The following is a 56726-nucleotide window of genomic DNA, read 5'->3' as shown; positions in this document are numbered from 1 at the left end:
GTGCTGGCCGCCGCCGAGCGTCTCCCCCGGGCCGACGACCTGCGTCTTCGCGGCCAGTCTCCTGAGCGCGGCGCTGTGCAGCACGCGGGCACGGTCCCGCTCGAACGCGGACCGTTCCGGATTGCCGGGAAGTTCCGGAACCCAACGCTCTTGGTCATGCTCGTCGTAGTACGGCATCAGTGAAGCGATTTTATCCAGTTTCCCGTCTCCGCTAGTGTCGAGCCTCGCGAGAACCCCTTCCCCGGGAGCCCTCCCCCATGACGACAGCGTTCCGAGCAGTGCTGGCTTTCACCCTGCTCGCCGGCTTCTACGTACTGGTCGGCCTCATCGTGGCCGCCGCCATCTTCCTCGACGTCCTGCTCATCATCGACTTCCACGCCACCGCGCTCAAGTTCGCGATCGTGCTCACGCTGGCGTCGGGCGCTCTGGTCAGGACGCTGGTGATGGTCAGCCGCCGCCGTGAGGGCGAGCAGCCGGGCGTGCCGGTGGGACGCGAGCACGAGCCGGTGCTGTGGCAGACGGTCGAGGAACTGGCTCAGCGCGTGCGCACGGCCCCGCCGGACGAGATCCGCCTGGTCCCCGAGGTGAACGCGGCCGTCTCTGAGGACACCCGCTTCCTGGGACTGAAGGCGACGCGGCGGCGCATGTTCATCGGGCTGCCGCTGCTGCAGACGCTCACGGTGGACGAGCTGCGCGCGGTGCTCGGGCACGAGCTCGGCCACTACAGCGGCGCCCACACGCGCCTCGGCGCGCCGGTCTACCGGGGCCGGGTCTCGCTCATCGCCACCGTCCAGGGGCTGCGCAACCATCCGTTCGTGCAGCGCCTGTTCACCTGGTACGCCAAGCTCTACCTCCGGGTCTCGCAGGCCGTCTCGCGCAAGCAGGAGCTGGAGGCCGACCGCTTCGCCGTGGCGATCGGCGGCCGGCAGGCCACGTCAGGGGCGCTGAAGAAGATCCGCCTGACCGCGGCGGGCTGGGAGACCTACGTCGACAGCTACCTGACCCTGACGGGCGCGGGCGGCACCAGGCCGGCGACGGTGTTCGGCGGCTTCCACGCGCTCATGAGCGACCCCGAGCGGCAGGCCGAGCTGGCCAAGCTGAGCGAGCGGCCCGAGGAGGTCTCCCCGTACGACTCGCATCCGAGCATGGCCGAGCGCCTGGCCGCGATCGAGCACCTGCCGGAGCCGCAGCAGGTGCCGGACCCGCGCTCCGCCCTGACCCTGCTCATCGACCCGAACGTGGCCGTGCAGGCCGTGGAGCAGTCGATGTGGTCGCCCGAGGCGGCGACGACGCTGCGGCCGGTGCCGTGGGAGGAGCTGGTCGCGCACGCCATGTACGCCGGCCGCAACGCCGACGCCCTGCACGACCTGGCGGTGGCCGGGCAGCAGGTGATGGGGGCCTCGCGGCCGTACCTGGACGCGGCGTTCGAGGCCATCGCGCGGGGGCGGCAGGCGGAGCTGGAGGCCAAGCTGCTGGAGAGCGGCTGGAACCCTTCCCCTACCCTGCTGGCCGGGGTGCTGGGGCAGGCGCTGGAGGCGGTGCTGATCCAGCTCGGAGAGGCCAAGTGGACGCTGTCGTGGTCGGGGCCCGCGCGGCTGCTGTTCGACGACGGCGAGGAGGTGGCCCTGTCGGAGTACGCGGCCCAGGTGGCGACGAACTCGGAGGCCGTGGGCGGGCTGCGGCGGTGGCTGGGCGATCACGGGATGCGTCACGACTACGTCCCGATCGAGGAACCCCCCGCCTCCGACCCCGCGATTCCGCAACCGACTCCGGCCGACCTGCACCACCTGCCCGGCTGACCGGACTCAGCGGAGGGCGCGGTCGAGGTCGGCGCGGTGCGCGGCGACCCAGTCGCGGGCGGCGCCCACGTGCTCGACGACCCCCTCCGCGACCAGCCTGACGGCGTGCGGCAGGCCGGCCGCCGCGTCCGCGACGATGCCGTTCCGGCACCGGTCCTGCCACCACAGCACGGTCCGCACGACCTCACCGCGCTCGGCCAGGCCGTAGCCGTCGCAGATCACCCGCATCCGCCGCGCGGCCTCGCCCGGCTCCGCGCCGGGGCCGAGGCCGGCGTACTGCCAGCACACGTGGGCCACGTCGTGGATCCGCCGCCCCGGCCCGGCGAGGTCCCAGTCGATGAACGCCACCGGCCGCAGCCCCGCCCCCTCGTCCCGGTAGACGGTGTTCTTCGGCGACAGGTCGTTGTGGCAGACCACCTCGCCGTCGCCCGCCTGCGGGGTGCCCGCGGTCAGGTCGTGGAACTCGCGGACCAGGCCGGCCACCCGGGCCAGGCTCTCGTCCGAGCCGACGCCGTCCGGCTGGACCTCCTCCCACGCCACGTGCCCGTCCACGTAGCCCAGGATCTCGCGCCCCTCACCGTCGAGGCCGAGGAAGCGCGGCGCCCCCCGCCAGCCGCTCCGTTCGAACAGGCGCAGCACCTCGTGCACGTACGCGGCCCGCTCGGCGGGACGGCGGCGGACGGTGTCGCCGACGCGGACGACGGCGTTGACGAAGCCTCCGGGGAGCGGCGTTTCCGGCATGCGCCCAGCCTGCCCGATCACCGCCCGCCCGCGCGACGCCCGTTCACTCTCGGCCGAGCACTCACGCCGATAGCTCTGACCGATCGGCCGGGCCGATCACCTCATGACCGATCACCCGGGCGACGAGTCTGCGGCGTCCCGGCGGATGGGACGGAAAGTCGCGCACACGAGGGCGCCTGGACAAGAGTTTTTCCCGACCGTCTTGCCACACTCCGATCAGTGGCCTTACGGTCACCCTTAGCATTCGCCCGGACCAAGGAGGCGCTGTGAGCAGGCATGACGGCGGAACCCGGCAGGGCTCGACGATGCTGCCCCACATCGCCTGGCGGGTCGAGGCGATGATCGCGACCATCGCCGAGCGCCGCGCCCCCGCCACCGGCCCGATCGCGCAGGCGCTGCGGAAGGTGCCGCGCCACTGGTTCGTCCCCTCGCAGGGCCTGGCGCTCGACGACGACGGCGGCGCGGTGCCGATCGACCGCGACACCGATCCGCCGGGCTGGTGGGACGCCGTCTATTCGGGCAGCCCGATCGCCACCCCGCTCGCCTCCGGGCGCGGCGGCACCGCCTACACCTGCGTCAACCCCTCCCCCAGCGCCGTGGCCGACCTGCTGGAGCTGCTCGACGTCGGCCCCGGGCAGCGGGTGATGGAGGTCGGCACGGGCAGCGGCTGGGTGACCGCGCTGCTGTGCCGGCTGACGGGCGAGGCGGGCGGCGTCACCTCCATCGAGAGCGATCCGGTGGTGGCGGAGGCGGCGGGCCGGAATCTGGCCGCGGCGGGGATGCGACCGCACCTGTTCGTCGGGGAGAAGGCGCGCGGATGCCCGGAGCGGGGGCCGTACGATCGGGTGCTCGTGCTGGCGGGCTCGCCGGAGTCGTGGGCCGGGCAGACCCGGCCGGGGGCGGTGATCGTCGACGCGTGCGGCGGGCACGCGGGGCACGCGCTCAGGACCGTCACCCCGTCCGCCGAATATTACTCGGGACTCCCTGATTATTAAAGGTCATCCCCACTCCACCACCTGGGCAGGCTGACCGGGGACTTGACTTAATTCGCATGGACTCCATGATTAGTCGCAAGCAATCCGCGAACGCCTCGCCGGCCTGCCTGCCTAGGAGCGCCATGCCCAAGCTCGCACGCAGTCTCACCCTCCTCCTCTTCCTGTGCGCGTCGGTCCTCGTCGCGCCGACCCCCGCGCTGGCCGCCATCACCGGCCCGTCGGCCACCGACACCGCCACGACGGTGGCGTACCAGTTCGGCTACACCGGCAGCCCCGCCTACACGCGCGCGTACGTCGACACCGACCGCAACCCCGCGACCGGCTTCGCCCAGGGCGGAGCCGGAGCCGACTTCTTACTGGAGAACGGTTCCCTCTATCGCCACAATGGCGGCGGCTGGAGCTGGACGCTCGTGGGCGCGGTCACCCACTCGGCCTCCGGCGGCACGGCCAGGTGGACGGTGCCGCGCGCGAGCCTCGGCGAGAGCGCCACCCCGAACGACGCCGACCTCGTCTTCCAGGTGGAGTCGCCGCTGGAGACGTCCGCCAAGCTCACGCACGTGTACAGCGGCGGAGGCGGTGGCGGCAACGGCACCGTCACCTACACTCCCACCAGCGCCGACTTCGCCAACCCCGAGCGCGGCCTCTACCACCACACCGGCGACTGCGACAAGAACGACTTCTCCCAGGCGACCCTGCAGAGCTACCGCACCAGCCAGAACATCTCCCTGGTGATGTGCGTGTTCTACCTGGCCGAGTTCAAGACCACCCCGATCAGCGCGGCCGCCCTGCAGCAACTGCAGCAGCAGCTCGACACCGTACGGGCGGCGGGCCTGAAGATGATCCTGCGCTTCGCCTACACCACCTCGACCGACGGCGCCGACGCTTCGAAGGAGCGGGTGCTGGCCCACCTCGACCAGCTCGCCCCCTACCTGAGCGCCAACAGGGACGTCATCTACCTCATGCAGGCCGGCTTCATCGGGGCCTGGGGCGAGTGGTACTACACCCAGAACTTCGGCAACGCCGGAACGGTGACCGCGGCCGACTGGGCCAACAGGAAGGCCGTGGTGGACAAGATCCTCAACGTCCTGCCCTCGACCCGGATGGTGCAGCTGCGCACGCCGAAGTTCAAGCGCACGATGTACACCACCAGCCCGGTGACCTCGGGTCAGGCGTACGGGGGCTCGGCCGTGGCGCGGCTGGGGCACCACAACGACTGCTTCCTGGCCAGCCCGGACGACTACGGCACGTACGAGAACCCGGCCGTCGAATATCCCTACCTCGGCTCCGACACCGCGTACGTGGCCATGGGCGGCGAGACCTGCAACCCCAACCCGCCCCGCTCCGACTGCCCGACCGCCATGGACGAGCTGTCCCGCTTCCACTACTCCTACCTCAACACCGACTACCACACCGGCGTGCTCGGCGGCTGGAACACCGGCGGCTGCCTGGCCGAGATCACCCGCCGCCTCGGCTACCGCCTCGCCCTGACCACCGGCACCTACCCCGGCACCGCCACCCGCGGCGGCGGCCTGCCGATCAGCATCACCCTGCGGAATGACGGCTACGCGGCCCCCTTCAACCCGCGCGGCCTGGAACTGGTGCTGCGCAACACCGCCACCTCGGCCCTGCACCGCTTCCCGCTCACCGCCGACCCGCGCAGGTGGCAGGCCGGCGCCACGAACACGATCACGCAGACGGTGCCGCTGCCCGCCTCCCTGCCCGCCGGCACGTACGCGCTGCTCCTCAACCTCCCGGACCCGCAACTGCCGTCCAGGCCGGAGTACGCGATCCACCTCGCCAACGAGGGCGTCTGGGAACCGGCGACCGGCCTCAACAGCCTCCGCCACACGCTCACCGTGAACTGACCTTGGCCGGCCCATCACTCTCCGGGGCGGTGATGGGCCGGCCCCACCGCCTGAGCCTGAGACGACGGCGGGCCCCACAGCCGGTCCGCGGGCATGACGAAGGGCCTGTCGTCGTACCTGAAGGACTGCTGCCCGCGATCGATCAGGGCCCCGGCGACGAAGTCGGGGCCGGGTCGGCGAACATGGCGTGGAGGAACGTCTCCCGGCGGCCCGCGAGCTCGCCCTGGGACAACGGTCACACGGTCATGACGTGCGCACGGTCCGTGAGCGCCTGCCCGAGCCGCGGGAGCGCCATCGGTCGCCCAAGCGGAATGATCGTTGGACCATTTGCATCCGGATTGTGGGTGCCTCCAGGCGAGGATTGCGGCCCTCGACGTGTCATTATCGTCGGCTGTAAAACAGTTTGACCTGGCGTGGTGGTGTTCTGGACGATCGGGGGCGTGAACGTTGAATTCTCACGGTTCTCCCCTGATGAGGCCGATGCTCTTGTTGACTTCCTGACCGGGGAGGAGTGGCCCTTCCATGCGGGCGTCCAGGAGGAGGAGGCCATCCGGCGGCGGGTCGCCGACGGCGTCTACGACGATGATGACAACCGCACCTTCTGGCTGGTCGCCGACGGTGAGCGGGCCGGGCTGGTGCGGTTGCAGGATCTGACCGACGGGACGCCCATGTTCGACCTGCGGATCCGGGCCAAGTGGCGGGGGCGGGGGCTCGGGGCGGCGGCGTTGAAGTGGCTGACCGCCTACCTGTTCGAGCAGTTCCCCGAGTTCACCCGGATCGAGGGCAACACGCGGCAGGACAACCGGGCCATGCGGGCCGTGTTCCGCCGCTGCGGCTACGTGAAGGAGTCGCACTACCGGGACGCCTGGCCGTCGCCGGACGGCCCGGTGTACGACTCCGTCGGTTACGCGATCCTGCGGCGGGACTGGGTGTCCGGGACGACCACCCTGCCCGACTGGGACGACGAGCCGGCGAACGTCGGCTAAAGGACGGCCAGGAAGACGTCGCCGTTGCCCGGCGCGGTGCCGCCCGCCGGGCTCCCGTAGGTCAGGCCCGTGACGGCCACCTGCCCGGACGGGGTGGTGGTGGCGTACAGGTCGGGCTCGGCGAACGGGTCCACGCCGTCGTCGCGGGCCGTCCCGAGCTGGGTGGCGGCGCGCTGGGCCCCCTTGCCGTCCAGGCGCAGTACCACGACGTCGGCGCCGCCCGCCTGCACGCCGACCCGGCCCCGCGTGTAGCCCACGACCCGCACCTCCCCGCCAGGCAGCGGGGTCACGGCGGCGCCCTCGTCGGCCTGCGGCGTGGCCAGCACGTGCTGCCAGCGCCGCGCGCCCTTGCCGGTGTAGGCGACGGTGAGGGCGTCGCCCCCCGACAGGCCCGTGGCGACGGCCAGGCCGGCGGTGGTGACGGTGACCGCGTTCAGCCGGTCGTCCTCAGGACCGCCGGCGGTGGTGGCCCACTGCCTGGCGCCGTCCGTGCTGTAGGCGGCGATCCAGCCGTCCAGACCGCCGAGTGCGGTCGTGCCGGGCAGGGCGGCGGAGGCGCTGCCGGTCACGTGGACGGTCCCCACTCCGGCGACAAGGGCGTCGGCGGCGATGCCGGTCGCCTTGTCCTCGCCGGGGCCGCCGTACTGGCGGATCCAGGACAGCGCGCCGTCCGGGGTGAGGCGGGCGACGACGGCGTCCTTGTCGCCGGCGTTCGGGCCGTCGAGCGAGCCCTTGGTGTAGCCGGCGACGTACGCGCCCCCGTCGGGAGCGGCGCTGAGCGCGTAGAGGCGGTCGGCCGCGGCCGGGTCGCCGAACTGGGTGAGCCAGCGCACCTCCCCCGCGGCGTCCAGCCGGACCACGAAGGCGTCGTCCGCGGCGTTGCCCGGATGCCGGCCGTCCAGGTCGCCCTTGGTGTAGCCGGCCGCGAGCACACCCCCGTCGGGCAGGGCGGTGACGCCGTACAGGCGCTCGTCCGCCGCCGTGCCGAGCTGCCTGGTCCAGCCGCCGGTACGGGTCAGGACGGCGTCCAGGCGGCCGGCGTGCGGCTGCCCCTCGACCGGGCCGCCGGCGGCGTACCCGAGAGTGAGGGAGCCGTCTGCGTGCGCGGCAACCCCGCCGGCCCAGTCGGCGGCCGGGGTGCCGTGCAGCGGGGCGGGCAGGCCGGTCGGCGGCGTGACACTGAGGCCGGGGCCCAGCTCGGCCATGGCCTGCTCGAACGCGGGCGTCCAGACCGTCCAGTCGTGGCCGCCGTCCAGGACACGGAGCTGCGCGGAGATCGCGGGCGAGCGCCTGGCGGCGTTGTAGAGGGCGGCGGACTCGAAGTCGAGGTCGTGGCGGGCGTCGGCGGGGTCGGGGTTGGCGTACTCGTCGTCGCCGACCGCCACGAACAGCCGGACGGGCAGGTCCTCGTCCAGGTCGGGGAGCAGGGACGGGTAGTTGAGCTCGCGGTAGACCTCTTCCGAGAACTTCGCCGCGCCGTCGCCGAAGGCGCCGTAGTCGCGGGCCGAGGAGTCGGACGGCGGCAGCGGCGCGTACACGGCCGGGCTGAGCACGGCGGCGGCGCCGAACAGGTCCTGGTGGGCGAGCGCGAACCGCAGCGCGCCCGCGCCGCCCATCGAGTAGCCGCCGACCAGGCGCGCCTGCCTGATGGGGGCCGTCCGGTAGGTGGCGTCCACATGCGCGACCAGGTCCCTGGTGAGGGCGGTCTCCACCTTGCGGCCGGGGAGGTCGGCGCCGGTGTAGCGCGAGTCGACGTACCAGTTGCCGCGCTCGTTCCACGGCGCGTCCGGCATGACGGCGATGACCGGCGGAATGCGCTTGGTGCGGATCATGTCGTCCAGCGTCGTCTTGACGCGGGTCCACGCCTGCATGGTGTCGCCGCGGCCGTGCAGCAGGTAGAGCACGGGGTGGCGGTCCTTGGTCCGGTCGTAGCGGGCCGGGAGGTAGACGTTGTAGGCGATGTCCTCGCCCAGGGCGGGCGACGGGGCCGCGCCGGTGGTGATCCGGCCCTCCGCCCGTACGCCCGTCTCACCGGGCCCGGCCGTCAGGCTGAGCGCGGCCACGACCGTGAGCGCGGTGGCGGCGATCCATCGGGGTAAGGGCATCGGATTCTCCTGTAAACGTTTACCGCAGGCACGTGAGTGCACGCGTGTTTCGGGAGAGTTTCATGGGGTTTGTGGGGCTCTGTCAACAGGCGCCCCGAGGTCGCGCCACCGCCCGGCGGGGGCGGTGGCGCTTTCGGTGACGTCAGCGGGTGTCGGAGTCGGTGTCGGTGAGGGCGGCGCGGCCGGCCTCCAGCCGGGCCACCGGGATGCGGAACGGGCTGCACGAGACGTAGTCGAGGCCCACGTCGTGGCAGAAGTGGATCGAGGCGGGGTCGCCGCCGTGCTCGCCGCAGATCCCCAGGTGCAGGTCGGGCCGGGCGGCCCGGCCCTCCTCCGCGGCGATCCTGACCAGGCGGCCCACGCCCTCCTCGTCCAGGGACTCGAAGGGGGAGACGCCGAAGATGCCGAGGTCGAGGTAGCGGGAGAAGAAGGCCGACTCGACGTCGTCGCGGGAGAAGCCCCACGCCATCTGGGTCAGGTCGTTGGTGCCGAAGGAGAAGAACTCGGCCGCCTCCGCGATCTGGCCCGCGGTGAGCGCCGCCCTGGGGACCTCGATCATGGTGCCGACCAGGGCCTGCACGCCGGCCTCCGTGAGGATCCTGACGGCCTCCTCGCGGACCGCCTCCAGCTCCTGTACGGCGGCCACCAGCGGGATCATGATCTCGGGCCTGGCTCCCGGCACCTCCTTGGCGGCCTGGGCGATGGCCCTGACCTGCATCGCGAACAGGCCGGGGATGACCAGGCCGAGGCGGACGCCGCGCAGGCCGAGCATCGGGTTCTGCTCGTGCAGGCGCTTGACCGCGGCCAGGAGCCTGCGGTCCTTGTCCGTGGCGGTGTCGGTGGCGGCCTTGATCGACAGGTCCACGATGTCGGGCAGGAACTCGTGCAGGGGCGGGTCGATCAGGCGGATCGTGACGGGCGCGCCCTCCATAGCCTGAAATATGCCGATGAAGTCGGCTTTCTGGAGTGGCTCCAGGGCGTCCAGGGCCTGCTGGCGGGCCTCGTCCGTGGTGGCCAGCACGAGGTCCTCCACCAGCTGGCGGCGCTCGCCGAGGAACATGTGCTCCGTACGGCAGAGCCCGATCCCCTCGCCGCCGAAGCGCCTGGCGCGGGCCGCGTCCTCGGGGGTGTCGGCGTTGGCCCTGATGCCGAGCCGGCGGGCCGCGTCGGCGTGCCGCATGAGGCGGTCGACCGCGCGGACGAGGTCGTCACCCGGCTCGGCGGCGCCCTCGAAGTACTCCACCACGGCCGAGTCCACCACGGGCACCTCGCCGAGGTAGATCTCGCCGGTCGTCCCGTCGATGGAGATGACGTCGCCCTCGGCGACCGTCACGCCGCCGGGCGCGGTGAAGCGGCGCTCGTCGGTGTGCACCTCCAGCTCCTCGGCCCCGCACACGCACGTCTTGCCCATCCCCCGCGCCACCACGGCGGCGTGGGAGGTCTTGCCGCCCCGGCTGGTCAGGACGCCTTTGGCGGCGATCATCCCGGACAGGTCGTCGGGGTTGGTCTCGCGGCGGACGAGGATGACGTCCTCACCCTGCTCCGCCAGCTCCACGGCGCGCTCGGAGGAGAAGACGACCTTGCCGACGGCGGCGCCGGGGGAGGCGTTCATGCCCTTGGCGATCTTCTTCTTGGGCGCGCCGGAGTCGAAGCGGGGGAACATGAGCTGGGCCAGCTGGTCGCCGGTGACCCGGGTGACGGCCTCGTCCATCGTGATGAGGCCCTGGTCGACGAGCTGGGTGGCGATGCAGAAGGCGGCCGCCGCGGTGCGCTTGCCGACCCGTGTCTGCAACATCCAGAGCTTGCCGCGCTCGATGGTGAACTCGATGTCGCACAGGTCGCGGTAGTGGTTCTCCAGGATCTCCATGATCCGCAGCAGCTCGTCGTACGAGTGCCGGTCGATGCGCTCCAGCCCCTCCAGCGGGATCGTGTTGCGGATCCCGGCCACCACGTCCTCGCCCTGGGCGTTCTGCAGGTAGTCGCCGTAGATGCCCTGCTGCCCCGAGCCGGGGTCGCGGGTGAAGGCGACGCCGGTGCCGGAGTCGTTGCCGTAGTTGCCGAAGACCATGGCCATGATGTTCACGGCGGTGCCGAGGTCGGCGGGGATGCGCTCCTGGCGGCGGTAGAGGATGGCGCGCGGGGCGTTCCACGAGTCGAAGACGGCCATGACGGCCAGGCGCATCTGCTCGCGCGGGTCGGCCGGGAAGTCCTTGCCGGTCTGCTCGCGGACGATCCCCTTGTACGTCTCCACGAGCCCCTGCAGCTCGCCCGCGTCCAGGTCGGTGTCCTGGCGGCGGCCCTTCAGCGTGTCGAGCGCCCGCTCGAACAGGTCGCCGTCGATGCCGAGCACGGTCTTGCCGAACATCTGGATGAGCCTGCGGTAGGAGTCCCAGGCGAAGCGGTCGTTGCCGCCCGCCTGCTTGGCCAGCCCGTGCACGGACTCGTCGTTGAGCCCGATGTTGAGCACGGTCTCCATCATCCCCGGCATGGAGAACTTGGCCCCTGAGCGGACGCTCACCAGCAGCGGATCGTCGGCCTGGCCGAGCTTCCTGCCCATCTGGGCTTCCAGTGCCTCCAGATGCCCGGCGACCTCCTGGTCCAGCCCCTCAGGAACGGAGCCTTCCGCAAGGTAGCGGCGGCAGGCCTCGCTGGTGATGGTGAATCCAGGGGGAACGGGCAGCCCGAGGTTCGTCATTTCGGCGAGGTTCGCACCCTTACCGCCGAGCAGATCTTTCTGATTCCTGTCGCCCTCGGTGAAGTCGTAAACGTACTTGGCCACCACACGCTCCAATCAAACGCCTCTGTCCCGGACTCTACCGGGGGAATTGATGATGAAACTGCACTCCCCTCTTAGGTCACTGTTTGCGCTGGTGAAGGGCACATGAAAGGTCTAATCCAATTATACGACCAGCTCTGGGAAATTGGATTAGACCAATTGGTTTAAACCAATTCTTGAGAAAGGCGGCCCCTGGGTGCAGAATCGGATCACACCCCCACCAGGAGGCCCTGATGGCCACTCCTACCAAGCCCGGGCGGCGGGCCCGCGTGCTCACCGGCTCCGCCAGGGCCGCGGTCGGTTCGGCGCGTTACCTCGACGACCGGCTGCCGTTCGGCCGCTGGTTACGGCCGCAGCTGCGCAAACTCTTCCCCAGCCACTGGTCGTTCCTGCTGGGTGAGCTGGCGCTCTACTCGTTCGTGCTGCTCATCCTCACCGGCACGTTCCTGACGCTGTTCTACAAACCGAACCCCGACGTCGCCTACGAGTCGGTCGTGGAGATCAGCGTGCAGGTGCGCGGCGGGCTGCTGATGCGCCAGTTGCACCACTGGGCGGCGACGGTGTTCGTGCTGGCGATCGTGGCCCACATGTGCCGGGTCTTCTTCACCGGGGCGTTCCGGAGACCGCGCGAGCTGACCTGGATGCTGGGGGTGCTGCTGTTCGGGCTGGCCCTGTTCGAGTCGTTCCTGGGGGTCTCGCTGCCCGCCGACCAGCTCGCGATGACGGGGCTGCGGCAGGCGGAGGGGCTGCTACTGTCGATCCCGCTGGTGGGGACGTACCTGTCGGCGTTCGCGTTCGACGGCGGCTTCCCCGGCCAGGTCATCCCGCGCGTGTTCGTCACCCACGTGCTGCTCGTGCCCGGCATCCTGCTGGCGGTGGTGCCGCTGCACGCGCTCATCCTCACCTGGCGGCAGAAGCACACCGAGCGGCGCGCCACCGCGGCGGGCGAGAAGACGGTGACCGGCGGGCCGTTCTTCCCTTACTTCGCGGTCAAGAACGGCGCGACGGCGCTGTTCACGATCGGCTTCATCGCGCTGCTGGCCACGTTCGTCCGGGTCAACCCGGTGTGGGAGCACGGCGCCTACCGTCCGGGCGGCCTGCCGCCGTCGGCGCAGCCGTTCTGGTACGCCGGGGTGCTGGAAGGGGCGCAGCGGCTCGTCCCCGCCTGGGAGGTCACGGTCGGCGGGTACGTGCTGCAGTTCGGGCTCTTGATCCCGCCGCTGGTCCTGGCCGTCTTCTTCGGCGTGCTGCTGCTCTACCCGTTCCTGGAACGCCGGTTCACCGGCGACCGCGACGTGCACCACCTGCTCGACCGGCCGTCACAGGCACCCGTGCGGACGGCGCTGGGCGCCGCGGTGATCACGTTCTTCGCCGTGCTCTGGGCGGGCACGTGGGTCTCGGCGCCGCCGCCGGTGATGCGCTCGGCGCCCGGCTTCCCCGCGCCGCCGCCGGCCGCGCCCGCGCTGCTGACGGTCCCTCCTGACACCTACGAGCTGGTCGTGCTCGGCCTGCGGATCGCGGTGGTCGTGCTGCCGGTGGCGGCCTTCCTGCTCACCAGGGCGTGGTGCCGCCGCCGGTCGGACTAGGGGTTCTGGAGCAGGTCGGCGAGCGGGTTGTGGCCGGGCGGGGTGCCGGGCACGCCGCCCGGCGGAGGCAGCCAGAGCACGAACGTGGACCCCTGGCCCAGCCGCGAGAACACCGCCACGCGGCCCCCGTGCGACTCCACGATCTGGCGGACGATGGCCAGGCCCAGGCCCGTGTGCCGGTCCCGGCGGCTGGACTCGCCGCGCCAGAAGCGGTCGAACACCCGCGCCTGGTCGGCCTCGCGCAGGCCGGGGCCGTCGTCGCCGACCGCCGCCCACAGCCAGCCCTCGTCCCGGCCCGCCGAGGCCCTGATCGTGCCGCCGGGCGGTGAGAGGCGTACGGCGTTGGAGAGCAGGTTGGCCACGGCGCGGCGCAGCGCGTCGGCGTCGCCGGTCATCTCCAGCCCCGAGCCCAGGTCGCGGACGATCGCGATCCGGCGCGCCGCGGCGGGGGCGGCGTACTCCTCGCACGCCTCCCCCACCACCCTGGCCAGGTCGAGATCGGCGTCGGCGAACGCGGTGCCCTGCCGCCTGGCGGTGGCCAGCAGGTCCTCGACCAGCCGGGTCATCCGGGTGGTCGCGCGGTCCACGATGGCCACGGCCCTGATCCGCTCCTCCTCGCTGGCGTCGGGGGCGGCCAGCACGGCGTCCACGTTGGCCCTGATGATGGTCAGCGGGCTGCGCAGCTCGTGGGAGGCGTCGTCGATGAGCTGGCGCTGCGCGCTGAACGCCTCCTCCAGCCGGTCGAGCATGGTGTCGATGGTGTCGGCCAGGTCCTTCAGCTCGTCGCGCGGGCCGTCCAGCTCGATGCGCCGCTTCAGGTCGGTGGCCTGGATCTCCTCCGTCGTCCGGGTGATCGACCGGACCGGCCGCAGCACCCGCCCGGCCAGCACCCAGCCGATGCCCAGGCTGGCCACGTACAGGGCGGCCAGGGTGTAGAGGGAGTAGTCGCGCAGCGTGGCCATGGTCTGGACGTTGACCTGGTTCTCGACCTCTTCGACGAAGACGACCTCGCGCTTGCCGAGATACTGGTTGCCGCTGTACGTCTTCGCGAACTCGGTGGTGACCGGCCGCTGGTCGGTGGTCTTGGACACGGCGAAGTAGATGCCGCCGAGCACGAGCGCGGCCAGCACGAACAGCAGCCCCGAGTAGAGCACGGTGATCCGGAAGCGGATGGTGTGGATCACGACGGCTCCTTCAGCCGGTAACCGCGGCTGATCACGGTCTCGATCAGGCCCTCTTCCTGCAGCTTGCGGCGCAGGTTGCCGACCGTGACGCGGACGGTGCTGGTGAACGGGTCGGCGTGCTCGTCCCAGACGTGTTCGAGCAGTTCCTCGGTGGAGACGACGTGGCCCGGCCTGGTCATCAGGTAGTGCAGCACGCCGTACTCCTTCGGGGTCAGCGCCAGCGACCGGCCGTCGAGCGACACCTCCAGCCTGGCCGTGTCGATCCGCAGCCCGCCGACCTCCAGCACGGAGGTGCCGCCCCCGGTGTCCCTGCGCAGCAGGGCCCGCACCCGGGCCAGCAGTTCGGGGAAGGCGAACGGCTTGACCAGGTAGTCGTCCGCGCCCTCGTCGAGGCCGCGGACCCGGTCGTCCAGGCGGTCGCGGGCGGTGATCATGATGATCCGCACGCCCTGGCCCGCCGAGCGCACGGTCCGGCAGAGCTGGAAGCCGTCGCCGCCCGGCAGGTTGAGGTCGAGCAGGACAAGGTCGTAGGTGTTGACCTGCAACTTCTCGTGCGCGGAGGGCGCGTCGTAGGAGACGTCCACCGCGTATCCGGCCCGGACCAGGCCGACGCGCAGCGCGTCGACCAGGTCCTCCTCGTCCTCCACCACCAGCAGTCGCATGTCTCGCACCCTAGTTTCGGATGATGCGGTCCGCGATGGGCGCCGCCCGGTCGATGGGGATGGCGAACCCGATGCCGATGTTGCCGCCGCCCCTGCCGGACGCGATCGCGGTGTTCACGCCCACGACCTCGCCCCGGCCGTTCACCAGCGGGCCGCCGGAGTTGCCCGGGTTGATGGAGGCGTCGGTCTGCACGGCCGTACGGGAGGAGCCGCCCAGGCGTACCTCCCGGTCCAGCGCGCTGACGATGCCGGCGGTGACCGTCCCCGACAGGCCCAGGGGCGAGCCGATGGCGAGCACCTGCTCCCCCACGGACAGGTCCGCGGACCTGCCGAGCGTGGCGGGGGTGAGCCGACCCGGGTCGTCCAGCTCCAGCACGGCCAGGTCCTCGCCGTAGTCGGTGCCGGCCACGCGGGCGGACAGCCGGCTGCCGTCGCTGAGCACCACCGTGACCTGGCTGCTGCCTCTGACCACGTGGGCGTTGGTGAGGATGTGGCCGCGCTCGTCCACCGCGAAGCCGGAGCCACCGCTGTTCCGCGTCTCGATGGAGACGACGCTCGGCAGCACGCGGGCCGCCGTCGCGCTCAGCCCGGTCAGGCCGGCGGGCGGGGCGGGAGCCGCCCTCGGGAGGGCGGCGACGGGAGCCGGCGCGGGTCCTTCGAACAGCCGGGCGCCCGCCGTGGCGACCGCCGCCCCGCCGAGCGCGCCGGTGAGCGCCGCCACCAGCCCGGCGGCCACCAGCAGCCGTCCTCTGGGCGACTCCCGGACGACTCGCGTGGCGTCCGTCCCCGGGCCGGACGCGACGGGTACGGGACGCGGCGGCGGCCCGATCAGCGGCGGCAGGACGGGCGGTGAGGCGTCGGCCGGCAATTCCCGGCGAGCGCCCGGCGACGGGGTCCGGAAGTCGGGCCCGTGGGGCCTGCCCAGGCCCATCACGGCAGCCTCGAGAACCACAACATCGACGTCACCGCCGCGATGAGCGCGAAGATCAGCCCCGCTCCGACGAACCACTGCCAGACCTCCTGACGCTCGACGCGATAACCGACCGACGTGCCGATGTCCTCGTAGACCGCCTGCAACTCATCACCGCTGGCCGCCTCGTAGAAGCCGCCGCCGGCCGCGTCGGCCAGGTCGCGCAGCGCGGGCCCGTCCACCGGCACCGGCACCTCCTGGCCGCCCAGGCTGATGGTGCCGTCCGCCGTTCCGTAGGCGATGGTGGTGACCGGGACGCCGCGCGCGGACGCCTGCGCCGCCGCGTCGGACACCGTGCGGCCGGTCGTGCTGGAGCCGTCGGACAGCAGCACGATGTGCGCGGGCGGCGCCTCCTCCTCCGAGTCGAGTGCGGCGATGGCGTCGAGGGAGGAGAAGACGGCCTCGCCGATGGCGGTGCCGGAGCCGGTGCCGAGCCGGTCGAGCGCGCTCAGCACCGTACGCCGGTCCGTGGTGGGCGGCACGGCGACCGAGGCCGACGCCGAGAACGACACCAGGCCCAGGTTGAACCGCTCCGGCAGGCCCTGGACGAACTGCCTGGCCGCCTGCTTGGCCGCCTCGAACCGGTTGGGCGCGACGTCGGTGGCCCCCATGGAGGCCGAGACGTCGAACGCCACCATGATCGTCGCCCGTTCACGCGGCACCCGCACCTCGGCCGTCGGCCGGGCGAAGCCCACCACGAGCAGGACGAACATCAGCAGCAGCGCGGCCGCGGGCACGTGCCTGCGCCAGCCGGGCCGCCGCGGCGCCACCTTGTCCAGCAGGTCGAGGTTGGTGAAGCGGACGGCGTAGGAGGTCCTGTTGCGCAGCGCCATGACCACGTACGTCACGGCGAGCAGGGCCACGGGGACGAGCAGCAAGAGCCACAGGGGCGCGAGGAGGCTCACGCGGCGTCACCCCCGCCCTCCGGCGGCCGCCCCTGGCGGGCCGGTCCCGTCGCCAGCGCGGCCAGCCGGCGCTGCCGCATGACGTGCCGGGCCAGGTCGCGCACCCAGTCCCGGTCGGTACGCAGCCGCAGGTGGGCGGCCCCGGCCCGGCGCAGCCCCTGGGTGACGGCGTCGCGCTGCCCGGCCGCCGCCTCGGCGTACCTGCGCCGCAGCCGCGCGCTGCCGGTGGCGACCTCGCGCCGCCGTCCCGTCTCCGGGTCTATGAGCGTCAGGATGCCCACGTCGGGCAGGCTCAGCTCGCGCGGGTCGACCACCTCCACGGCCAGCAGCTGGTGCCGGGCGGCGAGGGCGCGCAGCGGCTGCTCCCAGGTCGGCGGCGGATCGAGGAAGTCGGAAAGGACGACGACGAGGCCGCGGCGGCGCGCCGTCCGGCCGAGCTGGTCTGCCGCCACGCCGATCAGCGGCTCGCTCACCCCCGGCTGGGTGCGCGGCAGCGCGAAGGCCGCCTGGAGCAGCGCCATCAGGTGCGGCCGGCCCGTCCTGGCGGGCAGCGTCCTGACGCCGCCGCCGTGCAGCAGGTGGACGCCGATCCGGTTGCCGGTCCGCTGGGTGAGGAAGCCGATCGCGGCCAGGGCCGACAGGGCGAGCTCCCGCTTCTCCATCGCCACGGTGCCGAAGTCCATACTGGCGGTGGCGTCGAGCAGGGCCCAAATCTCCAGCTCCCGGTCGGCGACCAGGTCCCTGACGTGCGGTTCGTTCGTGCGGGCGGTGACGTTCCAGTCCATCCGCCGCACGTCGTCGCCCGGCCGGTAGGGCCGCGACTCGGCCGGCTCGCTGCCCGGACCTGGCACCAGGCCGAGGTGTTCGCCCTGGAGCAGTCCATCGAGTCTCCTCGTGATCGTGAGTTCGAGCCGGCGCAGCGCGGGCTCGGCCATCAGGTACGGCTTCACGCCACGGCCTCCTGCTGCGGGGCGATGACCGGCATCGGCACTGCGGCGAGCACGCGGTCCACGATCTGCCGGGGCACGACCCCGTCGGCCAGGGCGTCGAAGGAGAGCACGAGCCGGTGTGCCATCACGTCGTGGGCGAGGTCGCGGACGTCCTCGGGCAGCACGTACTCGCGCCCGCGCATGAGCGCCAGCGCCCGACCGGCGGCGAGCAGGCCGAGCGTGGCCCTGGGGCTGGCCCCGAAGGCCAGCAGCCGGTCCACGTCCTGGACGCCGTAGCGGCCGGGGTCGCGGGTGGCGTAGACGAGGCGGACGGCGTACTCGGCGACCGCGTGGTGCACGAAGACCTCCTCGGCCCGGCGCTGCAACGCGACGACCTGCGCCGGGCCGAGGATGTTCTGCGGCACGGGCGGGTCCACGCTCATGCGGTAGACGATCGCCAGCTCCTCCGATTCGCTGGGATGGTCCACGTCGATCTTCATCAGGAAGCGGTCCCGCTGCGCCTCGGGCAGGTGGTAGACGCCCTCCGACTCGATCGGGTTCTGGGTGGCCAGCACCAGGAACGGATCGGGCACCCGGTGCGTGACGCCGCCGATGCTGACCTGGTGCTCGGCCATGATCTCCAGCAGCGCGGACTGCACCTTCGCGGGCGCCCGGTTGATCTCGTCGGCGAGCACCAGGTTGACCATGACCGGGCCGAGCTCGACGTCGAACGACTCGGTGGAGGGCCGGTAGATCCGGGTGCCGACGATGTCGGACGGCACCAGGTCCGGCGTGAACTGGATGCGGGCGAACGTCCCCCCGACCACGGTGGCCATGGTCTCGGCGGCCAGGGTCTTCGCGATCCCCGGCACGCCTTCGAGCAGGCAGTGCCCCTTGGCCAGCACCGCCACGAGCAGCCGCTCGACCATGTGGTCCTGGCCCACGATCACCCGCTTGACCTCGAACAGGGCCCGTTCGAGCAGCGCCTGGTCCGTCATGGCCGCAGGCTTCCGTAGTGGCAGTCGTCCACGACGACCCGCAGTTCCAGAGCGGTCGGCTCCGGATCGGCGAACGCGGCGCTCCCCGTCGTGAACGACGTCATGAGCAACGCGACGGCCGCGAGAACCACCAGAGCGAAACGTGATGTACGCATGGATTCCTCGTCCCTCGTATCGGCTTAGGACGAATGTCATCAAGAAACCGCGAAAACCCGCGTAACCGCCGCCTTTACACGATTTTTCGGTGAAAGGCGTTAGACCTCCGGCATGACGCCCATCCAGCGCTATCTCGCAGAAGAGGTGGCCCACGACCACGTGGACGGCCTGATCCCCCGCCGCGAGGCGCTACGGCGGCTCGCCCTGCTCGGTCTGGGACTGCCCGCCGCCACGGCCCTCCTCACGGCCTGCGGCGCGTCCCCTGACGGCGCCGCCCCGGCCACCTCTCCCGCCACCACCCCCGCCGCCCCGGCCACCACGGCGAGCCCGGCGGGGCCCGAACCGCTGCCGACGGAGCCGATCACGTTCGCCGGGCCCGAGGGGACGACGCTGCAGGCCGCCTGGGCCGCCGCGAGGGAGCCCAAGGGCGCGGTGCTGGTGATCCACGAGAACCGCGGGCTCACCGACCACATCCGCTCGGTCGCGGGCCGCCTGGCCGCGAGCGGCTACTCCGCCCTCGCCCTCGACCTGCTCTCCCGCGAGGGCGGCACGGCCACGTTCAGCGACACCGCGGCGGCCACGGCCAAGCTCGGCGAGATCACCGACGAGCGGTTCGTGGCCGACATGAAGGCGGCGGTGGGCGAGCTGGGCCGGCGCGCGGACGGGGCGAAGCTCGGCATGACGGGCTTCTGCTTCGGCGGGGGGATGACCTGGCTGCTGCTGTCGTCCGCCGAGCCCCGCCTGGCCGCCGCCGTGCCCTTCTACGGCCCGCTGCCGGACGGCGCGGACATGACCGGCACGAAGGCGGCCGTGCTCGGGGTCTACGCCGAGCAGGACGACCGGGTGAACGCCTCCAGGGACGCCGCCGAGGCCGCGCTGACCAAGGCGGGGCTCACGCACGAGCTGGTGACCTTCCCCGGCGTGGGGCACGCGTTCTTCAACGACACCGGGCAGCGCTACGACGCGGGGGCGGCGGCGCAGGCGTACGAGCGGGTCCTGGACTGGTTCGGGCAGCACCTCGCCTGAAAGAGCAGGACGGCCACCCCCTGCGCAGGAGGTGGCCGTCCCGTGTGGTGATCAGCCGATCAGGTAGCGCAGGATCTTCCGCAGGGACGCGCTACGCGCCGCGTCGCTGCCGAGTTGCTCCAGCCCGAAGCCGAGCAGGACCGTGTCCTTGGTGGTCACGGCCGCCGTCCGGTCGGCGGAGGCGCGGACGAAGTCGCCGCCGCCGGTCGGGCTGCCCGCCGGAGGTCCGGGGGTCGTCCACGGCCCGAGCCCGGTCTCGAAGCCCTCGGCCTGGGTCGTGCCGCCGGACGTGGTGAGCCGGGTGTCGTCCACGAACGCGCCCACGCCGCCGGTTGCGGGGTCGGTCACGTAGCTGATCGACACCTCGACCTCTTGCCCGGCGTAGGCGGCCAGGTCGAACGCCACCTGCTGCCAGCCGCCCGAGTCACCGGTGAACCGGTTCCACGACCCGCTGCTCCCGGTCGGCTGACAGGGGTTGCCGCGGGTCAGGTAGTGCTCCAGCCACGGATGCTCGTCCAGGTAGAAGCCCGCCTCGCACTCGGACGGGACGCCGGTGTCGGTGCCGCCGTTGAGGTCGGGCAGCGTGGTCCAGTTCCCCTGGCCGACCGTGTGGGCCTCGACGATGAGGTTGTCGTAGCCCGGCTCGGTGTCGAAGGAGAGCTGGAAGGCCAGCCGCGGCTGCTGCGCCGCCGTCACGGAGCCCAGGTCGATCGTCCTGGTCAGCCGCATGTACGAGTCGTCGGCGTGCGGCCCGGCCATGTACCAGGCGCCCTCGACGGGGTCGAACGGTCCCGGGGCGCCGAGCGCGTAGTCGGCGGCCGGGGTGCCGGTGAACCTCGGGAAGTCCGTCCCCATGGGGAACAGCACGCCCGCCTCGTCCACCGGGTTGTCCACCGTGGCCGGTCCGCCGAACGTGCCGCTGATCCCGGCCAGCGGGCCCGTGCCGGTGAAGCCGCTCGGGGCGGACCGCGGCAGCCGTCCGGCCAGGCCCATGTAGTACTGGGTGAAGTCGTCGGCCAGCAGCAGGCACTCGTCGAACAGCCCCTGGATGGTGGTGACCACGCAGTCGCCGTCCGGATTGCCGTCGATGCCGTAGTAGATGCCGCCGACGATGGTGTCCAGGATGCCGTAGTACCCGGCGGTCTCGCCGGTGTAGAGGAGCTTGCCTCCTTCGTTCAGGTAGTCGCGGACGGCGATGGTCAGGTCCTGCTGCGAGCGCTTGACGTCGGCGTCCGGCAGGTCGCCGAGCGGGGTCACCGTGACCACGTCCTGCTGGTCCATGGACAGCCGGTTGTCCCCCAGCTCCCACACCACGCCCTTGAAGTGCGACAGCACGCCGAGGTGGTGCGGCACGCCCTGGGCGTCCACGTCCCAGGTCTCGGAGGCGTACCCGGCGGCCTGGAGGGCCTGCTTGTACGTGGTGGAGTACTTGGGCGCCGTCACGGTGGGCGGATAGTCCGGGTTGAAGCCGGTGTAGTCCTCGTTGGCCAGCACCAGCACCTTGGCCGACGACTTCTTGGCCAGCCGGTAGGTGAAGTGCGCGCTGGAGACGACCCCGGCACCGGGCTTGACGCCCTGGAACCAGACCTCGACCCGGTCACCCGCTCTCGCGCCGCTCACGGTGGCGCGGTACTCGGCGAAGTACAGGTCGTTCTCGTCGCCGTAACGCTCGCCGCCCTTCCACTCGCTCAGCGGCTTGACCCGCGTGGGGCCGCCGTTGATGCGGTAGCGCAGCACCTTGTCCCGCAGCGAGCGGCGCGCGGTGACGGCCACCGGTTGCGGGTCGCCGTACGAGACGGCGAAGGAGTCCGGCTGGAAGTCGGGCACGGTGCGTCCGACCACGGAGACCGGCTTGTCCGGCGTGTGCACGGACTTCGCGGCGGCCAGCGCCAGCGGGACGTTGCGCAGGAACTCGTCCTGGATGAGCGCCTCGCTGTCGGGGAAGGTGAAGCCCTGGCCGCCCGCGCAGTCCGCCAGCGTCCATTCGTCGTTCTGGTCGCGCTCGACGGCGTCCTCACAGGTGGACATCTCGGGCGTGATGGACATGACCTTCCGTACGTTCGTCATGTGCCCGTCGAGCTCGCCGTTGGTGGTGTAGAGCTCGGCGCCGATGTCGGGGTCGTAGCCCTGGACCGCGGGGTTGGCGTCGTCGCCCAGCATGGCCTCGAAGATCAGGTCGTCGGGCGACGGGGTGGCCTGCTGCCAGCCGACCCCGTACAGGAGCAGCATGGCGGCCGAGTGGTAGTTCAGCAGGTACGTGAAGTGCACCCGCTTGGCCAGATTGTCCAGCGCCACGGTCTCGGGCTCCGACTGGGCGGCGGCGCCGCGGTAGGTCTGGCTGGAGCCGAGGCTGGAGGAGCCCTCGTCGTCGTAGCGCCACTTGTAGGCGAAGTTGCGGTTGAGGTCCACGCCGTCGGCGCTGGTGAGCTGGCCGTCGCCGTCGTTGTCGCGCAGGTTCTTGCGCCACAGGCGGTTGCCGGGGGTGAAGGTGTGGTCGTAGCCGTCGGGGTTGGCGACCGGCAGGAACCACAGCTCGGTGGTGTTGATCAGCTTGGTCAGCTCGGCGTCGGCGCCGTAGCCGTTGAGGTAGTGGTGCAGCAGCCGCCGCACCATCTCGGGCGTGATCCACTCGCGCGCGTGCTGCGCGGCCGAGTACAGCATGGCCGGGCGCTTGCCGTCGCCGAGGGTCCTGGCGTTCTTGGTCACCTTGATCGCGGTGATCGGCGTGCCGTTGAGGCTGTTGCCTAGGTTGACGACCTTGGCGATGCCCGGCTTGGCGTTCGCCGCCGCGATGATCTCCTCGCGGATGCCGCCGGCGCCCGCGTAACGCTTGAAGACCCCGTCCGCCTGCAACGCCCGGCGGGCGGCGGTGTTCTGGGCGCGCAGGGTGACGCCCTGGCCGGCGAGAAAGTCGGCCAGCGCGGCGGCCAGGATCACCTCGACGGTGACCTTGCCGTCCGCCCGTTTGACGATCCGCATCTCCTCGCGGTCCACGCCCGCGGCGACCAGCTTGGCCAGTTGGTCGGCGGTGAGCTCACCGCTGTAGACGAAGACGCCGTCGGGCCCGCTCTGGGGCGGTCTCGGCACCGCCGAGGCGGGCGGGATGGTGAACGAGCCGAGTAACAGAAGCATGCCGGCGAACATGATCAGTGCGCGCTTCATCGCGCCTCCGAAGTAATCAGCCCCCGAATTGCCGCAAAGGATGCCCGCAATGTCCGCGTATGCCGGGGGCTTGTCAATCATGACGGCCACATCCGGTCAAACATTTGACGACTTGGCCCCGAGTACGTTCGAGCTTGCCCGGACACGCGAACGGGCCGCTCGCCGGGAAGTCGGCGGGCGGCCCGTCAGGTCGAGCGGCGGTCAGTCGTTGAGGTGCTGGCGGAGGTAGGCGTCGACGCCGTCGATGGAGATGCGCTCCTGGGCCATCGAGTCGCGCTCGCGGATGGTCACCGCGTGGTCCTCAAGGGTGTCGAAGTCGACCGTGATGCAGAACGGCGTGCCGATCTCGTCCTGGCGGCGGTAGCGGCGGCCGATCGCGCCCGCGTCGTCGAACTCCACGTTCCACCTGCGGCGCAGCTGCGCGGCCAGGTCGCGGGCCTTCGGCGAGAGGTCGGCGTTGCGCGACAGCGGCAGGACCGCGGCCTTGACCGGCGCGAGCCGGTGGTCGAGCCGCATGACCGTGCGCTTCTCCAGCACGCCCTTGGCGTTGGGCGCCTCGTCCTCGCTGTAGGCGTCGAGCAGGAACGTCAGCGTGGCGCGGTCGACACCGGCGGCCGGCTCGATGACGTAGGGGACGTAACGCTCGCCCGTGTCCTGCTCGAAGAAGCTGAGGTCGGTGCCCGACGCCTTGGAGTGGGCGGTCAGGTCGAAGTCGGTGCGGTTGGCGATGCCTTCGAGCTCGCCCCACTCCGAGCCGGTGAAGTTGAACCGGTATTCGACGTCGACCGTGCGCTTGGAGTAGTGGGAGAGCTTCTCCTTGGGGTGCTCGTAAAGGCGCAGGTTGTCCTTGTTGATGCCCAGGTCGGAGTACCAGCGGAAGCGCTCGTCGATCCAGTACTGGTGCCACTCCTCGTCGGTGCCGGGCTTGACGAAGAACTCCATCTCCATCTGCTCGAACTCGCGGGTGCGGAAGATGAAGTTGCCCGGCGTGATCTCGTTGCGGAACGACTTGCCGACCTGGCCGATGCCGAACGGGATCTTCCTGCGCGCCGACTGCTGCACGTTGAGGTAGTTGATGAAGATGCCCTGTGCGGTCTCGGGCCGCAGGTAGGCCAGGCCCGACTCGTCCTCGATCGGGCCGAGGTAGGTCTTGAGCAGGCCGCTGAACTGCCGGGGCTCGGTGAAGGTGCCCTTGTTGCCGCAGTTGGGGCAGGTGATGCCGGCCAGGCCGCCCTCGGGCTCCTTGCCGTTCTTCTCCTCGTAGGCCTCGACGAGGTGGTCGGCGCGGAAGCGCTTGTGGCAGGACAGGCACTCCGTCAGCGGGTCGGTGAAGGTCTCGACGTGACCGCTGGCCCGCCACACCTCGGGGGCCAGGATGACGCAGGAGTCGAGGCCCACCACGTCGTCGCGCGACTGGACCATCGACAGCCACCACTGCCGCTTGACGTTGTTCTTCAGCTCGACGCCCAGAGGACCGTAGTCCCACGACGCGCGCAGTCCGCCGTAGATCTCGCTCGACGGGTAGACGAGCCCGCGGCGCTTGGCGAGGCTGACGATGGTGTCCATGACGTCGGTGCGTCGTGCCATTTTGGTTGGTTCTCTTTCCGGCTGGAGGTCGGCGAGGGAAATCGGTGAGATCCCAGCTTAGGGGACGGGCGCCGCTCTCGCGCGCGAGTAGGGCTACGCCCCGTCCCTGAGGTAGACGTCCTCGTACGCGCTGGGTTCGTGGACCATGAGGATCATCAGCGGATACATCACCATCCTGGACGCGGAAAGCGCTCTTCGGTAGAAGCCCGCGCCCTCCCATTCCGACACCAGCGCCCACAGGTTGGGCTCGTCCACCGAACGCGCCAGCCGGCCCCGGAGGTAGCCGGGCTGGTCGGCGAACGTGTCGAGAATCGTGTGGCCCTGCTTGACGAAGTCCTGCGACTGGGACTCTGGAACGGTGTATCGGATCACGGCGAGCACCCGACCAGCCTAAAGGCGCTCACCCCCCAGGTCGCCCGATCTCCCGTAGGCTCTAAACGTGGCCCCTCAGAACAAGCGCGGCGGCAAGCGTCCCATCCCGCAGGGCGAGCAGTTCTTCACGCCCGGCGCGACCGGCCTGCGCGCGGCGGTGGAGCGGCGCAGCGCCGTGCCGATGACGTTCCTGTTCACCCAGGTGCCCCGGTGGGTGGCGCCGGTCCTCCTGGTGGTCCTGCTGCTGGTGGGGTTCGCCGTGGCCAATCCGCTGGGCGGGGTGGCCGTGCTGCCGGTGCTCGCGTTCATCGGGTGGCTGGCCTACCTGTCGTGGCCGTCGCTGGGGGTGGGCGGCAAGCTGTTGCGGGTCGCCATGCTGACGTTTCTCGTCCTGCTCGCGGCGACCCGCTTCGGGGCCTTCTGAGCCCGTCAGCCTGCCTATGAGCCCACCTGGGTCACGGCAGCAGCGTGTAGTGCGGGAAGTTGCCCGGCAGGCGCTCGGCCTCGCCGTCCTGGCCGCTGGTGGCGGCGCGGACGAGCAGGTCGCCGCCGACGAACGCGCCGCGCCACGACGCGCCGAGCCCGCCGAAGAGCTCCTCCCTGTCCCCGCGTGAGCGCGGCCTGTTGTGGCCCACCTTGAACGCGCGGATCTCGGGCGCGAGCCGGCCGAAGGTCTCCTCCCGCTCGCAGGACAGGGTGGCCACCAGGGCGCCGTTGCTGGCGTTCATCGCGGCCAGCAGCTCCGCCTCCGTGTCCACCAGCACGATCGTGTCGACCGGGCCGAACGGCTCGGCGTGGTGGAGGGGTGAGGAGGGCGGCGGGTTGAGCAGCGCGGTCGGCGCAAAGTAAGCGGAAATATCCTGACCGGGGAGGAAGTGTCCGGATTCTAGGGACGCCCGGTGGATCGGCACGCCGCCCCTGGCCACCGCCTCGTCCACCTGGTCGGCCAGTTCCTTGGCCTTCGAGGCGTTGACCAGCGGCCCGAAGTCCAGCTCCGGCAGCGGATCATCGGGATCGGCCACGGCCAGCGGATGCCCGAAGCGCAGCGAGCCGACCGCCTGGAGGTAGGCGGCCAGGAACTCGGGGAAGAGCGAGCGCTGCACGACGAAGCGCGGGTAGGCGGTGCAGCGCTGCTTGGCGTAGTCGAAGGACGCCCTGATCTGCCTCGTGAGCAGGTCCCAGTCGCCGTACTCCCACACGCCCCAGCAGTTGAGCCCCTCCTGTTCCAGCACGTGCCGGCGGCCGAGGTCGGCCAGCGAGGTGACCACCTTCGCCCCGGCATCCCTGCCGCCGACGAACGACACGCACCCGAGCGAGCGCCCGGCCACCAGCACCGGCGACAGTTCCGCCCCTCCCCCGCTCACCAGCGTGAACGGCAGCCCTTCCCGGACGGCCAGGGCGCAGGCCAGGGTGAGGCAGCACAATCCGCCGTCGGTGGGCGTCTTGGCGATCACCGCGTTGCCGGCCAGCGCCTGGATCAGCATGGCGTGCATGAGCACGCTCATCGGATAGTTCCAGCTGGCGATGTTGCTGACCGGGCCGGGCAGCGGCACCCGGCCCTCGACCATGCGGTCGATCTCGCCGACGTACCAGCGCACGCCGTCGAGGCACCGGTCCACGTCGGCGCGGGCCGTCTTCCACGGCTTGCCGATCTCCCAGACCAGCAGCAGGGCCAGCAGGTCGCGGTGCGCAGCCATGGACTCGACCGCCGCCGACACCATCGCCTTGCGCTCGGCGAGCGGCAGGTAGCGCCAGCGGTTGTGCTCCTCGACCGCGCCCGCCACCGCGCGGCCCGCGCCCGCCCGGTCCAGCCGGGGCAGGCCGGCGATGGCGGTTCCGTCCAGGGGTGAGAACGCCGGCACGGGGCGCCCGTCGCGGTGCCAGATGCCGCCCCAGTGGTTCAGCACCCGGTCGTCGTGGAAGGCTTCGGGAGCCACCGAGCAACACTGCTCGTAGGTCTCCCGCCAGGACGTGCCCGGCTTGAGCCGCATGTGCATCCTCCTCAGTCGGACCAGTCGGCGGTGATGAGCTCGGGCAGCGGCTCGAACTCCTTGATCGCCTCCAGCGAGGGGCCCATGGCGGCGTTCGCCTCGCGTTCCACCATCACCTCCACCAGCACCGGCAGCCGCTCGCGCGCCGCCTCCGCGCTCGCCCAGGCCAGCGCGCCGCGGATGTCGCCGGGCAGCTCGACCCGGCGGGCCGGGCAGCCGAACGCCTCCATGGCCTTGACGTGGTCGATCCCGCCCTCGCCGTAGTGCAGGTCCACGGCGTAGTTCATGTCGTACGGGATCTCCGCCTGCCTGATGAGCCCCAGGTACTCGTTGTTGATCATGACGATGACGAACGGAATCCGGTACTGCGCCGCCACCGCCACCTCCTCCATCAGGAACTGGAAGGAGTAGTCGCCGACCACCGCCACGACCTGCCGTTCCGGATGGGCCAGCTTGACCCCCATGGCGGCCGGCACCTCCCAGCCCAGCGGCCCCGCCTGCCCGCAGACCAGGTAGCGGCGCGGCAGGTACGTCGTCTGGAACTGGCCCGACCAGATCTGGTAGAGCCCGATGGCGGTGACGAACGTGGTGTCCCTGGGAAAGTAGTCGTTGATCTCCTTGAACACCCTGGGCGGCTTGATCGGCACGTCGTCGAAGTCGTCCCTGCGCCCCAGCGTGCCGCGCAGCTCCCCGACCTTGCGCACCCACTTGCCCGCCTGACGCGGCTCGCTCCTGCGCCGGGCCTCGTCGCGCAGCGCGGCCAGCACGGGCCTGGCGTGGCCGACGACGCCGAGGTCGGGCTGGAAGACCCGGCCGATCTGCAGAGGGTCGATGTCCACGTGCACGAACTTGCGCCCGCGCCGGTAGACGTCGAGGTCGCCGGTGTGCCGGTCGCCGAACCTGGCCCCCACGGCGAGGACCAGGTCGCTCTCCAGGAACGCGGCGTTGCCCCACCGCGTCTGCGTCTGGATGCCGGCCATCCCGGCGAACAACGGATGGTCCTCGGGGAAGGCGCCCTTGCCCATGAGCGTCACCTGCACCGGGATCTGCAGGTGCTCGGCCAGCGCGCGCAGCTCGTCGCACGCCTCGGCGCCGATCACGCCGCCGCCGGCCAGGATGATCGGCCGCCTGGCGCCCTCCAGCAGATCCATGGCCGCGGTGACCGCCCTGGGCAGCGGTTGCGGCACTTCGACGGGCAGCGGCGCGTCCACGTCGGGGTCGTACAGGCACAGGCCGCGCTGGACGTCGATCGGCAGGTCGATGAGCACGGGCCCTGGCCGTCCCGAGCGGGCCCGCCGAAACGCCTCCCTGAACACCCACGGCGCCTGCGCCGGCTCCTTGAGCTGCACCGCCCACTTGGTCACCGGCCGGGCGATCTCCACGATGTCGACCGCCTGGAACGCCTCCTGGTGCAGCTTGGAGGTCATGGCCTGCCCGGTGACGCAGATCATCGGGATGGAGTCGGCGAGCGCGGTGTAGAGGCCGGTGATCATGTTCGTGCCCGCGGGGCCCGAGGTGCCGATGCAGACGCCGACGTTCCCCGTGACCCTGGCCCAGCCGTCGGCCGCGTGGGTGCCGCCCTCCTCGTGCCGTACGGTTATGTGCCGGATCGAGCTGTTCTGGAGCGCGGCGTAGAGCGGCAGGATGGCCGCGCCGGGGATGCCGAAGACGGTGTCCACTCCCTCCGACTCCAGCACCGACACCACTGCCTCCATGCAGGGCACCTTCTTCATCCGTTCAGCCTTTCGATCACCTTGAGCAGGGCGGAGTGGTCGAGCGAGCCGTGGCCCTGGGCCCTGGCCGCGGCGACGAGCTGGGCGACCTGGCCGGTGAGCGGCAGGCTGACCCCGGCCTCGCGGGCGGCGGCGACGGCGATGCCCATGTCCTTGTGGTGCAGGTCGATGCGGAAGCCGGGGGCGAACTCCCGCCTGAGCATGGTGTGCCGCTTGAGGTCGAGGATGCGGGATCCGGCCAGGCCGCCGGCGAGCACGTCCAGGCCGGGCCCCGCGTCCACCCCCGACGATTCGAGCAGCACGATCGCCTCCGACACCAGGCCGTAGATGCCGCCCACGACGAGCTGGTTGGCCGCCTTGACGGTCTGGCCGGCGCCCGCGGGGCCGACGTGCACGACGGTGGTGCCGAGCCGGCCGAGGACGGGCGCGGCGGCCTCGACGTCCTCGGGCTCGCCGCCGACCATGATCGACAGGGTGCCGTCGATCGCGCCGCGCTCGCCGCCGCTCACGGGAGCGTCGAGGGCCCGTACGCCGGCCGCCTTCGCCCGCCGGGCGACCTGGCGGGAGGTCTCGGGCCTGATGGTGCTCATGTCGATGTAGAGCAGGTTCGGCTTCCCGTACTCGACGACGAGCGGGGCCACTTCCTCGACCTGGGGGGAGTCGGGGAGCATGGTGATCACCACGTCGGCGCCCGCGACCGCGTCGACGACGCCGGTGGCGGGCTTGCCGCCCAGCTCCGCGAGCTGTTCGACGCGGGCGGCGCTCACGTCGTAGCCGGTCACGACATATCCGGCTTTGAGGAGGTTGGCTGCCATCGGGCTGCCCATGATCCCCAAGCCGACGAACCCGATGTTCATTCCTGCCTCCAGTCGAACGCGTCCGGCCCCTCGTGCCGGTACTCCAGGCCGACGTGGCCGCGGTAGCCTGCCGCCTCCAGCCGGGCGAGGATCTCCGGGTACGGCATGTCCCCGGTCCCAGGACGTCCCCTCCCGGGGTCGTCGGCGATCTGCACGTGCCCGAAGCCCGCGCTGTGCCCGTCGATGAGCGCGAGCACGTCCTCGCCCATCCGGTGCAGGTGGTAGAGGTCGGCCAGGAAGGCCACGTTGGGCCGGTCCACCTGGTCGATCAGCTCGAACGCGGCCTGCGACGAGGTGATGGGATAGCGCGGGTTCTCGTAGGAGTTGAGGGCCTCGACCACCACGGTCGCGCCGATGTCCGCCGCGGCGTCGGCCGCCCGGCGCAGGTTCGCCACGGCCAGGTCCCTGTCGGTGCCGGGGTCGTTGCCGTACAGGGCGTTGAGCACGGTGCAGCCCAGCTCCCCCGCCAGCCGTACCGCGACGTCGATGTTGGCCTGGAAGCGGGCCGAGCCGTCCGGCCTGGCCAGCAGGCCGCGCTCGCCCGCCGCCATGTCCCCGGCGTCGAAGTTGAGCCCGGCGAGCCGCACGCCGGCGTCCTCGATCGCGCTCCTGAGCGCGGCCAGCTCGGCGCCGCCCGGATCGGGCGAGTCGAACGGCCACCACAGCTCGACCGCGTCGAACCCGGCCTTGGCCGCCGCCGCGGGACGTTCGAGCAGCGGCAGGCCGGTCAGCAGGATGGAGAGATTGACGTCGAAGCGCACCGCGGTCACGCCCCGGTCCCGCGGTTCAGCTCGGACCGCATCAGCCGCGCCGTCTCCGAGGGGGTGCGCCCGACGCGGACCCCGACCGCCTCCAGCGCCTCCTTCTTGGCCTGGGCGGTGCCGGACGAGCCGGACACGATCGCGCCCGCGTGGCCCATCGTCTTGCCCTCGGGCGCGGTGAAGCCGGCCACGTAGGCGACGACGGGTTTGGTCACGTTCGCGGCGATGTAGGCGGCGGCCCGCTCCTCGGCGTCGCCGCCGATCTCGCCGATCATCACGATGGCGTCGGTGCCGGGATCGTCCTGGAACGCCTGGAGGCAGTCGATGTGCGTGGTCCCGACGACGGGGTCGCCGCCGATGCCGACGGCGGTGGAGAAGCCGAGGTCGCGCAGCTCGTACATGAGCTGGTACGTCAGCGTCCCCGACTTCGAGACCAGTCCGATCCGCCCGGCCGAGGTGATGTCGGCGGGGATGATGCCGGCCGAGGACTGGCCGGGGCTGATCAGGCCGGGGCAGTTGGGGCCGATGATCCGGGTACGGCCGTTCGCCAGGGCGCGGAAGCGCACGGCGTCGTGCACGGGCACGCCCTCGGTGATCACCACGCAGAGCGGCACCTCGGCCTCGACCGCCTCCTGTACGGCCGCGGCGGTGAACCGCGGCGGCACGAAGATCACCGACACGTCGGCCCCGGTCTCCGCGACCGCCGCGGCGACCGAGCCGAACACCGGCACCGTCCGCTCGCCGAAGTCCACCGAGGAGCCGCCCTTGCCCGGCGTCACCCCGGCCACGATGTCGGTGCCGGCGGCGAGCATACGGGCGGTGTGCCGGGTGCCCTCCGCGCCGGTCATGCCCTGCACGAGCACCCGGCTGTCCTTGGTGAGAAAGATCGCCATTTACGCACCTGCCGCGAGTCGAGCCGCCGTCTCGGCGGCGCCGTCCATGGTGGAGACCTGGCGTACCGCCGGGTGCCGGGCGTCACTGAGGATGCGCCGGCCCACCTCGGCGTTGTTGCCGTCCAGCCGTACGACGATGGGCCTGCCGTGGCCGCGCTCGCCGAGGAGTTCGAGCGCGGTGACGATGCCGTTCGCCACCGCGTCGCACGCCGTGATGCCGCCGAAGACGTTGACCAGCACCGAGCGCACGTCGGGGTCGGCCAGGATGATCTCCAGCCCGTCGGCCATGACCTTGGCCGAGGCCCCGCCGCCGATGTCGAGGAAGTTGGCGGGGTCGGCGCCCGCGCCCGCGACCACGTCGAGCGTGCTCATGACCAGCCCGGCGCCGTTGCCGATGACGCCGACGGTGCCGTCCAGCTTGACGTAGTTGAGCCCCTTGGCCTTGGCCCGGTCCTCCAGGCTGTCGGTGCTCTCCTCGTAGTCCTCCCAGGAGTGCCGGAAGGCCGCGTTGTCGTCCAGGGTGACCTTGCCGTCGAGCGCCACGATCCGCTGGTCGGTGGTGCAGATCAAGGGGTTGACCTCGACCAGCAGCGCGTCCTCCTCGACCAGCACCCGCCACAGCTGCTCCAGCACCCCGGCCGCCTGCTCGGGGAGCCCGGCCTTGGCCGCCAGCAGCCTGGCGGTGTCGGCGTCCACGCCCGTCGCGGGGTCGATCGGCAGTCGCACGATGGCGTCGGGGTCGGTGGCGGCCAGTTCCTCGATCTCCATGCCGCCCTGGGCCGACACCATGGCCAGGAACGTGCCCTCCGCCCGGTCCACCAGGAAGGCGGCGTAGTACTCCTCGAACGGGACGGTCGCGGCCTCCACCAGCACGCGGCGCGCGATGTGCCCCTTGATGTCCATACCGATGACGCGGTCGGCCTCCGTCGCGGCCGCGGCCGGCCCCGCCGCCGGTCTGATCCCGCCCGCCTTGCCCCGTCCACCGGTCTTCACCTGGGCTTTGATGACCACGGGCGCGTCCAGCTCGGCCGCGATCTCGCCGGCCCGCGCCGGTGTGGTCGCGATCGCGCCGGCTGGTACGGGGATCCCGTGACGCCCGAAGAGCTCCTTCGCCTGGTACTCGTACAGGTCCATTCGAGCCTCCTTTGTAGACGGTATACCGTATGGAGTATCCTTCGTCTAGGGCCTCGACAGCGGTCGGTCGGCGGGATATTCCATACAGTATGGAGAATGCAATTAAGGACTGGCGGGGGCGTTCGTACTGCCCTGGACCCGTCCCGGCCGACCGCGCCCGCATGTTCCGGCTGGCCCTGGCCGCCATGGCGGTCATCGCGCCCCTGCAGTACGGCTACGCGGCCCTGCTCGCCCGAGACGCCGGCGGGCTGACCCTGCTGGCGGTGTGGATCGCCTGCCAGGCCGCCGGCGCCCTGCCCGCGCTGCACCTCGTCCGGCGTGGACGCCTGCGCGTCCGCGCGTGCCTGGCCGCGGGCGCGGCGCTGAGCGGCCTGGGCCTGGCCACGGCCGCCCTCACCGGCCCGGGACCGGTCGCGCTCATCGGGTACGCGCTGCTCGGCGGGCTCGGCGCGGGGCTGGTCTACGGGGTCTGCGGCGAGGTCGTCTCCTCCTGGTACCCCGAGCGCCCGGCCGCCCGGGTCGGCCTGATCACCGGCGCCTTCGGCTACGGAGCGGTGCCGCTGCTGCTCTGGACCGGGATCGCCCCCGGCGCCACGTCCGCCGCCTTCCTGGTCTCCGCCGTGCTCGCCGCGGCCGTCGTCGGCCTGGCCGCCCGTGAGCTGCGGCTGCCCCCGGCCCGCTGGTGGCCCGACGACGTCGATCCGCGCAGCCACGCCCTCGACGCCGCCCGGCTGCGCACCAGCCCCGAGGCGGTCAAGCAGTTCGGGCTGGCCCAGGCGGTGCGCACCCGTACGCTGCCGGCCCTGGCCCTGCTGCTGACGTGCGCGGGGGCGGTGTCGGTGTTCGACGTGATCGTGGTGGCCGGCACCGGCGCGTGGGGCGCGCTGGCCCTGCTCGTGGCGCTGAACGGCGCGGGCAGGTCGGTGGCGGTGCGGGCGTCGGAGCGGTTCGGCCGCCGCCGGGTGCTGGCCGCGGTCTTCGCCGCGCTCGCCCTCGGCCAGATCCTGCTGGCCGTGGCCGTGCAGAACACCGTTTCACCGCCGGCGTCCGCCGGAAACCCGCTGCTGTGGCTCGGCGCCGTCGCGGCGGGGCTCGGCGGTGGCGCGTTCTACCCCCTGCTGGCCAGCCTCGTCCGCGAGCTGTTCGGCACCGAGCGGGCCACGGAGATCCACGCGGTGGTCTACAGCGCCAAGGCCGTGGCCGGAGTCGTGGCCGCTGTCCTGGCCCTGGTCGCGCTGACCGCCCCCGGGACCGCCCTGCTGGCCGCCGCCGCGCTGGCGGCCCTGCCTGCCCTGGCCACGCCCCGACTGCGCATCCCCGGCCTGCCCGCCACCATCCCGCTCTGACGACATCCCCGCTGAATTCCCCCTAAAATCCCCCCGTTTTATCCCCTGTGATGAGTCTCACGACCATGGAGAACCCCTCCACGGTATGCTGTAGGCAGTCGACCAAAAACCTTAATGTCCTGGAGACGTGTCCATGTTGCTGTCGGATCAGGCCGGTCAGACGGCGGCCGCCAAGATTCCCCGCCCGACGACGCTCCGCGAGAGCGTCATCGAGGCTATCCAAGAGCTCATCGTCTCCGGGCAGCTCAAGCCGGGCCAGCATCTCGTCGAGAGTGAGCTGGCCGAGCTGCTCGGCGTCTCCAGGCAACCGGTCCGCGAGGCGTTGCAGCAGCTCAGCGGCGAGGGATGGGTCGATCTGCACCCGGGGCAGGGCGCGTTCGTGCACGTCCCGACGGTGGAGGAGGCCGACCAGCTGCTCGCCGTGCGCACGCTGCTGGAGACCGAGTCCGCCAGGCTCGCCGCGCAGCACGCGGGCGAGGAGGGCGTCAAGCGGCTGCGCGCGCTGTGCGCGCGCGGCATCGCCGCCGTGCAGTCCGACGACGTCGACGACGCGGTGGCGACCAACTCCGAGCTGCACGCCCTGGTCACGGACCTGTCGGGCAACCGGGTCCTGGCCGAGCTCGCCGCCCAGGTGGCCAGGCGGGTGCGGTGGTACCACACGCCGGTGGCCCGCCAGCGCGGCATGGCCTCGTGGGACGAGCACACCGAGCTGATCGACGCCATCGAGGCCGGTGACGAGCGCAAGGCCGCGAAGATCATGCGCGAGCACACCGAGCACACCCGGTCCTCCTACATGGAGCAGCGGGAGGGCGCGCCGGCCGAGCCGGCGCCCAAGCCCGTACGCAGGCGCCGACCGCGCCGCCTGGGCTGACCTCGTCACAGCTGGTCTCTTAGGCCGGTCCAGCCTGGGCTCACCGTGCCCGGGCCGGTCCCGCCAGGGGTTCGAGCTGCCCGTACGCACGCCGCCCTGAACCACGCCGTCAGGGGGTCGATCGGCCGCGTCCGGGTTTGACATGGCGTTCACGTAAGTCCACATGCTCCGAAACACCTCGGGTAGAGGGTGGAGCTGTAACCGATTGGAGGTGCATGACCATGAAAGCGTTCATCCGCTTTCTGCTCGGTGATCCCCTGGGCCGGTCCGCGGACGGCGGGACCATCGGCGCCGGTCTCAGCGCGGCGCTCAGGAAGCACTACTCCGCACAGGACGCGGAGCACTACCTGCGTCAGTGGAGCGCCGAGCGCCAGGACGTGCGCGACAACACCACGCGTCACTGAACACGGCGGCTGAACACGCCGCTGGGGCGTCGTCGCAACGCCGGCGACCACGGCATCGAGCCGCGGCAGGGGGGCGGCCACCCATGAGCAGCCACCGCCCCCGCGCGGCCCGCGTCAATCCACCTGCGCCGGCTCCACCTCCTTGGCCGCGGCCTTGGCGTCCCGAGCCGACTTGAGCAGGCTCAGCACGGTGGTCACGGCGAGGGTGCCGATGATGACCCCCAGAGACACCATGATCGGGATCTCCGGCGCCCACGACACACCGTCGTGGTGCAGCGCCTCCAGGATCAGCTTCACGCCGATGAAGGCCAGCACCACCGACAGTCCCTTGCTCAGGTAGACGAGCCGGTCAAGCAGCCCTCCGATCAGGAAGAACAGCTGCCGCAGCCCCATGAGGGCGAAGGCGTTGGCGGTGAAGACCAGGTAGGGCTCCTTGGTCAGCCCGAAGATGGCCGGGATGGAGTCCAGCGCGAACAGCAGGTCGGTGGTGCCGATGGCGATCATCACGATCAGCATCGGGGTGACCATCCTGCGCCCGTGGTGCACGGTGAGCCGGGCGCCGTGGTAGGTGTCCGTCGTCGGGAGCACCCGGCGCACGGTGCGCAGCGCGAGGTTCTCGGAGAACTCCGCCTCCTCGTCCTCGTGCCCGATCAGCTTCCACGCGGTGTAGACGAGGAAGGCGCCGAAGACGTAGAAGAGCCAGTCGAACCTGGTGACGGCCTCCGCGCCGGCCGCGATGAAGCCGCCGCGCAGCAGCAGGGCCAGGACGATGCCGATGAGCAGCACCTTCTGCCGGTACTCCCGGGGCACCCGGAACCTGCTCATGATCAGCAGGAAGACGAAGAGGTTGTCCACGCTGAGCGAGTACTCGGTGATCCACCCGGCGAAGAACTCCCCTCCGTGCGCCGGGCCGGACAGCAGGAGCAGGCCGACGCCGAAGGCGACGGCCAGCCCCACGTAGAAGGAGACCCAGGCCACGCACTCCTTGAAGCGGGGTTCGTGCGGATTGCGGGCCACGAGCCAGAAGTCGAACGCGAGCACGACGCAGAAGCCGCCGATCGTGGCCAGCCAGATCCACAGCGGCAGTTCCATCGCCGGCGTCATCTACGCGCCCCCTTCCGTGCGCTCTTGCGCTTCTCCACCACTCGGGCGAACCGCAGGTAGGTGCCGAGCAGGTCCTGGGCAAGCGGGTTGTCGCCGGCCCGGCGGACCAGCCAGTGCGGCATGAACCGCTCGTGCAGCCAGAGGAAGCCGATCGCGAAGCCGAGGGCGATCATCGCCTGGTAGGCCAGGAAGGCCGGCACCCCTTCGGCGAGACCGCCGGTCGGGGCCAGGATCTCCTGCGCCAGCCGGGACACCGGGAAGGCGGCCATCCAGTACAGGCCCACCGGCCCGAAGGTGCCGGGCCGGAAGACGCCGTGACCGAGCAGCATGCCGTACAGACCGCCGAAGAGGCCGAGCGGTACGGCGAGCGCCAGGGCAGCCAGCGCGGCCATACCGGTGGGCTGCCCCGCGAGCAGGGTCAGCCCACCGGCCATGGCACCGGCTACGGCTCCGATAGACGCCCCTGGCAGGGCGAGTTCGAGGCTGTGCCGTCCACCCATCAGCCCACGACCACGCCGTAGGCGAAGAGGCTGTAGAACAGCATCCCGAGATAGAACACCGCGCCGAACCCGATGATCACGTTGGTCCACCACTTGGGGCGGATCGGTTTCGGCAGCATGCGGTTGTTCACCAGCAGCAGGGTCACGCAGTACGCGCCCATGGCGAACGTGGACAGGAACGCCAGCGTGTCCAGGATCCCGCTCGGCCCGTCAGCCGGCCCGAACAACAGGATCAGGATGCCGAAGAGGATGACGCCCCACAGGAAGATCCCGTACAGCTTCGACATGCCCAGCTTCTTCGCCCCGGGGACGAAGTGGAAGGACATGTCGGCCTGGCCGCGGGAGAAGGAGTCGAACAGGCCCAGCGTGGCGTTCAGGCCGATCAGCGCGATGAACCCGAGGAACACGACCCCGAGAACCGAGCTGCCCGCCGACGAGACGGCGTCGGCCATCGCGGACAGCGCCACCTCCCGGTCGTCGCCCTGAATGGCCGTGCGCACGGCCGGGTTCTGCCGCACCGCCGACTGGGCGATCACCGTGAAGGAGATCGTGACCAGCATGGTGATGCCCCAGAACAGCAGCAGCGCGTCGAACGTGACCCAGCGCCGCCACCCCTTCCACTTCGCCATCTCGGCCGGGTCCGAGGTGTCGAACATGAACCCGCGCGAGGGCATCTCCTCTTCCTCGCCCGCGTGCCGCAGCCCGCGCACCTTCGGCAGGTGCACGCCCATGCCGGCGCCGGAGTCGCGCAGGTGCAGCGTGTACCACATCTGCTGCATGCCCGACGGACCGGCGAAGGCGCACGCCCCGACGATGACGGGGAACCAGGCGGCCGACATGGCCTCCGGCGGCAGATAACCGAAGGAGAACATGCCGCTGATCGTGGTGACCACGTCGCTCCACGAGCCGACCATGGCCGCGACCACGGCCGTGCCGAGCACGAGCGCGCCGATGAGCAGCGACAGCACGTTCTCGAGCAGGTTGTAGATCACCTTGGCCAGGGTGAAGACCACGCCGACGAGGACCAGCCCGGCGACCGCGGTCACCACCCAGGGTATGCCGGTGATCTCCTCGAACGCCGCCGCTCCCGCCGACAGGTGTCCCGGCCAGATGTAGACGGCGATCGCCACGATGAAGAAGAACCACATCAGCGGCTTGAACACCCTGGCCGCGCCGGAGAAGATGCTCTCCCCCGTGGCCATGGCGTACCGGGCCATCTCCAGCATCACCACGGCCTGCAGGGTGACGCCGATCAGGAACAGCCACCGGATCTCCGGCCCGAAGAGCAGGACCAGCCGGGGCCACATGTACGACTCGCCCATGCCCACGCCCAGGGCGACGAGGAACACCGTCGGCCCGAGAATGTGCACCGAGGGAGGCGCGTCGGGGAGCTTCCTGATGGGCATCGGCTCAAGCCGGCCCGCTTTCCATACTCGTTGATCCTCGACCGGCGGCGTGGCCGTCGCCGGTGGTGTGTTCGATGTGTCCACCTACGGACCTCCTGGGGGGTTGTTGCCTTCCTCGTGCGCCCCGAATAAGCCCCCTCGCCTGTGCTGCCGCGCTCGGCTCTTAGCGCAACAGCCCGGCTGCCCTGGCCCAGCGGTACTTCGCACCTAGGACCGCCACGGGCTTTTCCGTCGTGTACGGGTACGCGACCACGCCATGCTCGAACAGGTACTCGCTGGCCTCCTCAACCTCGGTGTCGCCGGCGAGCGATGCCACGACCGGCTTGGTGTTGCCCTTCGCCCGCTCCTCCGCGACGACTCTCGCGATGAGCTCGGCGAAGACCATCGGCGGCGTCACGATCGTGTGCCAGTAGCCCAGGACGAGCGCGTGGATGCGGTCGTCCTGAAGGCCGAGGCGGACCGTGTTCTCGTAGGTCGAGGGGGGTTCGCCGCCGGTGATGTCGATGGGGTTGCCCGCCGCGCCGAACGGCGGGATGTAGGCGCGGAAGGCCGCGTCCAGGTCGTCGGGGATGTCCATGAGGGTCAGCCCGGCGTCCACGATCGCGTCGGAGAGCAGCACGCCCGAGCCGCCCGCCCCGGTGATGATGACGACGTTCTCGCCCTTGGGCGCGGGCAGGATCGGCAGCGCGCGGGCGTATTCGAGCATGTCGTTGAGCCCCGGCGCGCGCACCACCCCGGCCTGGCGCAGGATGTCGTCGTAGACCTTGTCGTCGCCGGCCAGCGCGCCGGTGTGCGAGCCCGCGGCCCGCGCGCCCATCGCGGTGCGGCCGGCCTTGAGCACGATGACCGGCTTCTCCTTGACGACCCGGCGGGCGGCCTCGACGAAGCCGCGGCCGTCCTTGAGGTCCTCCAGGTGCATGGCCACGGCCTTGGTGTTGTCGTCCTGCTCGAAGAAGGTCAGCAGGTCGTCCTCGTCCACGTCGGCCTTGTTGCCGACGCCGACGATGGCCGAGACGCCCATCTTCGTGGTGCGGCTGAAGCCCAGGATGGCCATCCCGATGCCGCCGCTCTGCGAGGTCAGCGCCACGCTGCCGCGCACGTCGTACGGGGTGCAGAAGGTGGCGCAGAGGTTCTCCGGCGTGTAGTAGTAGCCGTAGATGTTCGGCCCGAGCATGCGCACGCCGTGCCTGCGCGCGATCTCGACGATCTCCTTCTGGCCCTCCACGTTCCCGGTCTCGGCGAACCCGGACGGGATCATCACGGCGCCCGCCACGCCCTTCCGGCCGACCTCCTCCAGGGCGGGGGCGACGAACTTGGCCGGGATGGCGAACACGGCCACGTCCACGTCCCCGGGCACGTCGGCGACGCTCTTGTACGCCTTCAGCCCCATGATCTCGTCGGCCTTGGGGTTGATCGGGTAGATCTGCCCCTGGTAGCCGCCGTTGATGAGGTTCTTCATGACCGAGTTACCGATCTTGCCGGTCTCGGCCGAGGCGCCGATCACGGCGACCGAGCGCGGTTTGAAGATCCGGTTCATCTGCCGCAGGATCTCCTCGCGCGACAGCCGGGCGACCTCGGGCTGCGGGGTGCCGATGATGACGCGCACGTCGGCGGCGACCGCGCCGTTCGCGTCGGCGAAGACGGGGTTGAGGTCCACCTCGACGATCTCGGGGATGTCGGTGACGAGCCGGCCGACGCGCTCGATCAGCGCCGCCAGCGCCTCGCGGTTGGCGGGCTCGGCCCCCCGGACCCCGCGGAGCACTTCGGCCGCTCTGATGTCGTCCAGCATCTTCAGTGCATCATCACCCGAAACCGGGGCAAGACGGAAGGTCACGTCCTTAAGTACCTCAACCAGGACACCGCCCAGGCCGAAGGCGATGACCTTGCCGAAGGTCGGGTCGGTGACCGCGCCCACGATGACCTCGTGGCCGCCGCCGACCAGCTGCTGCACCTGGATGCCGTCGATCTTCGCATCGGGGTCGTAGGCGCGGGCGTTGGTCAGGATCGTGTCGTAGCCGGCGCGTACCTCCTCGGCGGTCTTCAGTCCGACGAGCACGCCGCCGGCGTCCGTCTTGTGCAGGATGTCCGGCGAGACGATCTTCAGGACGACGGGGAACCCGATCTCCCCGGCCAGCCGGGCGGCCTCGTCGGCCGAGGTGGCCAGCCCCTCGCCGGGGGTGGCGATGCCGTACGCCTGGCAGAGCTCGCGGCCCTCGGGGGCCGTCAGGGCCGTACGCCCTTCGGCGAGCGCCTTCTCGATGACTTCCCTGGGCCCCACTGTGCTCATCGTCGCGCTCCCTGGTTACGCGGGCTGCCGCTGACGGGCCCTACTCGCCGCTCCACTAGATGACTCCGTTCGACTTGAGTTCCGCCAGCTCGTCCGCGCTCACGCCGAGCTCGCCGTAGATCTCCTGGTTGTGCTCGCCGAGCAGCGGCGGGGTGCGCACGTCCACCGGCGAGTCGGACAGCTGCAGGGGGCTGCCCACGGTGACGAACTCGCCGCGCTGCGGGTGCTCGACCGAGACGACGATGCCCTCCTCGCGCAGGCTCTGGTCCTCCACCAGCTCCTTGGTGGACAGGATCGGCCCGCAGGGGATGTTCTCGGCGTTGAGCCGGTCGAGCACCGTCCACTTGTCGTGCCGGATCGTCCACTCCTCGATGAGCTGGAACATCTTGTCCAGCTTCGACAGCCGCGCCTCCGGCGTCGCCCACTCGGGGTCGTCGGCCAGCTCCGGCCGGCCGATGATGGCCGAGACCGGCTTCCAGCCGACCGGCTGGACGATCACGTAGATGTAGTCGTTCGGGCCGCCGGGGGCGCAGCGCACCGCCCAGCCCGGCTGGCCGCCGCCGCTGGCGTTGCCGGAGCGCGGCACCTCGTCGCCGAACGTCTTGTTGGGGTACTCGCGCAGCGGGCCGTGCACCAGGCGCTGCTGGTCGCGCAGCTTGACGCGGCACAGGTTCAGCACGGCGTGCTGCATGGCCACCTGGACGCGCTGGCCGCGGCCGGTCTGGCCGCGCTGGTAGAGGGCGGCCAGGATGCCGGCCACCACGTGGATGCCGGTGCCCGAGTCACCGATCTGGGCGCCGGTGGCCAGCGGCGGGCCGTCCTCGAAGCCGGTGGTGCTCATCGAGCCGCCCATGGCCTGGGCGATCACCTCGTACGCCTTGAACTTGGCGTACTTGCCCTGGCCGAAGCCCTTGATCGAGGCGTAGATGAGGCGGGGGTTGAGCTCCTGCAGCCGCTCCCAGGAGAAGCCCATGCGGTCCACCGCGCCCGGGCCGAAGTTCTCCACCAGGATGTCGGCGTTCTTCACCAGCTCGGTGAAGATCTCCTTGCCGCGCTCGCTCTTCATGTTGAGGGTGATGCTGCGCTTGTTGCAGTTGAGCATCGTGAAGTAGAGGCTGTCGACGTCGGGCACGTCGCGCAGCTGCTGCCGGGTGATGTCGCCGGTCGGCGCCTCCAGCTTGACCACGTCGGCGCCCAGCCAGCCGAGCATCTGGGTGGCCGACGGGCCGGACTGGACATGGGTCATGTCGAGGACGCGGACACCTTCGAGAGCCTTCATCTCTAAGCTTTCCCCTACTTGTACATGGTCTGGTTCATGGTTCCGGGGGCGTACACCTCTGGGTCGACCCAGACGTTGATCAGTGAGGGCTTGCCCGACTGCCGAGCCCGCTCAAGGGCGGGGCGGATCTCGGCCGGGTCGCGCACCTCCTCGCCGTAGCCGCCGAGGAGCTTGGCGAACTCCCCGTAGCGGATGTCGCCGAGGGTGTTGCCGACGCGGGCGCGGTCCTCGCCGTACTTGGCGGCCTGGCCGTAGCGGATCTGGTTCATCGAGGAGTTGTTGCCGATGACCCCGATGAACGGCAGGTCGAAGCGGACCATGGTCTCGAAGTCCCAGCCGGTCAGGCTGAAGGCGCCGTCGCCGAACAGGCACAGCACCTCCTTGTCGCGGCGGGCCTGCTTGGCGGCCATCGCGAAGGCCATGCCGACGCCGAGCGTGCCCAGCGGGCCCGGGTCCATCCAGTGGCCCGGCGACTTCGGCTGCACGACCTGGCCGGAGAAGGTGACGATGTCGCCGCCGTCGCCGATGTAGATCGTGTCCTCGGTCAGGAACTCGTTGATCTCGTGCACGAGGCGGTACGGGTCGATGGGCTGAGCGTCGGAGAGCTGGCGGGGCAGGCGCTTCTCGTACGCCTTGGTCTCGACCGCGCGCAGCTCCTCCAGCCACTCCTTGCGGCGGGCGGCGCTGTTCTCGACGCGGCCGCTGGCGGCCTGGGCCGCCGCGGCGAGGATGAGGCCGGCGTCGCCGACGATCCCGAGGTCGATGTCGCGGTTCTTGCCGACGGTGCGGTAGTCGAGGTCGATCTGCACGACCTTGGCCGTCGGCGACAGGCGCTTGCCGTAGCCCATCCGGAAGTCGAACGGGGTGCCGACGATGATGATGAGGTCGGCCTCGGTGAAGGCGTACCTGCGGCTGAGCTGGAAGTGGTGCGGGTCGCCGGGCGGGAGCGTGCCGCGGCCGGAGCCGTTCATGTACGCGGGCACGTTCAGCGTCCTGACGAAGTCGATGGCCGCGTCCGTCGCCCGGCACGTCCAGACCTGGTTGCCGAGCAGGATGCACGGCTTCTCGGCGTGCGCGAGCAGGTCCGCCAGCCGCTCGATCGCCTCGGGGTCGCCCTGCTGGCGGGTGGAGGCCCGGTAGTGGCCGGCCTCGGGGATGCGCGCCTTCTCGATCGGGACCTTCGCGTCGAGCACGTCGCGCGGGATCTCCAGGAAGGACGGCCCGGGGGCGCCGTGGTAGCACTCGCGGAAGGCCATCGACACGATGTCGGCCACCCGTTCCGTGCTGGGCACCGTGGCCGCGAACTTGGTGATCGGGGTCATCATGTCGACGTGCGGCAGGTCCTGCAGCGAGCCCATCTTGTGCTGGCTCAGCGCCCCCTGACCGCCGATGAGCAACATCGGGCTCTCCGCCCTGAAGGCATTGGCCACGCCGGTGACGGCGTCGGTCGTGCCCGGCCCGGCGGTGACCACCGCGCAGCCGGGCTTGCCGGTGATGCGCGCGTAACCGTCCGCGGCGTGCGCGGCCACCTGCTCATGACGTACGTCGATGACCTCGATGCCCTCATCGACGCAGCCGTCGTAGATATCGATGATGTGGCCGCCGCAGAGCGTGTAGATCACTTCCACGCCCTCGGCCTTGAGTGCCTTGGCTACGAGATGACCACCGGAGATCGTTTCCGACATCATGCCACCCTTTCCCGGCGACTGAACTGCCCACTGTCTTCCGCATACTGCATACCGTATGAACGCAATGGTTACCCCCTGGCGATGGGCCTGTCTAGACCCCAGGGGGCAACTCGATCAGCTCGACCCGCTCTCCCGCCCACCCCGGAGGCACCACCGCCAGCGCTCCGGCCAGGGCCGCTCCCCACAAAGAGCCCGGCCGATCATGCCCTGCGGGAATCGCGCCGACCTCGGATCTGAGCACCGGCACCAGCCGGGTGTCACGGGGGTGCGGGCGCACGACCCCGTGCAGCGGGCTCGTCTCGACGGCGGCGGGCGTCCCGGTCAGCTCGCGCAGGATCGGGGCGAGCAGCGTGAGCGCGGCGGCCAGGGCCGCGAACGGGTTGCCCGGCAGGCCCACCACGAGCCGGCCGTCGCGCAGGCGGGCCAGGAGCTGGGGATACCCGGGGCGTACGGCGACGCCGTCGACGAGCACGTCGGCGGCCAGACCGTCCAGCACGGCCCGCAGGTGGTCGGCGGGCCCTCGGGACGAGGCCCCGCACACGACGACGATCTCGGCCGCCCCCTCCGGGGGACGACCGTCCATGACAGCGGCCGGCTCGTGCGAGCGGCCGTCCGCGAGAGCGGCCCGCTCCGGCGAACGGCCGCCCTCCTCGGGGGCATGTTGCCACGCGGGGGCGGCCTCGCGCCAGCCCCCGGTGAGCGCGGCGCGCAGGGGGCCGGGGCCGTCGGGGAGGTGGTGCACGCCCGTCACGCGCCCGCCGGCCCACTCCACCAGACCCGGCAGGAACGGCCCGATGGCGTCCCTGACCCGGCCGGGGCCCGGCAGCCCGCGATCGACCACCTCGTCCCCCGTGACCAGCACGGCGACCCGCGGGCGGGGCCGTACCGGGAGCTCGTCGTGGCCGAGCGCGGCGGCCAGCCCGAGCGCCACCGGCGTCACCACCGCGCCCTCGGCCAGCACGACCGCCCCCTCGGGGACGTCCTCACCGCGCCGCCTGATGTGCCTGCCCTCCTCGGCCGGGCCGCGCACCTGCCCGCCGGTCGCGTCCGCCCGCTCGTACGGCAGCACCGACCCGGCGCCGGGCGGCACGGGAGCGCCGGTCGCGATCTCCACCGCCTCCCCCGCCCGCAGCGGCCGGTCGTGGGCCGCCCCGCCGGCGAGCACGCGCGCCACCACGCGCCACGGCCCAGGACCGGCCACGGCGTAGCCGTCCATCGCCGAGACGTCCGTTCCGGGCACCGCCACCAGCGCCGTCAGCGGCCCGGCCAACCGGCGTCCGAGCGCCTGCCGCAAGGGGACCGTCCCGGGCTTCCCCGGGCAGACCGCAGCCGCCGCGAGGGCCCGCGCGGCGGGCCAGGAGATCGCTTCCACCACTGGTCCATGCCACGCAACGGCCACGGGCACACTCCTTGACCCTCGTTTTTCCATACTGTATACCGAATGCACGGCGGGCCGCGATTCTGCGGCCCGTTCGCAAGTTACGGGCCCGTACTTGTCATCCGACGCGAGAACGGAGCGCAGCATGAAGGTCGCTGTTCTTGGCGCCGGCGCCATCGGCGCATACGTGGGCGCCGCCCTGCACAGGGCGGGAGTCGAGGTGCACCTCATCGCGAGAGGTCAGCACCTCGAAGCCATTCGTAGCGCAGGTGTGCGGGTGCTCACCCCCAGGGGCGATTTCATCGCCCATCCCCATGCCACCGACGACCCCACCCAGGTCGGTCCGGTGGACCACGTCTTCCTGGGCCTCAAGGCGAACAGCTACGCCTCCGCGGGCCCCATGATCGAGCCGCTCCTGCACGAGACCACGAGCATCATCGCCGCGCAGAACGGCATCCCGTGGTGGTACTTCCACGGACTCAAGGGCCCGTACGAGGGCTACCGCATCGAGAGCGTCGACCCCGGCGGAGCGGTGACCTCCGCCTTACCCCTCGACCGCGCGATCGGCTGCGTCGTGTACGCCGCCACCGAGATCGAGGAACCGGGCGTGATCCGTCACCTCGAAGGCACCCGCTTCTCCATCGGCGAGCCCAGCGGCGAGCCGACCGAGCGGTGCTCCGCCTTCAGCCAGGCCGCCATCGCGGGCGGGCTGAAGTGCCCGGTCGAGCGTGATCTCCGCCGGGACGTCTGGATCAAACTCATGGGCAACATCGCCTTCAATCCGATCAGCGCCCTCGCCAGGGCGACGATGGCCGGGATCTGCCGTCACGACGGCACCAGGGAACTGGTCGTGGCCATGATGACGGAGACCGTGGAGGTGGCCAGGCGGGTCGGCTGCGACCCGGGGATCTCCATCGAACGCCGCCTGCGGGGGGCCGAGAAGGCGGGCGAGCACAAAACGTCCACACTCCAGGACCTGGAGAAGGGCAAACCGCTGGAACTCGACGTGCTCCTGGCCGCGGTGGTCGAACTGGCCGACCTCACCGGGGCCGAGGTGCCGACGCTGCGCGCGATCCACGCGGTCAGCGACCTGCTCAACGAGAATGTTGTTCGTGCGGTCTGACTCGGTATACCGTAGCCCGTATACAGCCTTGCAATCCCTCCTGACCTGTCCATAGCCGCCTCCGCTGCCGGCAGCGCCACAACCCGCTGCCGGACCGGCCAGAACGTCACCCCGGGCACCGGCAACGGCTCTGCCGGCGCACGACCACCGGGGTGATGACGGGACGCCGCACGGCGCGCCTGGCCCCCAGCCGCCGTGCGGCGCGCCCTGGCTCCTTTGCCGTTGGGAACAGGGCCCCACCCTTGCACTGACTGATGTCACCGCAGAACGCGGCTCAGCTTGTCGGCGAAGGCGGCCGGATGCGTCAGGAAACCAGCATGGCCACCGGGGAAGACGGCGGCGGTGACACCGAGCCGCTCGGCCAGGGCGAGGCCTGTGTCGTGGGCGAACTGCCGCACCGAGTCCGTCCCGACCGCGATCGTCACCCGGGCCGAAAGCTCCGAGAGCACGGCCAGGTCCGGCAGGGAAGTGATCGAGCGCAGGACATGGGCGAGGAAGAATTCGGCGTTCTTCTGCTGGCGTACCACCTTCTCCCGCATCCGGGCCATCACCTCCCTCAACTCGGGCGGCGGCTCCTCGTCCATGACCGGCGGAGACCCGCCGAATCCGAGCCCCGCGGCGAAGGCCCTCATCGCGGGTCCGACGCCCTGGCGCCGGTAGAGCTCGTACGTCTGGTGTCCGAGCTCCCGCCGGGGGTCGGTGCCGGCCAGGAGCTCGGTGGCCGGCGGCTCGTGCGCGACCACTGCCCGTACCTGATCCGGGTGCTCGGCGAGCAGATCGAGTGCGACCAGGCCACCGGCGCTGCTGCCGAACACGTACGCCGGCCCGCTTCCCGTCGCGGCCAGCAGCCGGTACGCGTCGTCCGTAAGCATGGCGAGGGAGAGGTCGGCAGGCGGGCCGGTCAGGCTGCTGCTGGAGAAGCCGCGCCAATCGTAGGTCAGGACCGTGTACCGGTCGGCGAGCATCGGGACGATGCTGACGAAGTCGTAGGAGTCGGCGGGCGAGCCTGGGATCATGAGCAGCGCCGGGCCGGACCCGGTCCTCCGGTAGAACAGGCGCGCGCCCGGCACGTCGAGAAGGCCGCCGGCGGCATCCGATGCGGCGTCAGGATCGTTCATCAGCTGGTCGTCCTCTCATCAGGGGAACGCGCTTCGTCCGGCGGGAGGTCGAAGTCGGCCGCCACCCGGCGCCGCCACGGCTCGTCCCAGTCCAGACGCCTGTCCCGCAGGTCGGTCACGACCGACCGGACCCAGGCCAGTTCGGCAGTGAGCAGCGCCCTCCGGTACTCCTCATCCAGCAGGAACAACCGCGGCAAACCGTCGCTGGCGGCGAGCACGGCCTCGGTCTCGGCCAGGTCGGCGGCGAGCAGCTCGATCCGGCGCTCCAGCTGCCGCCGCGCGTCGTCGGGCGGCAGCGCCATGAGCATCGACACAGCCGCCACGAACTCGGGAAACGGGTCCCGGCCCAGGCTGAGCATCTGCCGCTGCCACTCCGTGGCCGTTTCCCGCCCGGCTTCGGTGATGGCGTACACGACCCGATCGGGATGGCTGCCGCCCGGCACCGTCTCCCGCACTGCGATCAGCCCGAGCCGCAGCAACCGCTCGACCACCTGGTACAGGCTCTGCCGCGCCCGTACATTGACCACCCGGTCCTTGCCGCGCTGCCGGATCAGCTGCTGCATCCGGTACGCGTGCATCGGCTCCTCCGCCAGCAATCCGAGCACGATCAGTCCCAGCGTCGAGCGCTGCCCTGTCGCCTTCATAGACATGACATTACTAGTAATAGGCCTACTAAGCCATATAGGTCAGATTTCATGCGGTACGTCCCGTGATGCGGCGTAGTGTGCGGCCATGGCGCGTAAGCTCGGCCTTCTGCTCATGGCGCTGGCGCTCACCGGCTGCAGCGCCACCGGCCCCGCGACCGGCCCCGCCGCCTCGCGGCCCACGCCGTCACCCGGCGCCTCCGCACCGGTCGCGGTCACCCCGGCCGCCTCGTCACCCCCGCGTACTCGCTGCTCGGGCAAGGCCGAGCCCGGCGACCTGAACGGCGACGGCTACGCCGACCTCGCCTTCATCTGGACGGGCCCGACAGGCGACGACCTGGAACAGGATCAGCTCGTGGTGGTGAATGGATCGATGCGCGGCCTCGAACCGGCCACCGCGCACATCGCCGGCCGGTGGAGCATGTCCGCCGAGACGGTCCCGCAACTCGCGGACCTCGACGGCGACGGCTGCGCCGACATCATCGTCCCCGACTCGTCCCTGTTGATCTACTGGGGCGGCCGGGGCACCCCCACCTTCATGCCGTACGGCCGCAGTTCCGGCCTGGCCGACCTCGACGGCGACGATGCGACCGACCTCATGGCGACGGAGTCGCGCGGCGACGACCCGCGGGCCCGCGTCTTCGCCTTCCTGCACGGCCCGTTCACCAGATCCGGCGAACCGGCGCGTAAGACGAGCCGCCCCGTTCCCGAAGGCGACTGGCCCGGCGCCCTGATCACCGATCCGCACGGGCCGGAAGCGGTCCTGTACGGGCCCGACGACGGCGGGCAGGCCGACGCCGGGCTGCTGAAAGACGGCGGATTCCGCAAGGTGGCCAGGGGCGGCGCGGCAGTTTTCGGCGACTTCGACGGCGACGGACGCCGTGACGTGGCCATCGGCGACAGCGGGGCGCGCGACGACGAACCCGGCATGCAGACCGAGGATCAGTCCGTCGAGAGCATCACCCGCGTCTTCTACGGCGGCGACCGCGAGCCGCAGGTGCTCAACGGCATCCGGGGAAGCCTGGCCGCCGGCGACCTGAACGGCGACGGCCTGGACGACCTCGTCTCCGGCGAGGTCGCCGGCGCGAGCGTCGTCATCACCGGCAAGGCCGAGGTCCTCTTCGGTTCCCCGCGAGGCCTGCACCGCACCGGGGTGTCCGTCACCCATCACGGCCCCACCCGGAGCCTCACCGGCAAGCGCCTCAAGGAGTGGCGGCTGGGCTCCGTGAAGACCTGGGCGGTGGCCGACTACGACGGCGACGGCAGGGACGAACTGCTTCGTGTCTGGCGCGGCGGCCAGGACTACGCCCGCTTCTGGCGGGTCGACGCCGAAGGCAGGACCCTGCAGGTCTTCGACCTGAGAGGCCGCCCCTCGGCTCGGCCCCGCCATGGCTGATCGGGAACCGCGTCCACGTACGGCCGCCGCCAGCCGTGGAGATGTGCGAGAAGCCGTCCGCGGAGAGCTCCATGACGCGCACGATCCACATCTCCCGCATCGACCTGGCGATCAGCCTGAACCAGGGCACCACAACAGGAGACTTTGACAACCGTTTTCATTTTGGCGCATACTGACTCCCATGATGTCAGGATTTTCCCGGTTGCGTGCTGGCGGTCTGCTGGCGGGGGCCGCGTTGTTCGCCACTGCCGCCTGCGGGGCCGGTGCCGCTGAGACCACCCCCGACGGCAAGCCCGAAGTGGTCGCCGCCTTCTACCCCTTGCAGTGGCTGAGCGAGCAGGTCGGGGGATCCGACGCGCAGGTGAGCGGGCTGACCCCGCCCGGTGTCGAGCCGCACGACGTGGAGCTGGGCATCCAGCAGGTCACCGAGCTCAAGAACGCCACGCTGGCCGTCTACGTCAAGGGCATCCAGCCGGCCGTGGACGAGGCCGTCGAGCCCGACACGAGTTTCGACGCCGCCACCGCCGTGGCGACCGTCCCGGCCGGTGAGCACGCGGAGGAGGGCGAGGAGGAGCACGGTCACGAGGAGCTCCCGTACGACCCGCACCTCTGGCTCGACCCCTCCCGCCTGGCCACCGTCGCCACCAAGCTGGGCGAGCGCCTGGCCACGGCCGACCCCGCGCACGCCCAGGGCTACAAGGAACGTGCCACGAAGACGGCCGCCGCCCTCGGCGCCCTCGACCAGGAGTTCACCAAGGGCCTGACCACGTGCACGAGCAGGACGCTGGTGACCGCGCACGAGGCGTTCGGCTACCTGGCCGACCGCTACCAGCTCAAGCAGGTCGGCATCACGCTCGACCCCGAGACCGAGCCCTCCCCCGCCCGCCTGTCCGAGGTCGCCAAGCTGGCCAAGGCCGAGGGCGTCACCACGATCTTCACCGAAGCCCTGGTCAGCCCGAAGGTGGCCGAGGTGCTCGCGAGCCAGGTCGGCGCCAAGACGGCCGTGCTGGACCCGCTGGAGAGCAAGCCCTCGGGCGACTACCTCTCCGCGATGCGCGATAACCTCAAAACCCTACAAACAGCACTGGGGTGTACGGCATGAACGAAACGGCCTTCGCGATGACCGACGGCCGGGTCTCCTTCGACGGCAAGTCCGTCCTGCGGGGAATCGACCTGACCGTCTGTCCCGGGGAGGTCGTCGCCCTGCTGGGCGCCAACGGCTCGGGCAAGTCCACGCTGGTGCGCACCCTGCTCGGCCTCACGCCGCTGACCGGCGGCAAGACCCTCGTGTACGGCACCCCGCCGGGCCGCTTCCGCGACTGGTGGCGCATCGGGTACGTGCCGCAGCGGCTCCAGGTCGGGGGCGGCGTGCCCGCGACCGTGCGCGAGGTGGTCGCCTCGGGCCGGATCGCCAGGCAGAGCCGGCTGCGCAGGACCAGCGCGGCCGACCGGGCGGCGGTGACCGGCGCGCTGGAGGCCGTCCGGCTGGCCGACCGGGCCGGTGACCCCGTCCAGTCGCTGTCAGGGGGGCAGCAGCAGCGGGTGCTCATCGCCCGCGCGCTGGCCGGCGAGCCGGACACGTACGTGATGGACGAACCCACCGCGGGCGTGGACGCCGAGACCCAGCAACTGCTCGCCGACACGCTCGCCGGGCTGGTGACCAGGGGCAAGACCGTGGTGCTCGTGGCGCACGAGCTGGGCCCGCTGGAGCCGATCATCACCCGCGGCGTGGTGATCCGCGAGGGCCGCGTCGCCCACGACGGCCGCCCGCCGCGCCCCGAGGGCGAGTGCGCCCGGCCGGGGCACGAGCATCAGCACCCGCACGCCGACGAGGCCGCCGCGGGCCCGCTCACCGGGTGGCAGGGGGAACCAAGGTGATCTTCGAACTTCTGCAGGAGCAGCTCTTCCAGCTCGCGCTGATCGCGGCGCTGCTGGTGGGGCTCTGCGCGCCCGCCGTGGGCACGTTCATCGTGCAGCGGCGCCTGGCGCTGCTCGGCGACGGCGTCGGGCACGTGGCGCTGACCGGCGTGGCGCTGGGCTTCCTGACCGGCACCGCGCCGGTGCTGACCGCCGTCCTCGTCTCCATCGCCGGCGCCGTGGCCATCGAACTGGTCAGGGCGCGCGGCAGGACCAGCGGTGACGTGGCGCTGGCGCTGCTGTTCTACGGGGGCATCGCGGGCGGCGTGATGCTCATGGCCGTCGCGCCCGGCGGCAGCAACGCGAAGCTGAACTCCTACCTGTTCGGCGCCATCGCCAGCGTCACCCCTCTGGACATCTGGATCGTGGCCGCGCTGGCCGTCACCGTGCTCGGGGTCGTCGCGATCTTCGGCAGGGAGCTGTTCGTGCTCTGCCAGGACGAGGAGATGGCCAGGGCCAGCGGCCTGCCGGTGCGTTTTCTGAGCCTGCTCATCGCGGTCACCGCCGCGCTCACCGTGGTCATCGCCATGCGGGTGGTCGGCCTGCTGCTGGTCAGCGCGCTGATGGTGATCCCGGTGGCGACGAGTCAGCAGCTCACGCGCGGGTTCCGGACCACGATGGGGCTGGCCATGCTGTTCGGCGTGCTGGCCTCCGTGGGCGGCCTGCTCGCCTCCACCTACTCCCCCAAGGTTCCTCCTGGCGCCGCGATCGTTCTTCTTGCGCTCGCCGGCTTCGTCCTGGCCCTCGGTGTCGGTAAATTCGTACGCCGAGGCCGTACCCAGGAGTCCACTTTGAGCGAGCGACCAAAGCTGCGCGTGGAGGAGGTCGCATGACGACGAGGCGCGACGCAGTGCACGACACCCTGCGCGGGAGCTCCGGCTTCCGCAGCGCGCAGGACGTCTACGCCGAGATGCGCCTGCACGGGGCGAAGATCGGGCTGACCACCGTCTACCGGGCGCTGCAGGCGCTGGCCGACGGAGGCAAGGTCGACGTGCTGCGCACCGACGAAGGCGAGTCCGTCTACCGGGCGTGCGCGACCGACGCCCATCACCACCACCTGGTGTGCCGCAAGTGCGGGCGCACGGTGGAGGTGGCCGGGCCGGCCGTGGAGCGCTGGGCGGAGATGGTGGGCAGCGAACACGGCTTCACCGAGATCACCCACACCGTCGAGGTCTTCGGCACCTGCTCGTCCTGCTCGACGCCGTCCAGGACCGTCTGAAGCCGCGCGCGTGGCGGCCGGGGACGACGCCGTGACCCGATCAGACGACCGGTGCGCGTTCCTCGGCCGCGGCCCGCTCCGCCGCCGACCGGACGAGGGCGGACTTCTGGCGGCGGGAGCCGTACAGGACGCCGAGCACGATCACCGCGCAGCCGGTCAGCTGCACCGGCGACGGCCGCTCCCCCAGCGCCAGCGCCGAGATCGCCACCGTCGTCATGGGCTGGATGAGCAGCAGCAGCGCGGTGAGCGCGGCGGGCTGGCGCGGCAGCGAGAACGTGATCAGCGACCAGCCGAGCAGCTGCGGCCCGAGCGCGAGCAGCAGCAGCCACCCGTGTCCCGGCCAGGTGGGCATCAGGTCGGCTCCGCCGAACAGCGGGCTGAGCGCGGCGATGGTGAGCGTGGCCACCACGGTCGCGTGCGCCAGCGGCCCCGCGCCCCGCTCGGACCCGCCCTTCATCAGCAGCAGGAACGCCGCGTACGCCACCGACGTCGCCACCCCCGCGAGCACCCCCATCATGGGATCGCTGCCGTAGGCGGCGCTGTCGAACATCCCGGAGATCAGCACGACCCCGGCGAACACCACCGGCGTGCCGACCATCAGCCGCGACGACGGCCGCTCGCCGAACACCGCCCACGCGGCGAACGCCACGATGAACACCTGCAAGTTGCCCAGCACGGTCGCCAGCCCCGCGCCCACGTAGTCGATCGCGTGATGCCAGAACAGCAGGTCGAGCGCGAACATCAGGCCCGCGAGCCAGGCCGCCACCATGCCCCTGCGCGGCAGCGGCCCGAGCCTGCGCCGCTCCAGCCAGGCCAGCAGCAGCATGGGCGGCACGGCGTACGCGCACCGGAACAGGGCGGACGTGGCCGGCGACACCTCGGACAGCCGCACCAGAGGAGCGGAGGTGGAGATGATGAGCGCACCGGCGACCGCGATCAGCACGATACGGCGATGTGCACTCACAGAAACCCCTACAACTACTGACAGGAGATACGCTGCGACCACGCTAGAACCCGGCGCGGACAGGAGTCAACATGCCGTTTGGCCATGACATGGTGCATTCTTTGGCCACCGTTGTCGAGCTGGTCAACACCTCGCCGTCCACCGGCGGCGACGAGGGCCTGCCGGGTCTGCCCGAGCTGGCGGCGTTCGTCGAGGCGCGCGAGGTCAGCGGCATCGGCGCGCTCACGGCCCGCGACCTGGGTCAGGTGCGGATCGTACGCGAGGCGTTCCACCGCGTCTTCACCGCCGCCGACCAGCCCACGGCCGTGCGCACGCTGAACGCGCTGCTGTCGGAGACGCGGATCACGCCCCGGCTGACCGAGCACGACGGGCATCCGCTGCACGTCCACTACCACGCGGCCGATGCGACGCTGGCGGAGCACCTGGCGGCCGACTGCGGGGTGGCGCTGGCCCATCTGCTGGTGGAGGGCGAGGTCGAGCGCCTGCGTACGTGCGCGGCCCCCGACTGCGACCGGGTGTTCGTGGACGAGTCGCGCAACCGGTCGCGGGTCTACTGCGACAGCCGCACGTGCGGCAACCGCATGCACGTGGCCGCCTACCGGGCCCGCCGCCGCGCCTGAGCGCGTCGGCGTGAGGGCGTCAGGGCGCGCCGACATGAGAGCGTCAGGGCACCAGGGCGTCAGCGGCCGAAGTCGCGGTGGCGCAGCGCGAGGAGGCCGGCCGAGGCGAGCAGCGCCGTGACCGCGAGCAGCCCCGTGGTGGGCACGACGGCGAACGGCAGCCCCGTCATCGCGTTGCCGACGAAGTGGAACGGCTCCACCGGCAGCCCGCCCCACACCCCGTACAGGGGACCGGCGACCTGACCCAGGACGGCGGTCAGGAACCACACGAGCCATGAGATCGCCGCACTCGCCCGGGGCAGCAGCCCGTACGCCAGCACGCAGACCGCCCCGACGCACCACGCCGCCGGCACGGTGCTCAGCGCCCCCGCCAGGAAGGCCGGCAGGTCGCTCGCCAGATCCCCGACGAGCACTGCGTAGACCGCGCCGAAGACGAGCCCGGCCACGGCCATGAGGGCCGCGGCGCCGAGCGCGGTCACCACGAGCTGGCCGGCCGCCCAGCGCAGCCGGGTCAGCGGCGTCGACTGCACGTTCTCCGCCCGGCCGCACAGCTCCTCCGCGCGCAGCCGCAGCGTCATGAGGACCGGGTAGAGGGCGACGGCGTAGGCGATGATCAGGATCAGGTACCACGAGTACGCGCCCAGCGCCTCGGGGCCGGACGCGATGCCGAGGGTGCGCCGGAGGTTGTCGACCACGACGCTCGGCCGCGCCAGCAGGTCGCGCGTCAGCGGGCTCAGCGCGCCGCCCGCCGCCGCGAAGACCGCCACGCCCGCCGCCCACTTCGCCAGCAGCCCCCTGTGCAGCCGCCAGGCCAGGCTGACCGGGCCGCGCAGCCCGGGGGCCGACTCGCGTCCCGGCCGCTCGGGCAGCAGGCCGGAGCCGAGGTCCCTGCGGCCGAGCAGCCGGTACGCGACCGCGTACAGGATCGCGGCGGCCGCGATCGACACCCCGAGCATCCACCACCGCTCCTCCTGGTACGGCCGCACCAGGTGGCTCCAGCCCACCGGCGAGAGGTACGCCGTCCACGACACCCCGGCCGCGTCGCCCGCGTAACGCAGCACGTAGGCGGCGGCGAGCGTGGCCAGCGCGGCGGCGGTGGCCGTGCGGGCGCCGCCGGCGACCTGGGCGGCCACCGCCCCGACGCCGCCGAACACCCAGCCGGCGACGGTGACGGCGGCCCCGTACGCGAGCGACCCGACGGGCTCCAGGCCGATCCCCGTCAGCACGGCGGCGGTCAGCACCCCGCCGAGCAGGCTCACCGCGCCCGAGACCAGCATCGCGGCGGTCAGGGGCGCGTACCTGCCGACCGCGCCCGACAGCACCAGCTCACTCCTGCCCGCGTCCTCCTCCGCGCGGGTGTGCCGGATGACGGACATCAGGGCGGCGAACGCGCTCGCCACGTAGAGGAAGCCGCCGCTGCGCCACGTGGCCAGCACCTCCAGCCGCGGTTCGACGGCACCGCCGCCGAGCCCGCGCAGGAAGGCGTTGGCGCCGATCACCTCGACGTAGGTGGCCTTGAGCTCGGGAGTGGCCATGTTGGTCCGGATGTACTCGACCATCACCAGAGCCAGGGCGATGAGCCCCAGAATCCACCAGGGCGCGATCCCCCTCTCCCGGCGCACCGCCAGCCGGACCAGGGCGGCGATGCCGGGCAACCGAGCGGCGCGCGATCCGTTCCCCACGACCAGCTCCTATCCACGGGTACAGCCGACTATTCGCTAGAACAGCAAGCTATACCCGCGTATAGCCGCACGACAATCCGGGGTCCCCGGCGTCATCCGGCGTTCGGACACCGAGCAGGACGGGCACCGCGCCAGGGGAAGACCGCACAGAGCGCGGACCAGGCACCGCGCCGGCCAGGCGCCAGGCGGACCAGGTGCCGGGCAGGCCACGAGCGCCGGACAGGTCAGGCGGGGGTGACCTGCCAGGTGACGCCGTGGGTGGTCAGGCGGGGGTGACCTGCCAGGTGACGCCGTGGGTGGTCAGTTGGTCGAGGAAGCCGGCCGGGTCGAAGGCCTGGGCGGGCGCGAGCGTACCGGCCGGGGCGCCGTCCTCGGCGAGACGACGGGCGCCCTCGACGGCGATCACGGCGGTCATCCCGTACGCGTCGGAGCCCGTCACCCAGCCTCGCGCCCGCCCGCCGCCGGTGCCGGTGGCCTCCGCCAGCATCAGCCAGCGCGAGGCGGCTCTGGCGGCTTCGTCCGGGATCTCGGGAACGCTGTCCACGACGTCCGGCGTCAGCGCCGCGAACAACGCCGCCACCTCGGCCCTGATCACGGTCCGCACCCGCCGCACCCGCACGTGCCGGGGCACGGTGACCGCCCCGGGCAACGCGAACGCCTCCACGTCCACGGGCCCCTCCTCGGTGTCGACCACCGAGGGCCCGCCACCGTCCACCACCCCACGCCGGGACATCTCCGGACCCGGCACGTCCTTCCCAAGCACCTCCCGCTCGGGCACCACCCGCTCGGGCACCACCCGCTCGGACGCTGCCCGCTCGGACACCGCCACCATCGAGCGGGCGGTTCCGCGGGACGCGACTCCCCGTCCGCGCAGGTCCGCGACCAGTATCTCGGCCACCTCCGGCACCAGGCCGGCGGCGGCCGACACCCGCTCGGCGACCAGGCGGGCGATCAGGTCGCCTGGAGCCCCGTCGTCGGTCATCGCGGGCACGACGGCCACCCCCGCCCGTACGGCCTCCTCGTGGAACCCGTCGAGCACCTCCCTGATGAAGCCCTCCTCCCCCGCCGTGTCCAGGTAGTGCGTGCGCGCCGCGAGCGCGGCCCGGACGACGGGCTGGCCCAGCACCGTGAACGGCCCCGCGCAGTTGATCACCGCCGCGCAGTCCGCGAACGCCGCCGCCAGCGCCTCCCCCTCCGCCAGCCCGGCGACCCTGACCTCGGCGTCCCACGCCCCCGCCGCGGCCGCGCTCCGGCGCAGCCGTTCCTCGTTCCGTCCGACCAGCACCGGCGTGAACCCGCGCCGGCGCACCTCCGCGACCGTGAGCCTTCCGGTGAACCCGCCGGCTCCGTGCACCGCGATCCGCATCGCGACAACCTCCTCCTGTCGGCGCCGCTCACGCTAGGAGGAAGCCCCATGAGGACGACATGTCCGCGGATCCGGCGGTCATGTCCATCCGTCCGGCGAACCCGGTCGCCGGGACGGCGTACGGACATGCCGGGATAGCGTACGGACATGGACGTGCTCAGCGACGCCGTCACCGCCATGCGCAACGGCCGCCCCCACGCCTCACGCACCCGCATGCACGGCTCCTGGGGCATCCGCTTCC

50 protein-coding genes (2 of these 50 cut by a window edge) are annotated in these 56726 nt (G+C 71.5%); 18 read left to right on the top strand and 32 right to left on the bottom strand.

The genetic code is table 11. From position 1 onward, the window contains the following. On the bottom strand, nt 1–177 hold the 5' portion of the coding sequence (locus tag B0I32_RS05875) for a deoxyguanosinetriphosphate triphosphohydrolase (protein WP_106235640.1). It extends 1044 nt beyond the left edge of the window; only the first 177 of its 1221 coding nucleotides appear in the window; the start codon lies at nt 175–177; its stop codon lies beyond the left edge, outside the window. A gap of 80 nt (nt 178–257) precedes the next feature. Here B0I32_RS05875 and B0I32_RS05870 point away from each other — a divergent pair, with 80 nt between their 5' ends. Further along, nucleotides 258–1799 (top strand): M48 family metallopeptidase, encoded by a 1542-nt coding sequence (locus tag B0I32_RS05870; protein WP_106235638.1) that lies wholly within the window; start codon nt 258–260, stop codon nt 1797–1799. A gap of 6 nt (nt 1800–1805) precedes the next feature. On the opposite strand, the gene B0I32_RS05865 is transcribed toward B0I32_RS05870, so the two are convergent. Beyond that, on the bottom strand, nt 1806–2540 hold the full coding sequence (locus B0I32_RS05865) for a phosphotransferase (RefSeq protein ID WP_106235637.1): 735 nt from the start codon (nt 2538–2540) through the stop codon (nt 1806–1808). 266 nt (nt 2541–2806) lie between these two features. Between B0I32_RS05865 and B0I32_RS05860 the strand changes: the two genes are divergently transcribed. From B0I32_RS05860 to B0I32_RS05850, 3 genes are all read left to right on the top strand, one after another. Further along, on the top strand, nt 2807–3535 hold the full coding sequence (locus B0I32_RS05860; RefSeq protein ID WP_106235635.1) for a protein-L-isoaspartate O-methyltransferase family protein: 729 nt from the start codon (nt 2807–2809) through the stop codon (nt 3533–3535). Nucleotides 3536–3657: 122 nt separating this feature from the next. Further along, nucleotides 3658–5400 carry a DUF4832 domain-containing protein gene (locus B0I32_RS05855; protein WP_106235633.1) on the top strand — a complete coding sequence of 581 codons (1743 nt, stop codon included), beginning with the start codon at nt 3658–3660 and terminating at the stop codon, nt 5398–5400. Between the two features lie 440 nt (nt 5401–5840). Then, nucleotides 5841–6386, top strand: a complete 546-nt coding sequence (locus tag B0I32_RS05850) for a GNAT family N-acetyltransferase (protein WP_106236075.1) — start codon at nt 5841–5843, stop codon at nt 6384–6386. Here B0I32_RS05850 and B0I32_RS05845 read toward each other — a convergent pair. Then, nucleotides 6383–8491, bottom strand: a complete 2109-nt coding sequence (locus B0I32_RS05845; RefSeq protein ID WP_106235632.1) for an alpha/beta hydrolase-fold protein — start codon at nt 8489–8491, stop codon at nt 6383–6385. The genes B0I32_RS05850 and B0I32_RS05845 overlap by 4 nt on opposite strands. A gap of 142 nt (nt 8492–8633) precedes the next feature. Then, nucleotides 8634–11270 carry a pyruvate, phosphate dikinase gene (gene ppdK, locus B0I32_RS05840; protein ID WP_106236074.1) on the bottom strand — a complete coding sequence of 879 codons (2637 nt, stop codon included), beginning with the start codon at nt 11268–11270 and terminating at the stop codon, nt 8634–8636. A gap of 230 nt (nt 11271–11500) precedes the next feature. Between ppdK and B0I32_RS05835 the strand changes: the two genes are divergently transcribed. After that, nucleotides 11501–12853, top strand: a complete 1353-nt coding sequence (locus B0I32_RS05835; RefSeq protein WP_106235630.1) for a cytochrome b — start codon at nt 11501–11503, stop codon at nt 12851–12853. Here the strand turns inward: B0I32_RS05835 and B0I32_RS05830 are convergent. The 7 genes from B0I32_RS05830 to B0I32_RS57460 are packed head-to-tail and all read right to left on the bottom strand — an operon-like array spanning nt 12850 to nt 18656. Then, on the bottom strand, nt 12850–14037 hold the full coding sequence (locus B0I32_RS05830; protein WP_106235628.1) for a HAMP domain-containing sensor histidine kinase: 1188 nt from the start codon (nt 14035–14037) through the stop codon (nt 12850–12852). The genes B0I32_RS05835 and B0I32_RS05830 overlap by 4 nt on opposite strands. After that, the gene (locus tag B0I32_RS05825; RefSeq protein WP_181307049.1) at nt 14034–14699 is read right to left on the bottom strand and encodes a response regulator transcription factor; all 666 of its coding nucleotides are present in this window, start codon (nt 14697–14699) and stop codon (nt 14034–14036) included. Before B0I32_RS05825 ends, B0I32_RS05830 begins: the two co-directional genes overlap by 4 nt. A 10-nt stretch (nt 14700–14709) precedes the next feature. Next, complete coding sequence (locus B0I32_RS05820; protein ID WP_106235627.1) at nt 14710–15630, bottom strand: S1C family serine protease; 921 nt, start codon at nt 15628–15630, stop codon at nt 14710–14712. After that, a complete protein-coding gene (locus tag B0I32_RS05815) occupies nt 15630–16574 on the bottom strand; it encodes a VWA domain-containing protein (RefSeq protein WP_106235625.1) in 945 nt (314 codons plus the stop codon). Before B0I32_RS05815 ends, B0I32_RS05820 begins: the two co-directional genes overlap by 1 nt. Further along, nucleotides 16571–17509 (bottom strand): DUF58 domain-containing protein, encoded by a 939-nt coding sequence (locus B0I32_RS05810; protein WP_106236071.1) that lies wholly within the window; start codon nt 17507–17509, stop codon nt 16571–16573. The genes B0I32_RS05815 and B0I32_RS05810 overlap by 4 nt, the downstream gene beginning before the upstream one ends. Nucleotides 17510–17520: 11 nt before the next feature. Further along, entirely contained in the window at nt 17521–18501 is a 981-nt protein-coding gene (locus tag B0I32_RS05805; protein ID WP_106235624.1) for an AAA family ATPase, read from the bottom strand. Further along, complete coding sequence (locus tag B0I32_RS57460; protein WP_181307047.1) at nt 18498–18656, bottom strand: hypothetical protein; 159 nt, start codon at nt 18654–18656, stop codon at nt 18498–18500. The genes B0I32_RS05805 and B0I32_RS57460 overlap by 4 nt, the downstream gene beginning before the upstream one ends. Before the next feature lie 112 nt (nt 18657–18768). On the opposite strand from B0I32_RS57460, the gene B0I32_RS05800 reads away from it, so the two are divergent. Continuing rightward, nucleotides 18769–19683 (top strand): dienelactone hydrolase family protein, encoded by a 915-nt coding sequence (locus B0I32_RS05800; protein ID WP_106235622.1) that lies wholly within the window; start codon nt 18769–18771, stop codon nt 19681–19683. Nucleotides 19684–19734: 51 nt separating this feature from the next. Here the strand turns inward: B0I32_RS05800 and B0I32_RS05795 are convergent, their stop codons facing one another. The 3 genes from B0I32_RS05795 to B0I32_RS05785 all read right to left on the bottom strand — a co-directional run bounded on the left by B0I32_RS05795 (nt 19735) and on the right by B0I32_RS05785 (nt 24813). Next, nucleotides 19735–22845 (bottom strand): M14 family metallopeptidase, encoded by a 3111-nt coding sequence (locus B0I32_RS05795; protein WP_106235620.1) that lies wholly within the window; start codon nt 22843–22845, stop codon nt 19735–19737. Nucleotides 22846–23046: 201 nt separating this feature from the next. Continuing rightward, on the bottom strand, nt 23047–24432 hold the full coding sequence (locus B0I32_RS05790; protein WP_181307045.1) for a glycine--tRNA ligase: 1386 nt from the start codon (nt 24430–24432) through the stop codon (nt 23047–23049). A 93-nt stretch (nt 24433–24525) separates the two neighbouring features. Next, nucleotides 24526–24813 carry an antibiotic biosynthesis monooxygenase family protein gene (locus tag B0I32_RS05785; RefSeq protein ID WP_106235617.1) on the bottom strand — a complete coding sequence of 96 codons (288 nt, stop codon included), beginning with the start codon at nt 24811–24813 and terminating at the stop codon, nt 24526–24528. Nucleotides 24814–24871: 58 nt separating this feature from the next. Here B0I32_RS05785 and B0I32_RS05780 point away from each other — a divergent pair, with 58 nt between their 5' ends. Further along, a complete protein-coding gene (locus tag B0I32_RS05780) occupies nt 24872–25228 on the top strand; it encodes a DUF6703 family protein (RefSeq protein WP_106235615.1) in 357 nt (118 codons plus the stop codon). Between the two features lie 31 nt (nt 25229–25259). Here the strand turns inward: B0I32_RS05780 and B0I32_RS05775 are convergent, their stop codons facing one another. From B0I32_RS05775 to sucC, 6 genes are read right to left on the bottom strand one after another with little or no spacing between them, the layout of a single operon-like run. Further along, nucleotides 25260–26801 carry an aldehyde dehydrogenase family protein gene (locus B0I32_RS05775; RefSeq protein ID WP_106235614.1) on the bottom strand — a complete coding sequence of 514 codons (1542 nt, stop codon included), beginning with the start codon at nt 26799–26801 and terminating at the stop codon, nt 25260–25262. A gap of 5 nt (nt 26802–26806) precedes the next feature. Further along, nucleotides 26807–28528, bottom strand: a complete 1722-nt coding sequence (gene gcl, locus B0I32_RS05770; protein WP_106235612.1) for a glyoxylate carboligase — start codon at nt 28526–28528, stop codon at nt 26807–26809. Beyond that, a complete protein-coding gene (locus B0I32_RS05765; RefSeq protein ID WP_106235610.1) occupies nt 28525–29385 on the bottom strand; it encodes an NAD(P)-dependent oxidoreductase in 861 nt (286 codons plus the stop codon). The genes gcl and B0I32_RS05765 overlap by 4 nt, the downstream gene beginning before the upstream one ends. After that, nucleotides 29382–30155: a hydroxypyruvate isomerase family protein gene (locus tag B0I32_RS05760; protein WP_245955621.1), complete on the bottom strand. Its 774-nt coding sequence runs from the start codon at nt 30153–30155 to the stop codon at nt 29382–29384. Before B0I32_RS05760 ends, B0I32_RS05765 begins: the two co-directional genes overlap by 4 nt. Next, a complete protein-coding gene (gene sucD, locus B0I32_RS05755; protein ID WP_106235609.1) occupies nt 30152–31039 on the bottom strand; it encodes a succinate--CoA ligase subunit alpha in 888 nt (295 codons plus the stop codon). Before sucD ends, B0I32_RS05760 begins: the two co-directional genes overlap by 4 nt. After that, complete coding sequence (sucC, locus tag B0I32_RS05750) at nt 31040–32173, bottom strand: ADP-forming succinate--CoA ligase subunit beta (RefSeq protein ID WP_106235607.1); 1134 nt, start codon at nt 32171–32173, stop codon at nt 31040–31042. 89 nt (nt 32174–32262) lie between these two features. On the opposite strand from sucC, the gene B0I32_RS05745 reads away from it, so the two are divergent. The 3 genes from B0I32_RS05745 (at nt 32263) to B0I32_RS05735 (ending at nt 34794) form a co-directional block, all read left to right on the top strand. Continuing rightward, on the top strand, nt 32263–33519 hold the full coding sequence (locus tag B0I32_RS05745) for an MFS transporter (RefSeq protein WP_146178055.1): 1257 nt from the start codon (nt 32263–32265) through the stop codon (nt 33517–33519). 133 nt (nt 33520–33652) lie between these two features. Further along, nucleotides 33653–34390 (top strand): GntR family transcriptional regulator, encoded by a 738-nt coding sequence (locus B0I32_RS05740; protein WP_106235603.1) that lies wholly within the window; start codon nt 33653–33655, stop codon nt 34388–34390. Nucleotides 34391–34611: 221 nt separating this feature from the next. Continuing rightward, a complete protein-coding gene (locus B0I32_RS05735; protein ID WP_146178054.1) occupies nt 34612–34794 on the top strand; it encodes a hypothetical protein in 183 nt (60 codons plus the stop codon). A gap of 114 nt (nt 34795–34908) precedes the next feature. Here B0I32_RS05735 and B0I32_RS05730 read toward each other — a convergent pair whose 3' ends face one another. The 7 genes from B0I32_RS05730 to B0I32_RS05700 all read right to left on the bottom strand — a co-directional run bounded on the left by B0I32_RS05730 (nt 34909) and on the right by B0I32_RS05700 (nt 44433). After that, the gene (locus B0I32_RS05730; protein ID WP_106235599.1) at nt 34909–35886 is read right to left on the bottom strand and encodes a TerC family protein; all 978 of its coding nucleotides are present in this window, start codon (nt 35884–35886) and stop codon (nt 34909–34911) included. Between the two features lie 8 nt (nt 35887–35894). After that, the gene (locus B0I32_RS05725; RefSeq protein WP_106235597.1) at nt 35895–36332 is read right to left on the bottom strand and encodes a hypothetical protein; all 438 of its coding nucleotides are present in this window, start codon (nt 36330–36332) and stop codon (nt 35895–35897) included. A 65-nt stretch (nt 36333–36397) separates the two neighbouring features. Further along, on the bottom strand, nt 36398–37804 hold the full coding sequence (locus B0I32_RS05720; RefSeq protein ID WP_106235595.1) for an Nramp family divalent metal transporter: 1407 nt from the start codon (nt 37802–37804) through the stop codon (nt 36398–36400). 163 nt (nt 37805–37967) lie between these two features. Further along, nucleotides 37968–40091, bottom strand: a complete 2124-nt coding sequence (locus B0I32_RS05715) for an acetate--CoA ligase family protein (protein ID WP_106235593.1) — start codon at nt 40089–40091, stop codon at nt 37968–37970. 55 nt (nt 40092–40146) lie between these two features. After that, entirely contained in the window at nt 40147–41370 is a 1224-nt protein-coding gene (frc, locus tag B0I32_RS05710) for a formyl-CoA transferase (RefSeq protein WP_106235591.1), read from the bottom strand. Between the two features lie 14 nt (nt 41371–41384). After that, nucleotides 41385–43058, bottom strand: coding sequence for a thiamine pyrophosphate-binding protein (locus B0I32_RS05705; protein ID WP_106235589.1), 1674 nt, complete (start codon nt 43056–43058; stop codon nt 41385–41387). Nucleotides 43059–43149: 91 nt separating this feature from the next. Beyond that, a complete protein-coding gene (locus B0I32_RS05700) occupies nt 43150–44433 on the bottom strand; it encodes a molybdopterin molybdotransferase MoeA (RefSeq protein ID WP_245955619.1) in 1284 nt (427 codons plus the stop codon). 148 nt (nt 44434–44581) lie between these two features. Between B0I32_RS05700 and B0I32_RS05695 the strand changes: the two genes are divergently transcribed. After that, the gene (locus tag B0I32_RS05695) at nt 44582–45559 is read left to right on the top strand and encodes a 2-dehydropantoate 2-reductase (protein WP_106235585.1); all 978 of its coding nucleotides are present in this window, start codon (nt 44582–44584) and stop codon (nt 45557–45559) included. 257 nt (nt 45560–45816) lie between these two features. Here B0I32_RS05695 and B0I32_RS05690 read toward each other — a convergent pair whose 3' ends face one another. Together B0I32_RS05690 and B0I32_RS05685 are read right to left on the bottom strand one after the other, a co-directional pair. Then, nucleotides 45817–46677, bottom strand: coding sequence for an alpha/beta fold hydrolase (locus tag B0I32_RS05690; protein WP_106235583.1), 861 nt, complete (start codon nt 46675–46677; stop codon nt 45817–45819). Next, nucleotides 46677–47321: a PadR family transcriptional regulator gene (locus B0I32_RS05685; RefSeq protein ID WP_245955617.1), complete on the bottom strand. Its 645-nt coding sequence runs from the start codon at nt 47319–47321 to the stop codon at nt 46677–46679. Before B0I32_RS05685 ends, B0I32_RS05690 begins: the two co-directional genes overlap by 1 nt. A gap of 88 nt (nt 47322–47409) precedes the next feature. On the opposite strand from B0I32_RS05685, the gene B0I32_RS05680 reads away from it, so the two are divergent. The 5 genes from B0I32_RS05680 (at nt 47410) to B0I32_RS05660 (ending at nt 51853) form a co-directional block, all read left to right on the top strand. Then, nucleotides 47410–48717, top strand: coding sequence for an FG-GAP repeat domain-containing protein (locus B0I32_RS05680; protein ID WP_106235579.1), 1308 nt, complete (start codon nt 47410–47412; stop codon nt 48715–48717). Between the two features lie 181 nt (nt 48718–48898). Continuing rightward, a complete protein-coding gene (locus tag B0I32_RS05675; RefSeq protein WP_181307043.1) occupies nt 48899–49819 on the top strand; it encodes a metal ABC transporter substrate-binding protein in 921 nt (306 codons plus the stop codon). Further along, the gene (locus B0I32_RS05670; RefSeq protein ID WP_106236067.1) at nt 49816–50595 is read left to right on the top strand and encodes a metal ABC transporter ATP-binding protein; all 780 of its coding nucleotides are present in this window, start codon (nt 49816–49818) and stop codon (nt 50593–50595) included. Before B0I32_RS05675 ends, B0I32_RS05670 begins: the two co-directional genes overlap by 4 nt. Then, entirely contained in the window at nt 50595–51467 is an 873-nt protein-coding gene (locus tag B0I32_RS05665; RefSeq protein ID WP_106236066.1) for a metal ABC transporter permease, read from the top strand. The genes B0I32_RS05670 and B0I32_RS05665 overlap by 1 nt, the downstream gene beginning before the upstream one ends. Further along, complete coding sequence (locus B0I32_RS05660) at nt 51464–51853, top strand: Fur family transcriptional regulator (protein ID WP_106235577.1); 390 nt, start codon at nt 51464–51466, stop codon at nt 51851–51853. Before B0I32_RS05665 ends, B0I32_RS05660 begins: the two co-directional genes overlap by 4 nt. A 40-nt stretch (nt 51854–51893) precedes the next feature. Here B0I32_RS05660 and B0I32_RS05655 read toward each other — a convergent pair whose 3' ends face one another. Next, nucleotides 51894–52817 (bottom strand): DMT family transporter, encoded by a 924-nt coding sequence (locus B0I32_RS05655; protein ID WP_245955616.1) that lies wholly within the window; start codon nt 52815–52817, stop codon nt 51894–51896. A 92-nt stretch (nt 52818–52909) separates the two neighbouring features. Between B0I32_RS05655 and B0I32_RS05650 the strand changes: the two genes are divergently transcribed. Further along, the gene (locus B0I32_RS05650) at nt 52910–53437 is read left to right on the top strand and encodes a CGNR zinc finger domain-containing protein (protein ID WP_326645539.1); all 528 of its coding nucleotides are present in this window, start codon (nt 52910–52912) and stop codon (nt 53435–53437) included. Nucleotides 53438–53496: 59 nt separating this feature from the next. Here B0I32_RS05650 and B0I32_RS05645 read toward each other — a convergent pair whose 3' ends face one another. Further along, a complete protein-coding gene (locus B0I32_RS05645) occupies nt 53497–55119 on the bottom strand; it encodes an ABC transporter permease (RefSeq protein WP_245955614.1) in 1623 nt (540 codons plus the stop codon). A gap of 262 nt (nt 55120–55381) precedes the next feature. Then, on the bottom strand, nt 55382–56485 hold the full coding sequence (locus B0I32_RS05640; RefSeq protein WP_106235569.1) for a saccharopine dehydrogenase NADP-binding domain-containing protein: 1104 nt from the start codon (nt 56483–56485) through the stop codon (nt 55382–55384). A 147-nt stretch (nt 56486–56632) separates the two neighbouring features. Here B0I32_RS05640 and B0I32_RS05635 point away from each other — a divergent pair, with 147 nt between their 5' ends. Then, nucleotides 56633–56726 carry the start of an AraC family transcriptional regulator gene (locus B0I32_RS05635; protein ID WP_106235567.1) on the top strand. The gene runs 896 nt beyond the window's last position, so only the first 94 of its 990 coding nucleotides appear in the window; it begins with the start codon at nt 56633–56635; its stop codon lies off the right edge, out of view.

The sequence above is a fragment of the Nonomuraea fuscirosea genome, assembly GCF_003001935.1.
Lineage (GTDB): Bacteria > Actinomycetota > Actinomycetes > Streptosporangiales > Streptosporangiaceae > Nonomuraea > Nonomuraea fuscirosea.
This window is presented reverse-complemented; position numbering and strand designations above follow the sequence as displayed.

What these genes read in the sequence shown, in the direction of transcription:
- B0I32_RS05870 (WP_106235638.1), top strand. Translation starts at nt 258, where the DNA reads ATGACGACAGCGTTCCGAGCAGTGCTGGCTTTCACCCTGCTCGCCGGC.
- B0I32_RS05865 (WP_106235637.1), bottom strand. Translation starts at nt 2,540, where the DNA reads ATGCCGGAAACGCCGCTCCCCGGAGGCTTCGTCAACGCCGTCGTCCGC.
- B0I32_RS05855 (WP_106235633.1), top strand. Translation starts at nt 3,658, where the DNA reads ATGCCCAAGCTCGCACGCAGTCTCACCCTCCTCCTCTTCCTGTGCGCG.
- B0I32_RS05845 (WP_106235632.1), bottom strand. Translation starts at nt 8,491, where the DNA reads ATGCCCTTACCCCGATGGATCGCCGCCACCGCGCTCACGGTCGTGGCC.
- B0I32_RS05835 (WP_106235630.1), top strand. Translation starts at nt 11,501, where the DNA reads ATGGCCACTCCTACCAAGCCCGGGCGGCGGGCCCGCGTGCTCACCGGC.
- B0I32_RS05825 (WP_181307049.1), bottom strand. Translation starts at nt 14,699, where the DNA reads ATGCGACTGCTGGTGGTGGAGGACGAGGAGGACCTGGTCGACGCGCTG.
- B0I32_RS05820 (WP_106235627.1), bottom strand. Translation starts at nt 15,630, where the DNA reads ATGGGCCTGGGCAGGCCCCACGGGCCCGACTTCCGGACCCCGTCGCCG.
- B0I32_RS05810 (WP_106236071.1), bottom strand. Translation starts at nt 17,509, where the DNA reads ATGGCCGAGCCCGCGCTGCGCCGGCTCGAACTCACGATCACGAGGAGA.
- B0I32_RS05805 (WP_106235624.1), bottom strand. Translation starts at nt 18,501, where the DNA reads ATGACGGACCAGGCGCTGCTCGAACGGGCCCTGTTCGAGGTCAAGCGG.
- B0I32_RS57460 (WP_181307047.1), bottom strand. Translation starts at nt 18,656, where the DNA reads ATGCGTACATCACGTTTCGCTCTGGTGGTTCTCGCGGCCGTCGCGTTG.
- B0I32_RS05800 (WP_106235622.1), top strand. Translation starts at nt 18,769, where the DNA reads ATGACGCCCATCCAGCGCTATCTCGCAGAAGAGGTGGCCCACGACCAC.
- B0I32_RS05795 (WP_106235620.1), bottom strand. Translation starts at nt 22,845, where the DNA reads ATGAAGCGCGCACTGATCATGTTCGCCGGCATGCTTCTGTTACTCGGC.
- B0I32_RS05790 (WP_181307045.1), bottom strand. Translation starts at nt 24,432, where the DNA reads ATGGCACGACGCACCGACGTCATGGACACCATCGTCAGCCTCGCCAAG.
- B0I32_RS05775 (WP_106235614.1), bottom strand. Translation starts at nt 26,801, where the DNA reads ATGCACATGCGGCTCAAGCCGGGCACGTCCTGGCGGGAGACCTACGAG.
- gcl (WP_106235612.1), bottom strand. Translation starts at nt 28,528, where the DNA reads ATGAAGAAGGTGCCCTGCATGGAGGCAGTGGTGTCGGTGCTGGAGTCG.
- B0I32_RS05765 (WP_106235610.1), bottom strand. Translation starts at nt 29,385, where the DNA reads ATGAACATCGGGTTCGTCGGCTTGGGGATCATGGGCAGCCCGATGGCA.
- sucD (WP_106235609.1), bottom strand. Translation starts at nt 31,039, where the DNA reads ATGGCGATCTTTCTCACCAAGGACAGCCGGGTGCTCGTGCAGGGCATG.
- sucC (WP_106235607.1), bottom strand. Translation starts at nt 32,173, where the DNA reads ATGGACCTGTACGAGTACCAGGCGAAGGAGCTCTTCGGGCGTCACGGG.
- B0I32_RS05745 (WP_146178055.1), top strand. Translation starts at nt 32,263, where the DNA reads ATGGAGAATGCAATTAAGGACTGGCGGGGGCGTTCGTACTGCCCTGGA.
- B0I32_RS05740 (WP_106235603.1), top strand. Translation starts at nt 33,653, where the DNA reads ATGTTGCTGTCGGATCAGGCCGGTCAGACGGCGGCCGCCAAGATTCCC.
- B0I32_RS05735 (WP_146178054.1), top strand. Translation starts at nt 34,612, where the DNA reads ATGAAAGCGTTCATCCGCTTTCTGCTCGGTGATCCCCTGGGCCGGTCC.
- B0I32_RS05730 (WP_106235599.1), bottom strand. Translation starts at nt 35,886, where the DNA reads ATGGAACTGCCGCTGTGGATCTGGCTGGCCACGATCGGCGGCTTCTGC.
- B0I32_RS05725 (WP_106235597.1), bottom strand. Translation starts at nt 36,332, where the DNA reads ATGGCCGGTGGGCTGACCCTGCTCGCGGGGCAGCCCACCGGTATGGCC.
- B0I32_RS05720 (WP_106235595.1), bottom strand. Translation starts at nt 37,804, where the DNA reads ATGCCCATCAGGAAGCTCCCCGACGCGCCTCCCTCGGTGCACATTCTC.
- B0I32_RS05715 (WP_106235593.1), bottom strand. Translation starts at nt 40,091, where the DNA reads ATGAGCACAGTGGGGCCCAGGGAAGTCATCGAGAAGGCGCTCGCCGAA.
- frc (WP_106235591.1), bottom strand. Translation starts at nt 41,370, where the DNA reads ATGAAGGCTCTCGAAGGTGTCCGCGTCCTCGACATGACCCATGTCCAG.
- B0I32_RS05705 (WP_106235589.1), bottom strand. Translation starts at nt 43,058, where the DNA reads ATGATGTCGGAAACGATCTCCGGTGGTCATCTCGTAGCCAAGGCACTC.
- B0I32_RS05695 (WP_106235585.1), top strand. Translation starts at nt 44,582, where the DNA reads ATGAAGGTCGCTGTTCTTGGCGCCGGCGCCATCGGCGCATACGTGGGC.
- B0I32_RS05690 (WP_106235583.1), bottom strand. Translation starts at nt 46,677, where the DNA reads ATGAACGATCCTGACGCCGCATCGGATGCCGCCGGCGGCCTTCTCGAC.
- B0I32_RS05685 (WP_245955617.1), bottom strand. Translation starts at nt 47,321, where the DNA reads ATGAAGGCGACAGGGCAGCGCTCGACGCTGGGACTGATCGTGCTCGGA.
- B0I32_RS05680 (WP_106235579.1), top strand. Translation starts at nt 47,410, where the DNA reads ATGGCGCGTAAGCTCGGCCTTCTGCTCATGGCGCTGGCGCTCACCGGC.
- B0I32_RS05675 (WP_181307043.1), top strand. Translation starts at nt 48,899, where the DNA reads ATGATGTCAGGATTTTCCCGGTTGCGTGCTGGCGGTCTGCTGGCGGGG.
- B0I32_RS05670 (WP_106236067.1), top strand. Translation starts at nt 49,816, where the DNA reads ATGAACGAAACGGCCTTCGCGATGACCGACGGCCGGGTCTCCTTCGAC.
- B0I32_RS05660 (WP_106235577.1), top strand. Translation starts at nt 51,464, where the DNA reads ATGACGACGAGGCGCGACGCAGTGCACGACACCCTGCGCGGGAGCTCC.
- B0I32_RS05640 (WP_106235569.1), bottom strand. Translation starts at nt 56,485, where the DNA reads ATGCGGATCGCGGTGCACGGAGCCGGCGGGTTCACCGGAAGGCTCACG.